Origin of the sequence: Acrocarpospora sp. B8E8, assembly GCF_039871605.1 — a bacterium.
Classification (GTDB): domain Bacteria; phylum Actinomycetota; class Actinomycetes; order Streptosporangiales; family Streptosporangiaceae; genus Acrocarpospora; species Acrocarpospora macrocephala.
In genome coordinates this window covers 1-57,451 of record NZ_JBDPLV010000057.1, presented here as the reverse complement: position 1 = coordinate 57,451, position 57,451 = coordinate 1, and the positions used below count along the sequence as shown (strand labels likewise).

Here is a 57,451-nt window from a genome sequence, read left to right as displayed (position 1 = left end):
CCAGCCCAGGCCGACCAGGTAGTGCGCACCCACCGCGGTGATGGCCAGGGTAAGCGGTAACCCCCAGCCCAGTGCCCGGCCGGGCAGCTTCCAGGCGGTGCGCAGATCGGCCCAGCCGACCCGCATGCCGTCGGTGAACAGCACGGTGAACAGGGCCAGCTCGGCCAGTATTGCGACGATCTCGTCGTCATGAGTGAGCGATACCAACCCCAGCGCGCCGTCTCCCAGCACGAATCCGGCCACGAGAAACAGCGCCGCCGTAGACAAGATCGTGCGATTGGCAAGGCTGGACAGCAGGACGGCCAGCAGGAGTACGCAGGCGAACGCCGACAGTAGCCCAGCCATCGAGGATGCCTCCGTGGGTCGACGCGAACAACCTTGCCGACCAGACTTCCCGGCACACCGTGCCATACCGTAACAGCATTGGGGGCAGAGCCGTACATACGGAGTCGTGACGCGGTTCATACTGGCCCTGACGGCCTGTTGACGCGGTCGACCATGGCCCGGCATATCCCGAGGTCGCCCGCCGCAGCTCTCAGACCATGAGGTAGCGCAGCCACAGGTACGGCACGGCCAGGGTGACCGTGACGAAGGTGACCACCAGGCCATAGCGGGTGAACTGCCAGAAGCTGATCGGCGACGCTCGTGGCCGGCGTGATCACGCTGATGATCTGAAGCGCCTGCGTGGTGAGCCGGCATCGCCACCCACCGGCTGCTCTGGCGCACCCCTACAGCGGCGGCAACCTCACTCGGTAGCGCGATCAAGCTAAGGCAGCACCACCTCAGGACGCCTCGGGCAGCTGTGCGCGGCGTCGGGTCGTGGAACTGCCCCGCGCGCGGGGCCGGGCGTCACCGTCATCGTTCGCCCCGGTCGATCACGCGCTCACAGGCGCGGAGAGCTCGTCGCCGTCATCATGGCGCGCGGGAACTGGTGATACAACGCCCGTTGGCTGCTTGACGGATGGGACCCCAGCGTAGATGTGGGCCCGTTGGCCCGGAATGCCGGATCTCAATACTTCCTCAGAGAATCCTCAGACTTCCACCAAGCGACGTGCCTACAGAAGGCCCGATGATCGAACGGTCCCGGTCCGCTACCCGGTCCGGGAACCCGAATCGGAGGATGGGATCGGAACATGACCACACCCAACGGCGCCGCCACCGTCATCGGCGCTGGTACGGCCGGGCCCGGCAACCGCCCAGATCCTGGACGGAGCCCGATGCTCGATGCGGAGAGGCCCAGGACGTACTGCGAGGCTTTCCAGCGGACAGCGGCGGTGGATCCGGACGCGGTCGCCCTGCGCACGGTCGGCGGCACCGCGACCCTGACCTGGGGGGAGTACGCGAATGAGGTACGCGCGGTCGCGGCCGGGTTGAGCGCCATCGGGGTGGGCCGAGGCGACACCGTCGCGCTGATGATGGCCAACCGGCTGGAGTTCTATCCGCTGGAGGTCGGGGCGCAGCACCTCGGTGCCACCTCGTTCTCGGTGTACAACACGCTGGCCCCCGAGCAGCTGGCCCATGTGCTGGCCAGTTCCGGTACGAAGGTCGTGATGTGCGAGGAGCAGTACGTCGAGCGGATCCGGCGTTGCGGGGCCCCGGTCGAACACGTGGTGTGCGTCGATGGCGTGCCGGAGGGCACCATCAGCGTCAAGGAACTCGTCGGCCGCGGTTCGCCGGGCTTCGACTTCGAGGCGGCGTGGCGGGCGGTGCGGCCGGACGACGTGTTGACACTGATCTACACCTCGGGAACGACCGGCGAGCCCAAGGGCGTGGAGATGACCCACGAGAGCCTGCTGTTCGAGGTGTTCGCCGTCGCCGAGGTGCTGCCGGTGGCGTTCGGCGACCGGACCACGTCCTTTCTGCCGAGCGCGCACATCGCCGACCGGGTGGCCGCCCTGTATTTCCAGGAGACGCTGGGCACCCAGATCACCGTGGTGCCTGACGCGCGGCAGATCGCCGTGGCGCTCGCCGACTGCCGGCCCACGATCTGGGCATCCGTGCCCCGCGTGTGGGAGAAGCTCAAGGCGGGCATCCTCGCGAGCGTGGCGGCTGAACCTGACGAGACCAGGCGCCAGGGGCTGCTGTGGGCGCTGGAGGTCGCCGCGCGCAAGGCCGAGGCCGGCATGACCGGATCGGAGTTGCCCGCGGAGCTGGCCGCCGAGTACGCCAAGGCCGACGAGGTAGTCCTGTCCCCGCTGCGCGCCAAGCTGGAGCTGGACCAGCTGAGGTGGGCGGTCTCCGGCGCGGCGCCGATCCCGAAGGAGGTCCTGGCCTTCTTCAGCGGGCTGGGTGTCCCGATCGCGGAGGTCTGGGGCATGTCGGAGCTGAGCTGTGTCGCCAGCGTGACATCGCCGGCCGAGCACCGGCTGGGCACGGTGGGCCATCTGCTGCCCGGGATGGAGGGCAGGGTCGCCGAGGACGGGGAGTTCCTGGTACGCGGGCCACTGGTGATGAAAGGCTATCGGGGGGAACCGGCGAAGACCGCGGAGGCGATCGACGGGGACGGCTGGTTGCACACCGGCGATGTGATGACCGTGGACGGCGACGGCTACCTCACCGTCGTCGACCGTAAGAAGGAGCTCATCATCAACGCGGCCGGCAAGAACATGTCACCGGCGCACATCGAGAACGTCATGAAGGCCGCATGCCCCCTGCTCGGCGGCATCGCCACCATCGGGGACGGGCGGCCGTACAACACCGCGCTGGCCGTGCTGGACGCCGACGCCGCAGCCGCCTACGCCGCCCGGCACGGGCTCCAGGACACCTCCGCCGCGGCGCTCGCCGCCCACGCGGACGTGGTTCGCCAGATCACGGCGGGGATCGCCGCGGGCAACGCCAAGCTATCCCGGGCCGAACAGATCAAGCGGTTCCAGATCCTGCCGGCCTTCTGGGAGCCGGGCGGAGACGAGCTCACCCTGACCTCGAAACTACGCCGCAGGCCGGTCGCCGAGAAATACGCCGCCGAGATCGAAGCGCTGTACGCCGACCGACCAGGAGCGGGCGTACTCGAACCCGAACCGGCACCCGCCTCGGCCGCCTTCTAGTCCGGAGTCGGCCCGGGTGTGAACCGGAAAGGCGGGCAGGGTGAGCAGGCGTGAGGGCAGCAGCGCGATAGTCATCGGTGCGGGTATGGCCGGTCTGGTGACCGCTCGGGTCTTGAGTGACCATGTCGACCGGGTGCGGATCTTGGAGCGGGATCACCTGCCCGAGGACGCGATCCCGCGTAGCGGTGTCCCACAGGGACGCCGCGCCCATGTCTTGCTGACTGCCGGTCAGCGGGTGCTGGATGGCTGGTTTCCGGGCCTTGCCGACGAGCTGCGGGCAGGGGGTGCGGTTGCCTTCGACACCGACGGGCTGGTGTGGCACCAAGGGGGCGCCTCCTGGACAGCGTCCGATCTCGGCGTCTGCGCCTTGTCCATGAGCAGGCCCCTGCTTGAGACAACAGTCCGCAGGCGGTTACTGCGGCAACGGCCCAACGTGTCGGTCGCCGACGATACAGCGGTGGACGGCCTGGTTCTTGAGGATGGCCGGGTGGTCGGTGTTCAGGTCGACGGCGTGCAGCACCGGGCCGACCTGGTGGTGGCGTGCTCCGGCCGCCATACCCGTTTCCTGGACCTGCTGGCCGAAAGGGGGTTTCCGGCACCCGAGGTGTCGGCTATCGGCATCGATCTGGCCTGCGGCACGCGGGTGGTGCCGCGACAGCCGGACGACCTCACCCGCGCCGTTGCCGTCGAGGTCGACGACCCGGCCCAGGGCCGCCGCATGGGCCGTATGGTGCCGGCGGAGGGCAACCGATGGATCATCACGCTCGGCTCCTTCCACGACGACGCACCGCCGATCGAGCTGGCCGCGTACGAGGACTTCGCCCGTTGCCTGGCGTCGCCGCTGATCGCCGACGTCCTGGCCCGGACCGAGGTGCTGACACCGGTATTGACCTATCGGATGCCCACCAGCCGGCGCCGCCACGTGGAACGGCTGGACCGGACTCCGGCGGGATTCCTGGTGCTCGGCGATGCCATCTGCAGCCTCAACCCCGTCCACGCGCAGGGGATGTCGTCGGCGGTTCTGCAGGCCCAGGCCCTGGGCCGGGCCATCGCCCGCCATGGCCTAACCTCGCCGCAGCTGGCCCGTGCCTTCTACCGGCAGGCGGCCAAGGTGGTCGACGCGCCGTGGAGGCTTGCCGCTGCGGCCGACTTCGCCCACCCTTGCACCAGCGGCCCCGAATCGGTGGGCACCGGCCTCGTCAACCGCTACCTCGACATGGTGTTGCGGGCCTGTCGCACCTCGATCCCGGTGGCCCGCCAGACGCTGCGGGTGCAGAACCTACTCGCCCGCCCCGCATCGCTGATGACCCCGGTCATGGTTTTGAGGGTCCTGCTGGCCGCCCGCCGCTTCTCAGTGGCGGCGAATCCCGCGGGTCATGAAGTCGGCAACCCGGTCGGGTAGCCGGATTCATTCGGTCAGAAAGGCGTCGATGCGGGTAAGGAATTCGACCCAGGCCGGTTCGGACGAGGTGAGCAGGTGGTTGCGGCTGTCGAGCAGGACCAGCCGGCTGTCGGGGATGAGGGCGGCCAACTCGTTGGCCTGTGAAGCCGGGACGCGCTCGTCGTCGCGGGAGTGCAGGATCAGCGTCGGGCAGGTGACCCGTGGGCGATGGCGGACACGTCGATCCGGGCGAACTCCTCCAGGAACCGGACTCCGTTGGCCGGTGACGTCGTCCGCTGTTTGATCGGCCGTGACGGTACGGGGCACCGCTATCGTCAGCTTCCGGCCGAATGCCCGGTATGAGAACGATGTCGTGGGGCGCGACGAGCTGTGGATCTGAACTGATGTCCGTGCGCGGCTCACCCACGGCCGGGCTCCTCCTCTGCCAGGAAGGCGTCCAGCTCGTCCAGAAACCGGGGCCAAGCCGGTTCGTCGGCCGTCAGCAGATGGTTGCGGCCCTCGAGCAGGACCAGCTGGCTGTCGGCAATGAGCTGGGCCAGTTCCGTCGCCTGCGAGACGGGAACGCGTGGATCGTCGCGGGAATGAACGATCAGCGTCGGGCAGGAGACCCGGCCGGCGAGATCGGAGACATCGAGGCGGGACTGCTCCTCCAAGAACCAGGCCCCGTTGGCCGACGAGACCGACCGCTTCTGGAAGCTGGTGAACTCATCCCATCGCTGCGGCGGACTTCCGGCGAGGAACTGGGAGCCGAAGAACCGCTGATAGCTGTTGTCCTGGGCGTGCCACCCGGCCAGGGTGAGTTTGAGGTCGAGGTCCGCCTCGTCGAGCTCGGCGGCGTCGCGCGCCCGGGCGATCCGGCCGCGGGCATAGGCCGCGTTCAGGACCAGCCGGCTGACCCGTTCGGGCCGGCGCGCGGCGTACGCCACCGCCAGCGGGCCGCCCTGGGAGACGCCGAGCAGGGGGAAGCGATCGAGCCCTGCCGCGTCGGCCACGGCGTCCAGGTCCTCGATCCACTCCTCCAGGGTGAAGCCCATCGTCCAGTCGGACAGGCCGTAGCCCCGCTCGTCGTAGCGGATCAGCCGCCGGCCACGGGTCAGGCCCTCGAACCAGTGGGTGAACATGGGCATGGTGCGTTCCAGGTCCATCTGGCTCAGCCAATTGGCGGTCCTGACCAGGGGAGGCCCGGCGCCGGTGACAGCCCAGGCGACGCGCACGCCGTCCGCCGTCCGGCAGAACCGGATGGTGTCGCGGGCCCCCGTGGTCATCCCGACCGCGGCGATCGGTTCTACGAACATCACCCTCGCCCACGCCGATCCTCGCCCTGGCCGAGCAGATGGTGACCCCGATCTGGTCGCGTGTATCCGGTGGCTGCCGACTCGCCCGCGACACCGTAGCCGCCATCCAGCGCATGGGATTCACCATCGAGCGCCTCGATCGTTTCCCTTCCACCACCTCACCCACGCCCTGGGGATCGCCAAGCCCGAGTAGCCTCCGGCATGGATGAGACAAGCCCAAGGCGGAAGGGTCATAGATCCCGCTAGACCGGTCGTACCCTTCGACAGCAGCGACCCGTGAGCTGGTCGAGCGCCCCTCACGCGGGGAACCGCCGGGCACCTCGGCCCCCTCAGCTCTTAAGAGGAGGTTGGGCGTGCCGTGCTTGTTCCCGGTGGGTCAGTGGGGCCGACAGGCCGTACCGGGACCAGAGCAGGCGTTGGAGGAGCAGGGTCAGCGTGTCGGCCAGGATCATGCCGGTGATGTTGACGGCCAGGTGGAGGGCGGAGCCGCCGACGTCTTCCCAGGTGCCCAGGGCCAGCGCGAGAGAGGCGTAACCGGCGGCCGGGACCCTGGTGACCGAGATGAAGACGCCGACCAGGGCCGAAGACATGCCCGCAGTGATCGACAGCACCCCGGCGGCGCCCGCGAGCAGGGCGACGATGAACGACCATTTATCGGGTTTGACGATGAACTTGACCTCTCGGTGACCGGTGAGCACGCCCGCGTCGATCCAGCCCAGCCGGCTCGATACCAGGGCGCAGGCGAAAGTGATCGCGATCGCGGTGCCGAACCCGATCGCCGGGGCCCGGACCGCCTTGCCGATCAGCGCGGGACGGTGGCGCAGCAGGCCGAAGCAAATGGGGTGCCGGCAAGAACGCTGCCGTGAGGCCCAACCGGGATGATCGTGCTGGTGGCTGCTGCGCGCCCGTTACATTTCGTCGCCGACCAAGACTTCGCGGACCTGCGCCGCTACTGGACGCGCCGGGAAACCCGCCGGAAGCCGATCCGGGGCCTCTTGAGCCGGATGCCGGATCTTGTGGGCGGTTATGTTCCGCTCCGCTGCCGGTCGACCACCGATTCCAGCACGGCGACCGTGCTCGCGGCCCCATCCTCCTCGCGTACGGCGGCGGCCAGTTGCCTGGCGCGCTCGTTCATGACGTCGTCGGTGACGGCCTGGCCGATGGCCTCGGCCAGTGCAGGGGCCGCCGCCAGCCACGCAGCAGTTCGAACACCACCGGGAAGCCCAGGCCTCCGGCGATGACCGCGGCGGCGATGGTCAGGCAGATCCACGGATCGGTGACGAACCGCATCAGGTTGTCCGGCCACAGCGCGAAACCGGCGTTGTTGAAGGCCGAGACCGCGTGAAAGATTCCCAGGTAGATCGCCCGCCCGGGCGGCTGGCCGTAGGCGAGCATGAACCGCCCCGTCAGCACGAGCGCCGCGGCGGACTCGCAGATCAAACTGAACAGCACGACGTTGCGCACGACGCGGGGCAGGCCGGTCATGGTCGCGGCCTTGGTCTCAGCCTGAGTCGACAACCGCCCGCAGCCCGATGCGTCGGGAGACCATCAGGGTGAGCAGGGTGGCCACCGTCATGATGCCCAGACCGCCGATCTGGATCAGCACCGCGATCAGCACCTCGCCGAACACCGACCAGTGGGCGGCGGTGTCGACCACCACCAGGCCGGTGATGCACACCGCCGAGGTCGCGGTGAACAGCGCCGTCACCCAGCCCACCGGCTCCCCCGAAGCGCTGGCGGCCGGCAGCATGAGCCCGGCCGTCCCGGCCGCCACCACTACGGCGAACCCGGCCACCACCGCCCGCGCCGGATGCCGTAGCAGACCGGACACGCCTATGGTCATGACCACAGTCATGACGGTGGTCATGACCGAGGCCATGCTCCCGCGCCTCATCGCCCCCACCCCGCCCAGGCATCGGCCGGACCGGGCGCACGCGGAGACCGATTTCCACGATTTCCATACCAGTGGTCGACTAATCGGCTCCGCAATCCGCTCCAGGCCATGGCAAACACCGTCCCGGCAAGGTGGAAGAGGGAAAGGGGGAATGGGGTGAGTCCGGCTGGCGGTAACGCCTCGCCTGCTGGGGCGCAGGACCCGAGGCGAGACGATATCGGGCTAATGCCGCGAATAGGTGTTTCTTGACGCGTTCTTGACGCTATCCCCTTTTTCTCCGCGTGTGCCGCAGCGGCCCGGCGTGGATCTGGCGCCCCTGCCGTTCACGGCGCCGTGGCAGGCCCGCCCGCCTGACGCTCCGATGCTCAGTCGCCCCGGCCGGCCAACGCCGGGCACTGGGGTAGGCGGGTCAGCGGGTGTGATCGGCTCGGCGCCACCAGGCGGCCGTAGCGAGGGCGCCGGCTGCAGCGGTGGCCAGCACCAGTGCGAAGCCCAGCGGTCCGGGCTGGTCTTGGCCGGGGCCGGCGAGGCCGGCATACAGGGCGGGGACCGACCAGGGGAAGTAGGCGCCGAAGCCGAGGGCGGCGATCACCTGGGCGGTGAACACGATGACGAACATGACGCCCACGGCCGGCAGGTAGCCGCGACCGAGGCTGGCGGCCAGCGCCAGCGGGGTGGTCAGCAGACTGCTCAGCGCACCCGTGACCACAATCCGGACCAGGCCGTGCACACCCGCGGAGGCCGTCCAGCCGGGCAGGCCGAGCGCCGCGCCGATGAGCAGCCCGAGCACGCACACCCAGGCGGCCAGCAGCAATGCCCACAGAGCGGCGAGGGTGAACTTGGCCGCGACGATGGCGGTGCGGGAAGTGGGCAGGGCGAGCAGATCGGTGGCGGTGCGGTCGCTGAACTCGCGGCCGAACAGCCAGATGGCGGTGATGCCGTACAGGATCAGCCCGCCGACGCCGACGGCCTGGGCCAGCAGGGCCAGATAGCCGGGCCAGTCGGGGCTGGCTCCGGACAGCTGGGCTTTGTCCCCGAGCAGGCCGAGCGCGCGGGCGCGGGCGGGGTCGGTGAGGATGAACATGAACAGCCCGCACACCACGGCGACGAGGGTGAAGGCCAGGGTGGTGAGCCAGGGCAGGCGGCTGCGCCGGATCTTCAGCAGCTCCGACCAGAGTGCCTCACGCATGATCGGCTCCGACGATGCGCAGGAAATAGGTTTCCAGGTCCTCTTCCACCGTCACGAGCCGGGTGGGCGGGACGTCGGCGTGGACCAGGACGGTGGCCACCTGGTCGGGCCGGGTCAGAGCGTGCTCGTCGGTGAGCTGCAGCCCGCCTCCGTCGGCGGGGTGGGGATGGTAGCCGTGGGCGCGCAGCGCGTGGTCGGCGGCGGTGTCGTCGCGGGTGGTCAGGTGGAGGTGGCGGTGCCGCTGCCGGTCCAGCTGGTCGGCGTGGTGCTCGGCGCGCAGGCGGCCGTGGTGGAGGATGCCGATGCGGGTGGCCAGGCGGGCGACCTCGGCCAGCAGGTGGCTGGACAGCAGCACGGTGGTGCCGTGCTGGTGGGCCAGGCCGGCGAGCAGGGTGCGGATCTCCACGACGCCGGCGGGGTCCAGGCCGTTGACGGGTTCGTCGAGGATGAGCAGGTCGGGGATGTGGATGAGGGCTTTGGCCAGGGCCAGGCGTTGCAGGTTGCCCAGGGACAGGGTGCGGGCCCGGCGGTCGGCGTAGGGGGTCAGGGCCAGCTGGTCGATGACGTCCGCTACGCCTGTGACGTTTGCGGTCACGCCCGGCAGGCGGCGCAGCCGACGCACGAGCTCGAGGTTCTCGCGCACGGTCAGCTCGGGGTAGGCGGCGGGCGCTTCGACGAGATAGCCGACCCGAGCCCAGGCCGAGCGGTCGCCGGCGGAGACAGCGGCGCCCAGGACGTGTACGGATCCGCGGGTGGGGGCGATCATGCCGAGCAGCATGCGGATGAGCGTCGTCTTGCCGGCGCCGTTGAGGCCCAGCAAGGCGTAGATCTGTCCCGGCTGCACCCGCAGGCTGACCTCGTCGACCGCGGTCACGTCGCGGTAGCGCTTGACGACCCCGTTGACCTCGATGACCGGCATCGCTCCACCGTGTCCGATCTTGACGTTCTGGATAGCTTCCCTGCGGGTGTGCCGGGAAGCCCGGTCGGCGATTGCTGTCACCGGCCAACTGCCGCGCCACGCTACGCGTTCACGTGCCGCAAACGGTGTGGTGATCGGCAAGGAGGAACGCGCGTATCTTTGCGGCGACGGCGGGATAGTCGGAGCCGAACCAGATCATGTGGCTGTCGGCGCGGCTTTCCACCAGTTCGGCCTGTGGGATCGCCGCGGCCAGGGATTGGGCGTGGGCGAAGGGCACCGCGCGGTCGTTGCGGGTGGCGATGATCAGGGTGGGCTGGCTGATGTGGGCGGTGCAGTCGGCCACCGGACGCATGTCGGCGACAAAGCCGCGGCCCGAGCGCATGGAGGCGTACAACTCGGTCAGCGTGGCGCGGTCGGCGGCGCTCAGCTGCGCCAGCACCTGGTCGACGGGAAGAAGGGACAGGTCGCGCGTGAGCAGCCGCAAGGCCGGCCCGGGCGCGAAGCGAATCGCCGTGCGCAGCAGGGCCCAGGTGACGGCTTCGACCCGGGGATGGAACACGATCCGTCCGCCGAGGCGGGTGCGCCGGTCGGGCCAGGGCAGGAAACCGACCGAGCTTTGCAGAATCACCCGCTGCACGAGGTCTGGATGGCGGGCTGCCATGGTCAGCGCGGTGCGTCCGCCGGCGGAGATGCCGACCACCGCGGCGATCTGGTCGATCTCCCGGTCCCGGCACAGGCGAGCGATGGTATCGGCGAAGTCCGTCACCGTGGCCCCCGCGGTCATTGGGGTGCGCCCGTAGCCGGGACGCGAGGGAATCAGCACCCGAAATCCCGCATCGGTGAAGACGTCCTCGCCCAAGGCCAGCTGCGCCCGCACGTGACCGCCGTGGAACACCACCACCGTGCCGGCGCCGTCACCGTGCGTCCGGTACTCCACCGTCCCCGCCCCTACGCGGGCCAGGATCAGATTCCGCTCTCCCGCAGGGGGGAGCCGACGTAAAGATCTGCCCGTTTCGGTCGCGGTAGCCTCTGTGGTCCCGTCTGCGCGGTGCTGTCGCGGGGAACCGGTCATCTGCGCCTCCGGAGCTGATCGTCGTGTCAGACCTTTGCCGACCAGGCTTCCCGGCGCACCGCCGTTGACGTTACTCCCGGCTGGCAGGCGGCGCCAGCCCTTGCCGGGCGCGATCGCGCAGCCGTCTGGCCGCGCCGTGCCAGGCGGGAATGTCGCGCTCGTCGCTGATATCGGGATCGAACCAGCGGGCGACCACGATGTCGGTGGAGGAATGCAGCAGGATCGATAAGACGATGGTGACCGCGACGAGCTGGAAGACGCCGGGGGCGGCAGCGATGCCCGAGCCGAGCACCAGCAGCCCGTAGACGACCGAGGCGAACCCCTTGGGCCCGAACCAGGCCACCGCCGCCTGTTCCCGCACCGTCAGCCCGGACCGCAGGAAGGAGATCCAGATGGCCACGGGCCTGGCCAGGACCAGGGACAGCACGGCGAACAGCCAGCCGCGCCAACCCACCGACCCCAGCAGCGGGAGGCTGATGAGGGCGCCGAAGACCAGCAGCGCGGCCAGTTTGAACAACTCGGCGATCAGCTCGCCGAAATGCTCGAAGGATTCGCGCTGCCGTTCGCCGAAGGTGGCCACGGTGATCCCGGCCGAGAACGCGGCCAAGAACAGGTTGCCGTGGGTGGCCTTGCCCAGGGCGAGCACGAGCAGCCCGATGGCCAGCGCGTTGAGCGGCTCGTATTGGGTGGAGGCGGAAAACCAGCGGGTCTGCTCCAGTTTGATCGCCAGCCACGGGACCGCCACCCCGATCACGATCCCAAGGCCAGTTCCAGGCCCAGCTCCCCCAGATGCAGATCCTCCGATCCGGCCGCGATCGCCAGGAACAGCACCACGAACGGCAGCGCCAGCCCGTCGTTGACGCCCGATTCGACGTTGAGCAGCTGGCGCAGCCGTGGCGGCACCTTGTCGTTGCCGGCCAGGGCCGCGGCGAACACCGGATCGGTCGGCGCGAGGATCGCCCCGACCAGCAGCGCCCGCGCCCACGCCAGCCCGACCAGGTAATGCGCGCCCGCGGCCGTGATCAGCAGGGTGAGCGGCAGGCCCCACCCCAGGGCGCGGCCCGGCAGCCGTCAGGCCGCGCGCAGCTCGCGCCAGCCCACGCGCATGCCGTCGGTGAACAGGACAGCGAACAGGGCCAGCTCGGCCAGCGTGGCGACGATCTCGTCGCCGGGGGTGAGCGAGACCAGGCCCAGCGCGCCGTCGCCCACGACGAATCCGGCCAGCAGGAACAGCGCCGCGGTGGACAGGATCGTGCGATTGGCCAGGCTGGAGACCAGCACCGCCAGCAGCAGCACCACGGCGAAGATCAGGAGGAGATCGCCCATCAGCTCAGCCGCACGTTCGGGTCAGCGGTCACGGAGGATGCCTTTCGATCAGGACAGTAAGCGCGGCGGCATCAGGCGAGGTAGCGCAGCCACAGGTACGGGGTGACCAACGCCACGGTGACGAGGGTGACGATCAGGCCGTACTTGGTGAATTCCCAGAAGCTGATCGGCTGCCGGTGGCGGGCGGCGATGCCCAGGACGACCACGTTGGCCGCCGCGCCGACGGCGGTGGCGTTGCCGCCCAGGTCGGCGCCGAAGGCCAGCGCCCACCACAGCACCTGCGCGTGCTCGCCCCCGCCGCCTGCCTGCACCAGGTCGGCCACGATGGGGCTCATCGTCGCCACGTACGGGATGTTGTCCACGATCGCCGACAACCCGGCCGAGGCCCACAGCAGCACCATCGTGGTCAGGCCGAGCCGCCCTTCCGTGGCTTGGACGGCGAGCTGGGAGATCTTTCCGATGACGCCGGTCTCCACCAGGGCGCCGACCATGACGAACAGGCCCATGAAGAAGACCAGCGTCTCCCACTCCACCTCTTCGATGGCCTGCGCGGTGGTCACCTTGGTGGCGGCCACCAGGATGCCCGCGCCCAAAATCGCGACCACGGACGGCTCGTAGTGCAGCACCGGATGGAGCACGAAGGCGGCCATGACCAGCCCGAGCACGCCCAGGCTCTGCCACAGCAGCCTCCGGTCGGCGATCGCCTCGCGTTCATCGAGTTGCATGATCTCGGCCGCGCGGTCGGCATCGTAGAGAAACGCCTTGCGGAACATCACCCTGCACAGGCCCAGGAACACGATCATCAGCAGCACGACCATGGGCGCCATATGGACCAGGAAGTCATTGAAGGACAGGCCGCCCCGGCTGGCGATGATGATGTTGGGCGGATCCCCTACCAGGGTGGCGGCGCCGCCGATATTGGAGGCCATCGCCTCGGCGATCAGAAAGGGCACCACCGGCAGCGCCAGCCGCGCGCACACCAGGAACGTCACCGGCGCGACCAGCAGCACCGTGGTCACGTTGTCCAGCAACGCCGACGCGCCCGCCGTGATCACCACGAGCAACACCATCAGCCGGTACGGCCGCCCGCGCGCCCGCTTGGCCGCCCAGATCGCTAAATACTCAAACACACCGGTGCGTTTGAGGACGCCGACGATGACCATCATGCCCAGCAGCAGGAACACGACGTTCCAGTCGACGCCGCTGTGCTCGGAGAAGAAGGCCGCCCCCGCGTCGGTGGCGTGGATGGCCAGCATGATCCCGGCCCCGCCGAGCGCCGCGGCGACCCGGTGGATGCGCTCGGTGGCGATCAGCGCGTACGCGCCGAGGAAGACCGCCACCGACAGCCAGGCGAGCACGCTCACGCGGAGGTCACCCGGTCCATCAGCACCTGCAGCGTGACCGCCCCCAGCAGGCGGCCGTTCTCCACGACCGCGACCAGCGGACTGTTCGTGCGCGCCATCAGCGCCGCGATCTCCAGCACGGTCGCGTCCGGGTCGGTGACCGGCAGTTCCCGCCGATCGGGTGGCAACGCCTGGCGGACGGTATAACCGCCGATCTCGTCCAAGAATCGGTCGGCGTGGGCTTCGTCGATCACGCGGGCCAGGGCCGGGTCGTCCTGGCAGTAGCGGGGCACGATCAGGCGCAGCACCTGGGTGCCCGCCAGGATGGTTGCCGGCCGCCCGCCGTCCTCCAGGACGATCAGACCGGCCAGTGCCTGTTCGGCCATGAGCCGGGCGGCCTCGCGGACCGGGGTGTCGAGGGTGACGGTCGGGAAGTCGGTGAGCAGATCGCGAGCACGCACGGCGGAGGCTCCCACGGAGTCGGCGACAGAAGCGCCGACCAGACTTCCCGGCTCACCTGCCGACGACCCTATCAACGACCGAAACCAGACAAAAGCCCGACCGGCCGGACCGATCTCCTCCCGGAGCTGGCTGACGTGCCCACCGGAGGATCGCCATGGCGGCCTGGCGCCGGGCTACGGAGTTGGTCGCCGTAACCCGGCTGGGGGCGGGTTGTTAGGCTGACGGTTATCGCAGGCGCACCAGGACGGGGGAGGTCATCACGATGAGCCATGTCCCCATTCCCATTCCCATTCCCATGCCTGGGTCCTTGAGGCCGGTGTGTGGCCCTGCCGTGCGGGGATGGCGCGGCGAGCGTGTAGTGCTGGAGCCGCTGGAGCATCGCCCGATCGGCACAAACGGTTATGTCAGTACATGGGGCGCCCTGGTGAGCGTCTCCCCACCACGGGCCTTCTGAACCCGCTGCTTGAAGCGGGCGCCCGGTTTCCCTTATGCGTCATCCCACGCCGGTGTGTGGCGTGCTGGACGCACGTACTGGACGCAGGGGTGTGACATCCCCCTTCTCGCGCCGTTCCTGGAGTTCTGATGTCTGTTTTCACACCGATGACCGCTACGCTGCGCTCGGACGCGGTCGGCGGCTCCCTGCTGATCGGCGCCGCCGTTGTGGCGCTGATCTGGGCGAACTCGCCTCTGGTCGGCTCCTATGAGGCGTTGCGTTCCTTCACTTTCGGGCCTGCCGCGCTGCACCTGGATCTGCCGGTACAGGCGTGGGCCGCCGAGGGGCTGCTGGCGGTGTTCTTCTTCATCGTCGGCAACGAGCTCAAGCAGGAACTCGTGCACGGCGAACTCCGCGACCCGCGCAGCGCCGCCCTGCCCATCGTCGCCGCTGTGGGCGGTGCGGCGGCTCCGGCCGTGATCTTCGTGGCGTTCAACTTCTCGCGCCCGGAGGCCGTGGGCGGGTGGGGCATCCCGATGGCCACCGACATCGCCTTCGCGGTGGCGGTGCTGGCCGTCGTCGGCCCTCACCTGCCCGCCCCGCTGCGGACCTTCCTGCTGACCCTGGCCATCGTCGACGACCTGTGCGCGGTGATCGTCATCGCCGTCTTCTACGCCTTCGGCCTGTCCTGGCTGGCGCTGGCCGGCGCGGTGATCGGCCTGATGGTGTTCGGCTACCTGCAAAACGGGCGCGGAGCCCTGGCGGGCCGGGTGCGGGCCGCGGTGCCGGGCTGGCTGCTGTTCGGGCCCTTGGCGGCGGCGATCTGGGCGCTGATGCACGCCTCGGGGATCCACGCCACCATCGCCGGGATCGCGATGGGCCTGCTGATGCCCACCAGCGCCCGCCCCGGTGAACGACTCAGCCCCTCCCACCGCGCCGAACAGGTGCTGCGCCCCCTCTCGGCCGGGCTGGTGCTCCCGGTGTTCGCGCTGATGTCCGCCGGAGTCGCGTTGAGCGGCACCGGCGGGGTGTGGTCCAGCACGATCACCTGGGGCATCGTGGCCGGGCTGATCGGCGGCAAGTTCCTGGGCATCTTCGGCGCCGCCTACCTGACCGCCCGCTTCACCCGCGCCCGCCTCAACCCGCGGCTGGGCTGGGCCGACATCGCCGGCGTCGGCGTGCTGGGCGGGATCGGCTTCACCATCTCGCTGCTGATCGCCGAACTGTCCTACCCCGGCCCTGCGCACCTGACCGCCGCCAAGACCGCGATCCTGCTGGCCTCCGCCATCGCTTCCCTGCTGGCGGCTCTCTTGCTGGGTGTCCGCAGCCGCCACCACCGGCTCACCTCCGCGCCTACGACTACTACGACTCCTGCCCGCAGGTGAACCGCAGCGAGGCGTCTTCGGGTCAGACAACCTCCTCTCCGAGGCGAGCGTGGACCTGGCATACCGCCGCTCCGCAGGTGGCGCCCGCCGGTCGTGCCGCCCCTTGATAGGTTCGGGGTGGTGCGCCGGGAAGTCTGGTCGGCAGGGAATGCACGTCGATCATCCGGAGGTGCAGATGTGGTCTTCTTGTTTGCGGCCGCTGTCATGAGCGCCGCTCCGATCCTTGCTCGCTGGGTCCGGTACGCCCTGTACGCCACCGTATTGGCCGCCTTCATCGTTGGTCAGTTCACCTACACCGACGCCGCCGAGCAGGCCCGGCGCGAAACCACGCAGCGGGTCAGCGTCATGGCCACGCTGATCGAGCCGATTCCCGTCAGCGCCGCCGGTGGCCAGATCCACACCAATTCCGCCCGGGTGTTCCGGGCCCAGTGGACCACGCCAGACCACGCCGAGCACAGCGGGCCGGTGACGGCACCGATCGCCGCCGAGGCAGGCACCCTCATCCAGGTGTGGGTAGAGCGCGAGAGCGGCTCGATCACCGAAGCTCCGGCATCCTCACAGGACGCGGCCACCCGGACCGGCTGGGCCGTACTGCTGACGGTGCTCGGCGGCGCCACGCTCATCGTTGCGGCCAGGCGCCTGACGGTGATCTGGGGCAGCCACAGCCAAGCTCGCACGCTTGAATCGGACTGGCGCCGGATCGCGGCAAAGTGGCGACGCCGGTACCTCTGACTGAGGGTGCTCAGGGGGTTTCTGGCTCTCAGAAACCCCCCCTTTCCCAGAGCAAGACCAAGAAGAGGCGCTGGCAAGAACGCTGTCATACGCCCCAAAAACTAAATTGATCTTGTTCATGGCGCCTGGATTGTTGGTGCTGCACCATCACACCGCGCGCTCGGATGCACATCTACGGTCGAGCAGCGACCGAGGACCGTGGGGTGGATCGCCCGCCGTTCATCACATTTCTGCAGGGTGTGTGCCGGTCTGGGCGGCTGCGATGGCGCCGCCGATGACCGCGCTGATGCGGCCGGGGGCCTGTTCGGGGTCGGGCTGGCCGGCGTTGAGCCAGGCGATGACCGCCTCGATGGTCAGTGTGGGGATCAGCTGGGAGGCCCAGTCCAGCCAAGGTCCGGCCGGGATGAGTTTGGCGAGGTTGCGGCGGGTGATCTCGGCTGAGGCGGCGGTGATCGAGTCGATCAGGTCGCGGAATTCGGGTTCGCGGGCGGCGTGGTGGAACAGCAGCCGGAAGCCGTCGGGGTCGGCGGTGGCAGCGCGCAGCAGTGCGGGGAGTGCGGTGTCGTCGTAGTCGTCCAGGCCGGTGGCCTCGGCCAGGCGCAGGCAGGCCCGGTCGAGTACCGCGCGGTACAGGTCGGCTTTGGAGTCGAAGTGCCGGTACAGCATGGCGCGGGTGAGGCCGGCCTCGGCGGCGACCTCGTCCAGGCCGGTGGCGGCGTATCCGGCCCGGGCGAAGGCGCGGGTGGCGGCGTCCAGGATCTGCTCGCGCCGTTCGGTGCGCCGCATCCGGCGCGCCGGGGCCTGGGGGGTTCCGGTCACCGCTCACCTCCTCTTGTATACGCCGGAGTCTACAAGTAACTTAGTAGACATTCGAGTGTATAAACATGTGTGTACAAGGAGGGTTGCCATGCAACTGCCGTTCGAGCAGCCGGACCCGATGCGCCCCGCCCCGCTGCTGCGCCGGCTCCAGAGCCAGGGCCCGATCCACGCCATCCGCACCGCCGTCGGAGATCCGGCCTGGCTGGTGACCGACTACGCACAGGTGCGGGCGCTGCTGGACGATGACCGGCTCGGCCGCGCCCACCGCGAGCCGGAACGCGCCTCGCGCACGGGGGAGTCGGCGCTGTTCGGCGGGCCGCTGGGCGAGTTCGGCACCGAGCAGGCCGACCATCGGCGGATGCGTGCCCTGCTGCAGCCGCACTTCTCGCCCAAGCGCATGCGTGCGCTGCGTGCTCGTGTCGAGACCCTCACCGCGAATCTGCTGGATGAGCTGGCCACCGCCGGGCCGCCCGCCGACCTGCACGCCGCGCTGGCGTTGCCGCTGCCGATCGCGGTCATCTGCGAACTGCTCGGCGTCCCGTACGAAGACCGCGCCCAGTTCCGGGCCTGGACCCAGGCCGCCGCCGACATCACCGACCGCGCCCACTCCGAGCAGGGCCTGGCCGAACTGTTCACCTACGGTCAGAAACTCGTGGCCCGCAAACGGGCCGACGGTGACCCGGACGCCGACGTGATCTCCCGCCTGGCGGGCACCGACGGGGTCAGCGACGACGAGGCCGCCGCGCTGGGCATGTTGCTGCTGTTCGCCGGACATGAGACCACGGTGGCCGCGATCGGTGAGGGCGCGCTGTGGCTGCTGTCCACCCCCCGCCAATGGCAGAGGCTGGTGGAGGATCCGTCCCGTATCGAGGCGGCCGTGGAGGAGATCCTGCGCGCCCCCGGCCTGGGCGGCGGCGGCATCCCCCGCTACGCCCGCACCGACCTGGACATCGCCGGCGCGCAGGTACGGGAGGGCGATCTGGTGCTGCTGGACACCGGCGCGGCCAACCACGACCCGGCCGTGTATTCCGACCCCGACCAGTTCGATCTCAATCGGACGGCCGTGCCGCATCTGACCTTCGGTCACGGCGCCCGCTACTGCCTCGGCGCGCCCCTGGCCCGCATCGAGCTGCGGGCGGTCTTCTCCCAGCTTGTCGCCCGCTTCCCCACCTTGACACTCGGGTGCACGGTGGAGGAGCTGACCTTCAACCCGAACGTGCTGACCGGCCGGCTGACCGCGCTGCCCGTCGCCTGGTGAGCGCGATGAGTACGACGACGAAGACCGATGTGCGGCGGCCGATCTTCGCCCGGATGTATCCCAGGATGGCCGCCGCCATGGACGAAGGCGGCATGACCGAACGCCGCCGAGCGCTGCTGGTGGGCCTGACCGGTGAGGTGGTCGAGGTCGGTGCCGGGCACGGCGTCAACTTCGCGCATTACCCGGCCGAGGTGGCGCGGGTGGTGGCGGTGGAGCCGGAACCGCGGTTGCGTGAGCAGGCGCGGGCGGCCGCCGCCACGGCAGCGGGCGACGTCGAGGTGGTGCCCGGCTTGGCTGAGCGGCTGCCCCTGGCCGATCGCAGCGTGGATGCGGTGGTGTTCTGCATGGTGCTGTGCTCGCTGCTCGATGTCGGTGCGGCGCTGGCCGAGGCGCGGCGGGTGCTCAAGCCCGGCGGGCAGATGCGCTTTCTGGAGCATGTCCGCGCTGACACGCCCGGTCTGGCCCGGGTGCAGGATGTGCTGGATGCCACCATCTGGCCCCGCCTGGTGGGCGGCTGCCGAACCGGCCGCGACACCGTGGCGGCCATCGAAGGCGCCGGCTTCACGGTGGGGAACATCGAGCACTTCCTGTTCCCGCAGGCACGTACCCCGTTCTCCTTCCACGCCCTCGGCACCGCCACACCGCCGCCGCCGTCATCATCGGCGATCTGATCACAGGGCCGGGGCTGTGATGCCGGTGGCCCGGACGAGCAGGGCGCGCGCGGCGGGGGCCAGCAGGCGCCATGGGTGGCTGCGGGCGCGTGGGTCGTGCTCGTGTTGCCAGCTGGTCAGCTCGCTGAGGATTCGCAGCGCGTGCAGGCCGGCGTACCAGTCGAGAGGGCCGGTCTCGGTTTGCGGGTTGGCGGCGCGGTAGCGGCGGACGAAGCCGCGGGCCAGCAGGCGGGCCGCCGCGGCGATGGCCGGGCGGAGGGGGGCGGGCGCTGGCAGCGGGGGGTGGCGCAGCAGTAGCCAGGTGGCGGTGATGTCGTAGCCGGGTGGGGCGAGGACGGCGGCCGTCCAGTCCAGGACAACCAGGCGTCCGCCGTGTTCGATCAGATTGAGTGGGTGCAGATCGCCGTGGCAGATCACGCTGCCCGACTGGTCGGGTCGGCGTGAGGTCAGGGCGTTGCTCGCGGCGATCAAGGCGGGCTGTCGGCTGGCCTGCGCTGCGGCGGCCAGGTGCGGCAGGAGTTCATCGACGGTGAAGGCGGTGCTGGGCGCGGCCTGGCGGACGTGCTCGACGACTGGGCCGGGGTCGATGCGGTGCAGGGCGGCCATGGTGTCGGCGAGTTGGGCCGGCAGGTGGCCCATCAGCCACGGGAGGCGGCGGACGGCGGCCAGGCCGTCGAGTCCGGCCAGCAGTGGGGTGCCGGGGATGAAATCCATGATGGCCCATGCGCCGTCGAAGGGCTCGCCGGCCGGGCCGCTGAGGCGGATCGCCGGGGTGGCGAGGCCGGCTTCGGCCAGCCGGCGTTGTACGGCCAGTTCCTTGGCGCCCATCGCCGCGTGTGGCGCGATGCGGAGCACCAGGTCGGCGGGCACGCCTGGCGGTGTGCCGCGCACCGCCAGCCGCGCCATGCTCGCCCACTGCCCGCCGGTCAGGGGAACCGGCTCAGCGGTCAGCTGGGCTCCAGGCCAGGCGGTCCGCAATGCCGCCTCCACCACATCCGCCGTAATCTTCACGACATTTACCGTAACGGTATTTACTGTTACTGTCGATGGTGTGAGCGACGCTGCTATCCCTGCTGACGCGCCTGCCACTCCTGCTGCGGTCGAGCTGGGCATCGACGAGCTGGCCCGCCGGACCGGCGTGCCGGTCCGGACGATCCGCGAGTACCAGAGCATAGGCGTCCTGCCGCCACCCGAGCGGCGCGGACGTATCGGCATCTACCGCCAGTCCCACCTGAGCCGGCTGGAGCTGATCGCCCGTCTGCAGCACCGCGGCTACTCGCTGGCCGGTATCCGGGACCTGCTCGCCTCCTGGCAGGACGGGGCCGACCTGGGTGAGGTTTTGGGGCTGGGGCCGGACGAGCTGGTCCACATCGACGAGCCCGGCATGCCCGCCACGGCCAGCCAGCTCGCCCGGCTGCTGCCCAGCCTGGTGCCCGAGCACCTGGGCGAGCTGGTGGCGACCGGGCTGGTGGAACACTGTGGCCCGGACCGGTACTGCGTTCCCAGCCCGTCGCTGCTGCAGCTCACGATGGACCTGCAGAATGCCGGATTCCCGCCGGAGCAGCTGCTGGCCGTGCTGGGCAGCATCGGGAAGGCTGCCGATACCGTCGCCGACGCGGTCCTTGGGCTGCTGGGTGAGCGGCCGGCCGGCGTTGACGATGACCGCCTGGTGAGGCTGATCAGGCGCGGACGCGGATTGCTGGCCCACGGCACCGGCCGGCTCACCATCCACACCCTCGGCCGCCGCCTGGGCATCACCACAGACGAGGCGAGCATCGCCGCACTTGGCCGCCGATTCCCGAGGAATCTCTTGCAGGACGCCGTGGAGCAGGAGCGATGAGCAGTACAGCAGATTCCGCCCAGCGCAGCTGGGATGACGAGGACGGTCGGCGGTGGGCCGCCGACGCCGATCGCCGCGACCGCGTGCTGGCCCCCGTGGCCGAGGCGCTGCTGTCGGCCGCCCGGCTTGGCCCGGGGCAGCGGGTGCTGGACATCGGCTGCGGATGCGGCGCCACCACGCTCCAGGCTGCCGAACAAGTCCTCCCGGACGGCATGGTTGCCGGGATCGACGTCTCCGCGCCCATGCTGGAGGTGGCTCGCGCCCGGCTGGCTGCCAGCGGCCTGAGCAACGTGCGGTTCGTCCACGCCGACGCGCAGTCCCACACCGTCCCCGGCCTGTTCGATGTGGCGATCAGCCGCTTCGGCACGATGTTCTTCACCGACCCGGCCGCGGCGTTTTCCACCCTCGCGGCAGGCATGCGCCCCGGCGCCCGCCTGGTCTTGGCCACCTGGCAGCCGCTAGCCGCCAACCAGTGGCTGATCGTCCCCGGCGCCGCGCTGCTGCGCTACGGCACGATGCCCGCGCTCGGCGAAGGACCGGGCATGTTCGCTCAGGCCGACCCCGCGGTGGTGGAGCAGGTTCTGGCCGGTGCGGGTTTCGTCCAGGCCCGGTTCGCCGATGTGCGGCTTCCGCTCACCCTTGGTGCCGACCTGGAGGAGGCGGTGGACTACCTGGCCCAGTCGGGGCCGGGCCGCGCCGTCCTGGCCACCGTCCCTGCCCACGAACGCGACGCCGCGCTCAGCGAGGTGCGTACTGCTCTGACCGATCACGCCGATCAGGCCGGTGTGCACTTGGACGCTGCCATCTGGCTCATCACCGCCACCCGCCCCTGATGCGCTGGGGCGGGGGCCTCACCCGGCGACCGCAGGCATGGTGGTGGCGGCCCGAGCGATGAGCCGCGCGGCTTGGCGGATCTCCGTCTCGGTGCTCCAGCGGCCCAGGGACAGGCGCAACGCCGAACGGGCCCGCTCCTGTGGCAGGCCCATGGCCGTCAGCACCGGCGAGGGAGCATCCACCCCTTCATGGCAAGCCGAGCCGGTGGAGGCGGCGATCTCGGGTACGGCAGCCAGCAGCGCGCGCCCGCCGATGCCGTCGATGCTGAGGTTCAGCGTGCCGGGCAGGCGCTCGGTGGGATGGCCGTTGAGGTGCACGCGCCCGGGCAGCAACGCCTCCAGTTCGCCGTGCAGCAGGTCCCGCAGCTTCGCCAGGCGCTCGGCGCTGCCGGGCAGCCCTCGGCGGGCCAGCTCGGCGGCGTGGCCGAGGGCGGCGATGAAGGCGACGTTCTCCGTCCCGGCGCGCAGGCCGCCCTCGTGGCCGCCGCCGTGAATGACCGGCCGCAGCGGGGTTCCGGCGCGGACGTACAGGCCTGTCGTTAACGACACTGTCACCAAGTACACGGGAGCACGTTGAACCTGGTCAGGAGGGGGGCTGATGCCACGGGTTTCGTGGCGACTCGGCAGAACGTGCGGTGATCACTGATCAGATGTTGTGTTCGATCACCGTGCGTGGCAGGGGAGTGCGGCCGGTGGTGAGCGTGCTCCGGTCGGGACCGGAGTGGGAGCATGAGGGGCCGCGTTCGGTGAAGGCCGCACCTGTCTCGATGGACATGGCGGGGAAGAACTTCTTGGCCTCGGGTGACTGGCTCGAGGTGACCCACCGGTAGTCAGGTCCGTCGCGAAGCACGCGATGGATCAGGCGGCGGCCGAGGCCTTGGCGCTGCCATCCCTCGTCGATGGAGATCTTGTTGATGCTGCCGTACCGGCATTGGTCGCAGACCTGCCAGACCACGCGGGCGATGTCGTAGTCGCGGGAGTCGTAGACGTAGATCTCGCGAAGCCCTGCCGGGCGGGCAGGGGGATGGTAGACGAAGCGCAGGAGCGCCGTGGGTGTGGTCATCCGCGTCCACCACCAACGGATCCTGGCGACCCGCAGAACGCGTATGGGGCTTCTGTTCCCGCGCACGTGATCATCCTGTCAGCGAGACGTCACCCAGTCGACGACGATGGTGCGGCGGGACGCCGGCGTCCAGCAGGGCTTGACTCTTGTGGGGGTACGGTACTGGCAGCAACCGAACGGCCAGTGGCGTTAGCGAACCGCCGAAGGCTGGCTTAGCGCCACTGGCGGTTCCGATGCAGGTGGCCCGAGGAGCGAACGCGAAGATGCGCGCCGCCAGCGTGGGCCTCGCGTGCGGGCGGAGGAGATGACGGCCAGGGCCTCGTGCACGCCGGTCATACTCCGACGACTGGGTTGTCGGTCCACTGCTCGCCCTCGTTCTTATGACCGTTAGCCCTGGTCATGATCAATGACGACCGGGTGTTCCAGGGTCTTGCCGTCGCGGCAAGGCGGTGACGAATCCGCGGCGAAGCGAGTGCCCGGTCCAGCTGCCGTCCCAGCCCGGTGGCCTTCGCGGCCCGGGTGACGATGTCGGCGATCGCTTCGGCAGTCCGTGAGTCGGCGTCGTAGGAGGGGGGAGCCGCGTGTGGGGAATCGCATTCCCCATTTCTTCGTGGCGATAGCGACACGGGGAACGTTCCCCGTGTCACGCTGAGAGCGGTCCACTGCAGGTGGGAGGGCACGATGGACAGCGACGCGACCCACTGGTATGCCAGCGACGACTGGCTCGATTTCCAGCTCGGCAGGGGGGAAGGGCCGAAGACGCCTCGCGGCGTATACGGCGAGGACGCCGAGTGGCTGTACCGGTGGACTTGCTACGCCCAGGTGATGACGCTGGCAGAACGAAACGTCACAGACATCACCCAGATGTTCCTGCTGATGGCAGACGCGCAGCTCCGGCTCTACCGCGATCTGATCGACCCCGAGAGATTGCGGGCGTCCGGCGCCGAGCTCGGGCGGCGCGTGTACGAGATTATCGTCAAGGCGGTCAAGGACTTGTTTGAGCACCTTCCGCCCTTCGAGACGCAGGCCTCGATGGAGGCGGTCCACGCCTGGTTCTACACGCTCACCGAGCGCTCCCCCAAGACCGCCGCCCGCAAGTGGCTGTCATCGACCAGCGACTCCTCGTCCGGGGCTGAGCCTGTTGGGGAGCCGCCTGTGCGGACCATGAGGGACCGGATGTGGAGGGATGGGCTGGTGCGAGCCAGCCTCCTCCCCGCCGAGGCAGCACCGGGGTTGCGAGCGCTGACCAAGGTGCTGGATGAGGCCATGGCACCGTACCTGCGCCAGCCGTACATCGAGAGCGGCGACATCATCGAGCAGCTGCTGCCAGCGGATCTGGCGCGCAAGGTGCGCGAGGACGCCACCAGGCTGCAGGCCAAGCGTGCTCAGTACAGCGCAGAGGTGCTGGAGACGCTCGGCATCGACGAGGCGGGGCACACCGAGCTGATGGCAAAGGCGCTGCCGAAACTGGGCAAGTGCATCGCCCAAGGCGAGTCGATGCTGCTGCTGGGGCCAACCTCCAGCGGTAAGAGCCGGGTGGGGCGCATTGCGGTGTGCCATGCGATCAGCCGGGTCCACCGTTCCCACGGCAGGGCCATCGTGCTGCTGCCGACCAAGGCGCTGGTGAACCAGGCCGTCAAGGAGTGGACGGAGTTCCTGGAAGACACCTCCTGCCAGGGCTGGCGTATCCTGCCCGGCTCGCGCGACTACCCGCAGAACGACGAGGCGATCGCGCGCGGCGAGTTCGAAGTGGCCGTGGTCATCCCCGAGAAGCTGGCTGGGATGATGGCGGCCGGGATGACGCTCAGCGGCTGTGACCTGGTGGTAGTCGACGAGCTGCAGCATCTGGCCGACCCGCAGCGGGGACCGCAGCTGGAGATGCTGCTGACCGCGATCAGAGCCCGCTATCCCATCCCCCTCATTGGCCTGTCGGCCACCCTCACCGGCGACGCAGCCGAGTCAGTGGGCAAGTGGCTGAACATCGCGCCGGAGGCGGTCGTCACCACCACCAGGCGCCCCGTCCCGCTGAACAAGCTGGCCAGCGACGAGCGGCAGGTGCGCGTGCTGACCGCCGAGGGGCCCCGCGAGGAGGACGAGCACCATCTGGACGCCGTGCTCGGGCAGTGGAATTTCAACAGCGAGATGCGGCGCCTGCTGCAGGGCATAAAGACCTACCGGCGGGCGCTGGCGCTGGCGGTGACACTGCTCAAGGACGACGCGCGCGCCATCCGCAGCGTGCTGTGCTTCGTCGGCTCCCGCCAGGATGCCCAGAACCTGACTGAGGCTGCGCAGCAAGCGCTCGCTCTCGACCCCGCCATGCCGCGGGTGCGGCGCAGGCTCGGTCCGTTCCAGGGCAGGTTCAGCAACCTCAGCGAGGAGGAGGCGAACCGGAAGCAGCAGGAATTCGGCCGCTTCCCGCGCACCAATCTCCGCACGTCGGTTGAGGAGACGCTGCGTACGGGCGTCGGATATCACTCCGCGCGGCTGGAGCAGCCCCTGCGTGACGTTGTCGAGGACGCCTTCCGCAATGGGATCATCCGGCTTTTGTTCGCCACCGACACGTTGAAGCTGGGCATCAACCTTCCGGCTGACGCGGTCGTCGTTGGATCCCTCACCACCCCCACGGGCGGCGGCAACAACCGCGTCCTGGACCGCGACACGGTCGCCCAGCGGCTGGGTCGGGCAGGGCGGCTCGGCCTGGGAGAAAGCCCTCGCGGGTACGGTTACCTGGTCGTGCCCGAGACCCAGCCGGCCAAAGGCAGCGTCGTATTCGACCACACTGAGCTGGAAGGGCTGGCGCGGCACGTGGCAGCCGCCTTCCCCGGCGAGCCGGAGCTCGACCGGGCGCTGCGCGCACTGTGCGATGTCGACGCGGTCTTCGAGCACTATCTGGCCTATGTGGCGCCTGGCGCGGCAATCACCTCGCGCGTGGGTGAGGAGTGGTTCGCCACCGAGCTGCTGCATGAAGTGGTGCGTGACACGCCGCCCTTCAGCCAGCAGTACCTGGAGCAGGAAGTCGACCGGCTGTTCGACGCCTCGCTCGGCAAGGTGGCGGGCGCGGCGCGGCCCTCCGCCGGGCAGGTGGTGCGGCTGCTTCACGAGCACGCGCTGATCGGAGCGTCGCCGCGCAGCACCGGCGCTGGCGGCGAGCTGGTGATTACCGGGCTGGGACGGGCGGTGAGCGCATCCGGCCTGCCGTTCACTGACGCCACCTGGGTACAGGAGATCGTGAAGGCGGGGGCACAGGGCGCCGGAGATCTGACGCTGCTATGGCTGGCGGCTCAGTCGCGGCACGTGCGGGAAACCACCGAATGGATCTCGGTCGTCTCGCCCGCCGGCGACGTCGACGCCGAGTTCCGGCTGCGCGACTGCGTCCTAGACCTGGCCCGTGTCTTCGCCACCCCGGCCGAGGATAGGAAAGCCGTGGCCGAGCGGCTACGGGCAACCGACTTCGTGCAGGACCTCCCGCCTGGCGACCTTCTCGGGCGGGGCGAGGCGGCCGAACAGCTGCGCTGCGTGATCACCGGCCCCGCCGAGGACCTCGGCAGAGAGGGCATCACCGCCTTGCTGCGAGCGTGCGTGCTGGTGCTTTGGATGGCCGGGTGCCCGCTGAGCAGACTGGAATCGACCATCCAGGACAACATCAAGGTGGGCGTCCGCATGGGCACGCGCAGCGTCGCGATCCATGCCACCGACGTGCGCAACCTGGGCGAGAACGCCAGCTATCTGTTCGACGCGGCCAAGGAGCTGGCCGGGGTCCGCCCTGAAGGGACCGCGTTCCGCCGGTTCGAGGCGATCGCCGAAAGCGTGGAGCTGGGAGTGCCGGTCGCGCTGGCGCCGCTGGCACGCCTGAACCTGCGGGCCACCCACCGAGAACGCATCGTCCATCTCGTGCCGCTGCTACGCAGCCGGCCCCACGACAGCTTCGACACCATCATCGACGTCGTGAACCTGTACATGACCCGCCCTGATCCACGCACGATCGCGCGGATGCCGACCCAGATCCAGCAGCAGCTGATGGAGCTGACGCTAACCGACGAGGAACGCGCCAACGTCGATCAGCTCCTCCAGGTTCGCGAGCAGCGGCGGCGGCGTCCGACTCGGTTGCCGGCCGAGTGCAGGGACAAGGAGATCCCCGGCGTCGGTTACACCTTCGACCAGGCATTGGACCTGATGCGCGAGCAGGACGCCGAGGACATCAGGCAGGAGGTCACTGCGCTCGCGCAGGCCTGCGGCCTGGCCGTCGAGGCCGACGAGCCAACGGCGCTGCAGTTGACCAGTACGCACGATCCCGCCGTGAGCGCCCGCATGGTCATCGAGACCGAGTTGGTCACCACCGCTCGGATCAGCTCGGTCCGCGGTCAGGCTGACCTGGTGCTGGCCTGCGCCGGGGTGACCGAGGGCGCGGCGGGGGCCGCGCTGTACTCGACCGGCAACCCCGTGGTGGTGGAGCCGGCCGTGCTGCTGGAGGCGATGGCCCGGATGATCGAGTTGGAGGGGCCGCGGGTGATGAGCGAGAGCGAGGTGCTGGACCTCATCGGACGCGGCCTGCCCTTGGATGGGGACGGCGGCTATGACGTCGTTGGCCACCGCCTGCTGAACCTGCTGACCGCGGCCCCGCCGATGCTCAGCCGTGCCGATCTCACCCGGCTCATGGCGGGGCTGCGGGTGGCGCCGCCTCCGCCCCTTTAGGGTTACGCGAGGAGATCTTATGCTGCGGTTCGACCTCGGCGTCTTCGCCGACGCGCATCACCTGCTGGCCGTCGATCCGCGCGGCCGCGACGTCCGCGGGCTGCTAGGGCGCATACAGGTCGCGGCCGAGCGCCTGTGCATGGCGGGCGGGATGTCCCACCGGGTCGTGGTCGCCGATTGCGCTGACTCCGGCGCCCGCGCCATCGCCGAAGCCTTCGCCGCTGACGCGGCCTTCCGCATCCGGCACGTTCCGTTCATCGGCGGCATCGAGCGGGCGCAGGTGCTGGCCGCCGAGGTATTCGAGGCTGTCGCTGTGCGGCCGGATCTGCGCGCCGTCGTCGTGATCGGAGACGAGGAGGTTTACCAGCCGCTGGTCGACCAGCTGCACCGGGGCGGGCGGGCTCTGATCGCGTGTACCGCGAGACCACCACGGTCCGGCGCCGCAGACGGTGTGATCATCCTCCCGCTGGGGATAGCAGAAACGCCGCCGCCCATGCAGGAGATCAACGAGAGCCTTCGGCGGGCCTGCCAGAGCTTGACACCTAGTACGGCCACGGACGAGGAGTCGCTGGTCACGGCCGCCAGAGCGATGCTCGAGGCGCTAGCGGGCGAGGCGTCGCTGTCACGCCTGGCCAACACCTCGGGCCTGACGATCCATCAGGTGCGGGCCGGGCTGACCATGGTCGCGCCCGCCTACACCAAGGAGCAGCTCAAGCTGCTGGATCTGTTCCGCCGGGCGGTCGCGGGGACTTCCTGGAGCGTGGCGCGGCATGGAGCCAAGCGCGAGGACATCCGCTTGATGCTCAACGGTCGCCTCCCGCCGGGGTTTGTGACGCTTCCCGCATTGCCGGAAGGCATTCCCGGGCCGTTCCCCGATCCCACCCCCAAACCGGCTTGAAGTGGAACATTCCCCGCTCAACGGTGGAAATCAACTACCACCAAGGGGGAGGAACCCTGATGAACACCGTCGCTCTATCGAGGACACATCAGCCGGAAAAGGGCGTGATCTTCCTCGCGTCGCCCTACGGGGGCGACTTCGAGAAAGTCCATAAGATCATCTCTGATGCGCTGCAGCAGGCGGGGATGAAATCCGAGCGGCTCGATGGCCTCTATGGTCCCACCGCGATCATCCAGTTGCTGGCGCGCTCCATCCAACGAGCAGAGGTCGTCATCGTCGACTGCACCGACCGCAACGCCAACGTCGCCTTTGAGCTCGGCATCTCCCTGATGTACGGCAAGAAGGTCGTGATGATCTCCCAGAACCTCGAGGACGTCCCTTCCGACTACCGAGGCCACCGCATCCTCACCTACAGCCTGCTGTATGAGGACGTCGAGCGCTTCAAGGAAGAGCTGATCGACCAGATCCACGCTCTGCAAAGCGAGCCCAGCACCGAGCAGACACTGGCTCCGCTGCCCGGCCCCCAACATGTGATCAGCGCTCCGGCCACCGTGATCAAGGTCGAGAAGGAGTACGCGATCGTCCGCACCGACGACCCGGAGCGGCCGCCCGTCGTCCTGGGCAACGCCAACGTCGACATCACGCGCCTGATCTCCGACATGACCAGGCGTTTCAAGGTGGGCGACCGGGTCAACGGCTCTTACACCTTTGACCCGATCAAGGGGAAGGCCGAGTACACCCTGGTCCCCGGGCAGGAAGACCCCTGGCCGGAGTTGGCCAAGCGCTTCCCGGCCGGACACTCCTTCACCGGCACCGTGCGTACGGTTGTCTCCGGGCTGGGGGCCTTCGTGGAGATGGAGGCAGGCATCAACGGCCTCGTCCCCGAGCGGACGGTCACCGGTGCCGTACCTGCAGCTGGGGCGCAGGTCGTCGCCACGGTTTCCAGAGTCGACGTACCGGCACGCAAGGTGTCGCTGCGGCTGGAGCGCGTGTTGGCCAGCGCCCAGCCCGCTGACGCACTCGTGGGCTGGCGCGGGTACGGGCACGTGGTCAAGCCTGTGCCTTTCCAGGACGGCCGCGGCGGGTTCATCCTGCTGAAGATCGACGGGCGGGAGCGTCCGGCGATGCTGCTGGCCAAGGACATGTCCGATGATCTGCGCGACGACCTGAGCGACGGGCAGGTCGACCTCAATGAGGAGATCTACGTCGAGGTGACCCACCTCGACGCGGCCCGCGACAAGGTTCTGCTGCGCGAACTGCCCGATCCCGAGGAGGCGGCAGAACAGCGAGCGGCAGCTTAACCGCCCAACGCAGGTGGCCTGGAGGGAATCCGATTCCCTCCAGGCCACCTGCGTTTTAGGGCATGCGGCCTGGATCCGATGGCGGCTGGCCGCCTGGTTCGACGTCGACGGCCGGTTGCGGGAGGGCCTGCAGCTGCCCAGCCTCGCCGCGGCCGCCCGCGCCGAACAGGTCCGCGCCGAGCAAGCCCGCGTCAGGACGGCCGACCAGCAGGCCCGCGCCGATCGGGTCGACGCCGACCAAGACGGACGCGCCGAGCGGGCCCGCGCCGAGCTCCAGGCCGCCCGCCAGCGCGCCGCCCAAGCCCACGCCCCCCAGTTCGACCACCGCCACGACCCCGAGGCCGCCCGCGAACGTGCCGCCCTGCTAGCGGCAGACACCACCCAATCCTCGACCGGCCAGCGGGACCGCCTGGCGGAACCGCAGGAGGTCTTCCGTCGCGAGGTCATCGACCGGCACGCCCTGTCCGTCTTCCGCTACACCTCCGAACCCGCCAACCCCGGACCTAAGTCCGGCCCCGAGCCCGGCGCCGACGAGCTGGCCGCCCAGCGCGCCTGGCTCGTGGCCGCCCAGGCCGCCCGCCAGTGCGCCGAACGGACCCGCCTCCGATGGGCCCACAGCGGCGAACCCCGCGAGTTTCGTCCGTGAAGGCCTTCGGCGGCCGCCGGGACGAAACCCTCCCGGCAGCACGCAAACCACCTGATCCCCGGAGATGCACCATGACCAACGCGACCAACGCGACCAACGCCACCGGCCCGGCTGGCGACCAGGACCGCCGCTGCCCGGTCTGCCAGGCCGCGATCATCGCCGCCGCCACCGGCCGCCCCGCCCGCTACTGCGGAACCCCGTGCCGCCAAGCCGCCCACCGAGCCCGGCGCCGGGCCCAGGAAGCGGCCGGCAACCTGCGCTGGACCCGCGACCGGATCCGCGGCGACCTGGCGCGCGTGGCCAAACTGCTCAGCAGGCTGGAGGAGAGCGTCCAGGCCGGGCTCATCGACGGCCAGGCCGACGCGACCGGCTGGGAGCAAGGCGTGGACGACCTGGCCCGGCACCTGGCGGGCGTGGCCGCCGGACTGGGATCGGCCGCCCGTGAACACCGGCGGACCGTCGCCGACTACCGCACCGCGATCCGGATCGCCGGGGATGCGCTGCCCGCTGGCACCGGCCAAGCGTGAGACGAACACCGCCCCCAGTCCTCGGGGAGTTTCGCCGGTTTCGCCAGTCCCTCTCGCGCGGGCGCGCGCGTGGTGTTCATCATCCGGGCCCTGTCCGCCGCCCTTCGATGAGCATCGGATCCGGAGCCAGCCCCGGCTGCGCAAGCAGCTGGTCACCGCGACCACCACGGCGGCCCGCTGAGACCGCCGAGCTGCTGACCGCCCCCAAGGTCGGGTCCAACCGAGATAAGGGAATTCCGGCCATGGGCGGATCTTCGGGTCGCTGACCTGTGAGAACGCCAGCGCATGAGACAGGACCTGTGGCCAGCGAGCGGTGAGTCTGCCAACGGTGGGCCCGGTTCGCCAAGAGCGGATCCCGGACATCAGGAGCGCGGATATTTCGCCGGGCCAGCGGAAAACCGCTGGTCTGGGACCTTTGCTGTGGGTAGGACACTGCAGCGAAGGTGACTGGTCGAGGTCATTGGGGTTGTGGCTGTTCTAGACCAATTGCTGGAGTAGTTCGTACCCTGGCCTCAAGCCGCTCCTGGGCGGTGGTTGTACGTGCTTCGTGGCCGGTCCCCCGGGGGTCGGCCAAGCCCAGCCGGTGGTCGACCCCGACCCTCAAGAAACCGGCCGGGGGAGGGGTACGGATGACTGCCAATCGGCGACGGCACCGGCCTCAGTGGGCCGAGTACGGCACACTGATTGCCCGCGCGATCTTGATCGCGGTGGACTGGCTGGTGAACGGACACGGGCCCCTGTAGGCGACCGCCTACAAGGGCCCGGATCTCGGCACGAGCCCCCGGCGTGGAGTCGACCCGGTCGGGGGCATCGTGTTGTCTACGGTGACCACTGTAGGCAGCGCGCAGAACCGGCGGCAACGGGTGGCGCTTCGCCGCTCGCGAACGGCGACAGGGTGTTGAAGAATCGAAAGCGCAGGGCGACGTGCCGAACTGGCCCCGGACGAGCCAGCGTCTGACTTTCGTTGCGGTAGTCACGGTCCGCCGGCCCGCAACCCGTTGCCGTAATCCCGCCCGCCCTCCTGGTGGAACCGAAGGAGGTGTTCCGGCGCGAGGTGACCGACCGCCACGCCCTGCCCGTCACCCTCTGGGCCAGCGAGCCCGTACCCGAGCACGGCCCCGAGCCCGACGCCGACCAGCTGGCGGCCGACCGGGCCTGGCTGTCGGGGCGCCGGGAAACGGGCCGGGCTACGCTTGCGGGGTGAGCGAGTCCTCGAGTGGGACGCCGAATCCACCGACCGACTTTCCGGCTGGCCGGGACATTCACGTGCGTATTGAGCCGCCGGACCTGTCGGGGTTTCTGCGGGACCTGTCGGAGCGGATCGCGCAACTCACGGATCTGGTCGCCGAGTCGCAGCGTGAGTCGTTCGCGGGGACGCGTCAGCTGACCCGCGCGATGGCGGAGGCCAGGGGCATCCTTGAGGGGATGGTGGATCTGCAGCGCACCCAGCTTGAGGCTTTGCGGACCCTTCCGGTGGCCGATGAGCGGCAGGCTCGCCAGTTCGAGGATCTCGTCGCCCAGCTGGATCTGCTGAACGCCCGGTTGGTGCCGCTGACAACCGTCGATTTCGGGACGTCGGCGACCACGGCTGTGGTCTTCCGGGAGCCAGAGGCAAAGCCGGGGTCGCGCGCGATGCCGTCAGCGCGTCTGCCGACCCCGCAAGAGGTCCTCGAGCAGCGGATCGAGCTGGAGGCGCTGAGGGTCCGGTACGGCGAGGATCTGCTGGCCCGCGCCCTGGGAAAGGTCACTGATGCGGGCCATGACGCGCTCGGAGTGGTCGAAGCGGCTCAGGGGGAGTCGTGACCGCGTTCGAGCCGTACCAGAACAAACAGGTAGGCGAGTTAATCGAGGGCCTATCCAAGCTCCCGCCCACCTACTTCAGGCCGACCCTCAAGCTGATCGAGGCCCAGCTCGAACACGAATACGACATCGAGAAGCTGCGCACCGAACTGCTGTTGCAGAAGGAACGCAACTCCCACCAGCTGTTCACCCGCGGCCTGGCCGCCGGGTTCGTGATCGTCACTGGGATGGTCGCCGCGTCCGTGGTCGTCGGCGTACAGGGGCATTTGTGCTGGCCGGGCTGCTGCTGGGGCCGGGCCCCATCGTGCTCGCCGCGCTGTTCGTGCTCCGCACCATCGACACCAAGCAGCTGCGGACCGCCGAACGCGGCCACACCGCTGCCCTTTCCACACAGCCTCCCCCAGCACAGTAGCCCCGGTTCGGGCTCGGCTGAGCCACATCGCGACCGCGACTAACTCCAGTCGGTCTTCGCCCGCTCCAGTACCTCCTCCAACGAGTCGGGCCTCGGCCAGGACGTCGAGGGCGGTCTCGCGGGCGCGGGCGGCCCACACAGCGCCGGCACCGGTCCCGGTGTGGGTGCTCGTGGCTAGGACCGCCTGCGATAGTAGGCGCAAGGCGGTCTCGCTCGGGTTGCACCCGAACGTCACCGCCTTCAGCAGCTTGGGCAGGCCGCGCCGGTAGTGGTGGGAGTAGGAGCCGCGCAGCTTCACCCGGACCCGGGTGTTGAACTCCTTCTCGTTCGCTTTGGCCTCGGCGATGATGTCTTCCAGCGTCCGCTTGCCCACCACCGGATACAGGGCCTTTCGGACGATCTCTTCCGGGGGTGCCAACGCCGAGGACCTGGCGACCCCCCGCCAACACCAGCAAACCGGCCACCGCGACACGTAACACCCCCAGGATTCTATGACTCCTCCCGGGCCGGCAGCAGATGAGGAGCCGACCGCGCCAAGACGGCCTGGAACGGGTTACGGGACCGCCGGGTGCCAGCCGACACCGCCCTGCCGAGAAGGACGGCCGCCGCGGCCGCCGCCGCGACCACGGTCCACCCCATCCAGGCTCCGTATGCGGCGACGGTGGCGGTCGCGGCGTACACCGTCAGACCGGCCACGGCGACAGGACCGGCGATCAGCAGCTGAGGGACGATCGTCCTGCGCAGCACCGTGAAGCCCTCGAACCCCGAGCCGATCTTGTCCAGAAAGATGAACACCGCGCAGAACCCCGTGAGCGCCACCGCCGCTCCGACGACCCACGACCCCTGACGCCATACCCCGAGTAAGCCGACGATGACGACCCAGCAGGCCAGCGCGCCCCATACGATGTTGCGGATCCAGCGCAGCGCTCGCGGCTCCGGCGTGCCCTCCGCCAGTTCCTCCCAGTCCTGCCGGGTGCCTGGCCTGACCACGAAACTCGTCACGAGTTCGAGCCTGACGTCCCGGTCGAGGGCCGCGAGCAGTCGCCCGTCCGCGCCGGCGTCGACGATCCTGTTGAGGGTCCTCTCCTCGCTTGCGTCGGGGACGTAGTCGGTCGGCAGGATCCCCCACAACCCCACGTCTTCGAGTTTTCCGTACAGCCTGTCGAAAGCGGGCGGGCCGAGCAGTTCGTACAGGTCGTCCAGCGAGGGCGGGAGGCGGTCTCCGAGGGCACGCATCCCCTCGCGCGCGCGGGCGCCCAGCCTCCGCCACCACCCGCCCCGGCCGCTGCGGCGTTCCATCCCGGCGGCGTACAGCGGCAGAGCGATCAGCGGAGCTATCGACGGCACCTCCGGAGCGGTGTCTTGAGCGCCCCCGTCAACGAGCCAGGCGACCCGGCCGACCACCGAGGCCAGGCGCGCCGGCCATTCCCTGCGGTACGGGCCGGCGACCCAGTCCAGCCGTTCGCCCGGCACCACGTCCTCGCGCCTGTCCTTTTCCAGTACGGCCCACACGTCGGCGCTGTCGAGCAACGCCGCCAGCCACCACGCGGCGTACACCGCCACGGCCTCGCGGCCGAGCAGGGCGACGAGCGCCTCAGCGGCGGCCGGCGTGCCGATCTGGCCGATCTCGTCGATGGCCCACCGCTGGCCGCGCTCGGCGGGCCCGCGCAAGGTGGGCAGGGCCAGCTGGCCCATCCCGCGCAACTGCGCGCGGGCGAAGTCGTCGAACCTGGCGAACCTCGCCAGCAGCTGGGCGGCCCTGGGGTGCCCGGTAGCCGCGAGCGTGCGCATCGCCTGGTGGCGGGCCCCGATGACGGTCCGGTCCTCCGGCATCAGCTCCACGACGCGCACCAGCTCCTCGAACACGGCCTCGCCTCGCGGGCCGCCGGCGCCAGCGAGCACGCCGAGCGCGCGGACCGTCGAATCCGTCAGCGCGGCGCCGGACGTCAGCTGGCCGAGGAAACGGCCGACGACGTCGTCGGCGAATGCGTCGGCGACCTGCGCCGCCTCGGCCAGGCAGTGCACGACCAGCACCTTCCCGTCCTCGCCCTCCTCGGCGTAGATCGAGCGAAGCAGCGGGGTCGCGTCGGCGGCGCCGAGCCCGCACCACAGGCGCACGACCTCGCGCCACGTCTCGGGATGGCGTCGGTAGCGCGCGAGCAGGCGCGTCCAGTCCGTGCCCTGTTCCAGAGCTGCCAGGTACTCCTGCAGCGTCAAGTGGGCGAAGACATGGGGTTCCTCGGCGCCGGGGAGGGCGATCAGCAACCTGCTGCGCTCGACGATCTCGCGGATGACGCCGTCGGCGTCGGCGCGGTCGAGGTGGAAGTCGTCGGCCTCCGTCCTGATGACGGCCAGCAGGTCACGGCGGACGATCGCTTTGCGGTCACGTTCCTCCCTGCTCATGAGCGTCAGCGCGGCCTTGCACAGGATCGCCAGTTTGAGCGCGGGGGTGTGGCGGGTGACGTCGCCGCGGCCGCGTGCGTCGTCGCGCCGGAGCAGGTAGTCGATCGCCTTCTCGTAGAACTCCGAGCGGGAGCGTGGCATGTGCTCGGCCCGCTCGCCGAAGACCTTCTCCAGGTGCAGGAAGGCGATCATCGTGAGCAGCATCGGGCTTCGCGCGAGGCCCAGGACCTGCGGGTTGGCCTGGAGGGCGGCGACCAGCGTCGCCATCCGCTCGTCGTCCTTCAGCAGGTGGCGCAGCAGCAGGCGCAGCGCGGCGTCGTCGAAATCCGCGACCTTGACGGGCTGGCCGAGTTCTGCGGCCAGTTCTCCGTTGTAGACTTCGTCGCGGCAGGTGACGACGATGGGGCAACCACCGTACTGCCCGGCGAGGTCCCTCAGGTCGGCCAGCGCAGCCGCGTGGCGGTCGCGCAGCACCTCGTCGAGGCCGTCGAAGTACAACCGCAGGCGGCCTTTGCCGAGGGCGACGTCGAGGTCCTTGACGGTGGACTGCCACTTGCCGTGGCTCAGGGCCCTCGCGATAAGGTCCTTCAGCGTCGCGCCGCCGGTGCCGTACCTGTACAGCTCGACGAGCACCGGGATGGGCCGGTCCCTGCGCGGCCTTCGTGCCCACTGCAGCATTAGGTGCTTGAGCAGTATCGACTTCCCCGCCCCCGGCTCGCCGACCAGCACGGCCCGGTTGGTCTCGCGTAGATGCTCCTGCAGGTCGAGTCGGCCGCCGTCGGACTGATAGCGAACGGGGACATAGACGTCTTCGACGGCGATCGGGGCATCGTCGCGGCGGAACCCCAGCGTGTGGGCGCCGTACCTGTCCCTGATGGAGGCCGCGTACATCTTCAGCCTGGCACGCGAGAACAGGCCCCGTCTCCTGCCGGCCAGCAGGCGGTCCACCGCGTGTTTGCCGAGTTCCTCGATCATGCCGCCGGTGAACTTCTCGACAAGCCAGACCACCACGACCAACGCGACCGCCGCGAGCCCGTACGACAGCAGCGAACTGACGGAATCCGCCGGCACAGGACCCCCATCCGAAAAGGAACGGTCGATCCCCGATGCCGCCATTATTCCAATCTTCAGCCGCCGTACGACGCGCGCCTCACCGCGCCCAGTCCGCGAGTACGGCGAAGTCGGCCTCAGTAAGCCCGCGCGCGGGATCGACGCGGTGCAGCAGGGCCCGGCCGGAGTGGTCGTGCTCCACCCAGAAACGGTCGGCCTCAGTGATCTCGTCGTCCACCCAGGCGAACGTGTCACCAGCCCAAACGCCGATGATCAATGAGGCTGAGCTGGTGTAACGCACTCGGAATCAGCGTCGGCGACGACCGGGGTCGTGCTCGGCGAGCGCGGCGGCGACGGCTTCGGTGCTGGGCTGGACGTAGATGCCGAGAGTGCGCAGGTTCCGGTGGCCGGACAGGGCCATGAGCATGGAAGAGGACCAGCCATCCTCGCCCAGGTGGGTCAGCCGGGAATGGCGCAGCTGGTGCAGGGTGTAGCCGTGCCCGGTCGGGTCGATGGGTGTGGTGGCCTGCTTGAACAGGTACTCAGCGCGCTCATAGGACAGGCGGGCGCGTCCAGTGACCGGGCACAAGTCGACGGCGGCCGGAGTGCGGGCCGGGCCGGGGCGCCGGTCGGTGAGGAAGAGCGGACCGCTGGTGCGGCCGGAGAGCAGGCGGGGCAGCAGGCGGGCGGTGCCGGACTGCCACAAGATCCAGTCAGTGGCGCCGCCCTTACGCCGTACGCGGCCGCGTTTGGCCTCGGGCACGATGTCGCTGACGTCCAAGCCGAGCACCTCCACCGAACGGGCCGCGCTCTCATACAGCAGCCGAAAGAGAGCCTTGTCGCGTAGTGGCAGGTCGCGACGCTGCCACAGGGCTTCGATCAGGTGCCGGTCGATGACCTTGGTGGCGTCCGAGTCCTCCTTGCGCCGCTCGATCAGGGCGGTCAAGTCAGGTGCGCCCCACCGAGGGGCTGTCCAGGCGGTGAAGGAACGCAAGGCCGCGCGGTGCCGGTTCCAGGTGCGAGGCGCCGCCTGCGCCCATGCCTCGGCGAACACTGCGGCGGTGTGTTCGGCCGTCAGATCGCTCAGCAGGACGCCGTCGCCGAGCGCGGCCCGCAGCCGGGCCAGCGTCTGGCCGTAGGAGCGCAAGGTGTCGGCGTCCAGGTCACGACGATGAAGGAATGCATCGGCGGCTTGGCCCAGGGTGGTGTCGGCCAGCGGGGCGGCCGCGGCCGCGATCACCGGGTTTTGGGCTGGACGGCGGTGACCGGGCCGTAGGCGGTGAGCAGGTGCGGGGTGAGGTACACCCCGGCGGCGGCACCTTCGTGCTCGCCGGGGTCGTGGTCGCGCATCCTCCAGTGATCACGCTGGGTGCCGGCGGGGTCGGACGACTGGCGCTGCCAGATGTCGCCGTCCAGATCGGAAACGGCGGTGACGTCGTAGGGGATGTCGTCGCCGGGCCCGAAGCGCACGCCGCCGGGGGTCTGCTCGCGCCGCACGACGGCGACCAGGACACGGGCGAGGGTTTCGGCGTCCTCGACGCCCGCCGCCTTGAGCGGAGAGATCATGCATGCCCACAGGTGGGCGTCGTTGCGGGTCTTGGCCACGAGGTGCTCCGCTCCATGTGACAGAGAACGTGTCGCCTTCGACCCTAGAGGCGCGCACGTGCGCCCCTGGTGGGAACGCCTCAAGAACTCTCTATGTGACAGGGAATCGTCACTTCCCTGTCACATTAATCAGGTCGGTTTCCGTCTCGTGGCTTGTTTGGTTGTGGACTGTTTCCAGGTGAGCGTTCCAGTGCCGTCTGGTTCCTGCTTGACGATCCATCCGGGAGGCCAGGTGCTGGGCTTCTTGGTGACCTCGGGACTTACTGCGTTGAGATCTTGGATGTGCGCGCCCTCCAGGTGGATGGCCTTGGCGCCGCCCTCGTAGGTGGCCTCGTCAAAGTCCGCGCTCCCGGAGAAGGTCGCCCCATCGAACCGCGCGCCCTTGGCGAAGGCGACGTTCTGGAAGGAAACGTGGCGGCGGAAATGGGCACCGGGGAAGAACTCGTCGGCGTTGAACCGGACGTCTGTGGCGAACCTCGCGTACGAGAACCGGGCATTGTAGGTGAAGGAGGCACCACGAAAGTCGGTATGGCCGCCGAAGGTGGCCCCTTGGAAGAAGGCAAGGTCACAGATCAGCCCGCGGCATATCGTTTCGCCTACGAACCTCGCATCGTGGCACGTCACGACGCCGACGCGACAGTCGCCCAGGAAGAAGTCGACCAGGCAGGCCCCGGTAAGATCGATGTCGATGCCCGGCCAGAACGTCTCCGGAACAGCCCCCTCGTCCCGTTGACCTTTGTAGATCTCATCGCGCAGGTGCGCAGCGAGAACACGCTGCGCGGTAAGGCGGACCTGGAGTTCCTCGCTCCTGCTGTGCTCCAGGTCGTCGTGTTCTGGTGACTCGGCTGGCGGCGTGAAGGGCATCCGAAGATACGCACAGATGACGTCCACAACGGTCTGGCGGTGACCAGGGCTGTTTTGACCCAGGCGCTCCAGCGCATACAGGCCACCCAGCCGGACAGCCGCCTTATCGTTGCCCAGTTGGTCGACGGCCTTGACATAGAGGTCGGTGATGCGGCGTTCAGCGGCATCGTGTTCGGTAGCGGTGGCGACCCGGTCGTCGTGGATCTGGGACTGGTGATCGACCTCTTCGCGGTGCGCTTGGGCGCGTTCGTTAAGCCACTGGCGGCGCACGGCGAGCAGCAGCGCGAACGCGCCACCAGTGCCAGCCGCGACGGTGAGACCGGTGCGGATCGCGTCGATCCGCAAGCCCGCTCGCTTGTCGATTGTGGTCTGGTCCGCCTCGGCCAGCAGCCAAGCAGTGGACGCCCAGGTGGCGCCGACAATGGCGACCACACCGATGAGCACCATCCACCACGGCATGACCTTCAAACGACGTGGCCGCGCCGCAGTCTCATGATCCTCAAGTCGACGAAGCTCCACTTCCCCTGCCACCTCAGCTCTCGACGACGGGAAACCCGGTCAAGTCCAGGCGCCGATCGGGCCGCAGTTGTACCGTCCCGTACGGCGTCATATTGGTGTGAAAGAGCGGGGTGAGGCCACGCCGGTCGACGTCGGTCAGCACGTCGGCCCACGCGGGTTCGGCCACGGTGTCTTGGATCATCAGCGTGTTGATGTAGGCGAGGCAGCTTTGTAAGATCATCAAGCAGAGCATGCCAAGCTCCTGCTCCTCGCGCCGGTTGGAGGCCAGCTCGCCCCGCTTGCCGAACCTGATGTAGTCATTGACTCCGTTGTAATTCTCCACCACGTTCAGCCCGGACTCGGTCTCGTGCTGAAGATCGCGATCTCGCAGCCAGCGAGACAGGAAAATGGTGCGCTGGGCGCAGCCGACCTCATACATCGCCGAGTAGGCCGGGTGGGTGGTCTCGCCGGTGAAGCGACGCAGCAGAGCCTCGGTGGAGGCGGTGCCCTGCCGGATCGCCGTCGCATACTTGATCATCAGGTCGTAGTTGTTCTCGATGAGCTCGGGCCTGATCGGCCGGGTCAGCGCCGGCCCGAGCATCGGGTAGGCGAAGCGGTCACCCTTGCCTGGCAGGTACAGCTTCATGATGTTGATCTGCTTGAACCGGGCGACCAGGTCGAAGTTCAGCAATCTGGTCACGCCGAACCCGATGATCGAAGCGCCGTGGGAATCGACATAGTTGGTCTCCACGGTCATGCTCGTCTCGTGCCGCATCGCGCCCTCGACCATGGCGTGCACCTCGGAGGCCGAGCAGGTCAGATGCTGGCTGTAGATGGCCATGGAGCCGCCCGTCTCGACCGTCCAGTAAATCAAGACGCCGCGCTTGGCCCTTTTGTACCGCGAGTGGTACTCGGTGAAGATGTTTTGATCGAAGGCGGAAAAGTGCGTGGAGTCGGAGGCCACCGCAGTCGTCCCTTCACCCCACAGCCAGCTCTGGCGGGCGGCGAAGGTGGCGTTGGCGATCACCTTGGCAACCTGCCGCGCCCCGGCCACCGACAGGAAGCGGCGGCGGGAGTAGCGCAGGTCCTCCTCCGAATAGGGATGCTCGCCGGAGGCGACCGAGCGGATCCCCGCGCCGGTGCCGTAGGCGTAGATCACCAGCAGCATCCGCTCGAGGAACTCGCGCGGATCCATGCCGATGCGGGTCCCGGCCGGGATCAGGCCGTCCAGGCAGCCGGTCCGCAGTGCCGTCTCGGTGAACATGTCCAGCAACGGCACCACGCCCCACCGCTGGCGGACCGCGGCCTTAAGCTTGCGCAGGTTGCGGGGTTCGGGGAGCGGCTCCAGCGGGGTGAGCAGGATCGCGCCGCCCTTCTTGCGCTCGACGATCCGCAGCCACGGCAGATCAGGCAGCGCGTCGTGTAACGCCGACAGTTCGGCGTCCATCTCCTCGATCAGCTCGCCAGTGAATCGCCTGGCGTCCAGTGGCTTGCGGAGCTTGGCGTAGTTCTCGACGCGGCGCTCCTCGTAGTCCTTGGGCAGGTCGTCGTCGGGGTTGCGCCATTTGAGAGCCCCGTGCACCCAGATCTCCTTGCAGCGCAGCTTGTCGCGCAGTGTCTGGAACACCCCGCACTCGTACACACTGCGCAGGATCCGCCGGCGGCCCGCCTTGTCGGTGCGATACATCAGCTCGGCCAACTCCGCGGGGATGATCTGCTCCACGGGGACGCTCTCGCCGGTGGCGTAATACTTGGTGTGGTTGGTGCGCTCACTCTTGTACCGCTTGATCAGGGCCAGGGCGGTCATCATCGGGGCGTGCACGGTGTTGGTCGACCCGAACTCCAGCGCCTCCAGGATCTGGATGAGGCCGGTCCGGTAGTGGCTGGTGTAGGACGCCTTGAACACCCGCTGCCGGTGCTGGCGGTAGGTACTGCCCTTGGCCTGGTACTCGTACCACAGCGCGACCAGGGTGTCCACCCCGCCGGGCACCACCGGGTAGATCGCCTCGCTGACCACCTCGTCCGGAGCTTCCAGTGCGGCCTGGGTCATCTTGAACAGGATGTTCTCCTTGCCCGAGACCCGCTTGAGTTCGGCGACAAACCCCTCGGTCACCTTGGTGTCGGCGCGGGCGTTGATCCGCTGCACCGTGGTGATCAGCAGGTCAACCAGGGCGTCGGTGATCTCCCGCTGGCGGCAGTGCAGGTAGGCCGCCAGCAACGTCACCTTGATCTCGTCCGGATGCGCCCGCAGATGACTGGGTGCCTCGGCCGCGACCCTCGCCCGCCAGGCCGCCAGCACACCTGGCGCGACGTCGTCGAACACATCCCCGGGCAGGCCCACCGCCCTGATCGCACCGAGCTTGAACACCTCCCGCTCCATCGTCTTGACGCTGACGTTGCCGGGCTCCTCCCGGATCGCCGCGAACACGTCCGCGCCCTCGGGGCCTGCCTCCTCGTGCTTCGCTTCGCCCTGGTCTTCGTCTTGGTCGTGGCCCGCCTCCGGCTGGCCAGACTCGGCCTCATCGGGGTCGCTGGCGTCATCGTCGTCGCTCTGGTCCCTGCGCCGGGCGATCAACGTGAGCATTCGCTCGATCACCTCCGCCGGGATCCGCGAGGCGATCCGCAACGTCAGGGTCTTCTCGGCCTGATCAAGCCCCGAGCCGACGATCCGCAGCAGCCGCAGCTTGGACGGCGGCTCGATCTGCTCTTCCTTCAAATGGTTCAGCAGCGCCACACGGACCCGATCAGGGCGCCGCTCGGCCTTACAGACATTGCCGACCAGCCACTCGGCTGCCTTCTCAGCATCGTCCACCCCGCACTCGCGGAACCGGGTGAACTTACGGATGTCAGCGCGGTGGTCCTTGCTGGTACGCCCATCCCACTCGTAGAACGCCAGATCCAGGGCGGGCACCTTCACCGCCCGGGCAACGTAGTCGACTGCGTCATCGGGCAAGTCAGTCCGGCCACGGGGGAACCGGCCATGGAGCTGATGGAACTTCAGCATCAGCGCGAAGGCCAACTTCGTCGGCCCTCGCCGCCCCGCCAGCAGCTCCATCTCCTCATCGAGGAGCGTCCAGTTCCCGACCAACTCGTCTTCGTCGACGACACGCGCCACGTCGCATCCGGCTTTCTCGCGGGCTGACGGCCACCGGGCCGCCGCAGGACCAACCCCCGAGACCGGATCAATATTGACCGTACGCGACCGGGCACGTCTCCCATTTCGCGAAAGATCCGCCAGAAGCCGATGAAGACCTCACTGACCAGCCTCAATACGCTCGCGTGTACTTGGTGACAGCCTCCTTAACGGCAGGTCGTACAGGGCGCCGACCCCCTTGGGGGCATACATCTTGTGCCCGACCATGGTCAGCAGATCGACCCCCAGCGCGGGCACATCGACGGGTAGCCTGCCGGCGACCTGGGCGGCGTCGGTGTGGAACAGTGCCCCGGCGGCGTGGGCAAGGGCGGCCAACTCGCGGATCGGCTGCACCGTGCCGGTCTCGCCGTTGCCGTACGCGATCGACACCAACGCGGTCTGCTCGCCGAGCGCGACCTGAAGGGCAGCGGCCTGAACGCGGCCATGGTGGTCCACGGGCAGCAGGCGAACGGTGAAGCCGTCTCGGCACAAGCTGTGGCAGGACTCCAGCACGGCGGGATGTTCCGTGGCCAGGGTGATGATCTGCCGCCTGCCCGCATCCGAGGCGGCGAGCGCGGCACCGCGCACGGCGAGGGTGTCGGCCTCCGACCCGCCCCCGGTGAACACGATCTCCTCCTGTGCGGCGCCGAGTAGCGCGGCCACCCGGCCCCGGGCTTGGTCCAGGGCTTGCCGCGGCGCGTGAGCGTAGTGATGGCCGCTGGAGGGATTGCCGAAATGCGTGCTCAGGTAAGGCAGCGCCGCCTGCAGCACGGCGGGATCGACGGGCGTGGTGGCGTTGTAGTCCAGGTAGATGGGCCCGCCGGCGAGTGCGGGATGGGTCATGGCGTCCTCCGGGGATGGGTTTCGCGCATGCGAAGCGCGACCAGTGCTCCGGAGGCGGCGGTCAGCGCGGCGACGGTCCAGATGGCGGCGCTCAGGCCGTACAGGTCGGCGAGAAGGCCGGCCAGCAGCGCGCCGACCGCGAAGCCGCCGTCGCGCCACAGCCGGTAGACACCGACCGCGCGGGCCCGCCAGGCCGGGTGGGCGACGTCCCCGATGACCGCCAGCAGCGTCGGGTACACCAGGGCGGTGCCGATGCCGAGCAGTACCTGCGCCAGCGCCCAGAGCGCGAAACCGTGCCCGGCCGCGACCGCCGCGATGGCGGCGGCCTGCAGCAGCATCCCGGCGGTGATCAGGTGCTTGCGGCCGACGTGGTCGGACCACCAGCCGGTGAACATCTGCCCGAACCCCCACACGGCCGGATACAGCGCGCCGAGCACGCCGATCTGGGCGACGCTCAGCCCGGCTGCGGCGAACAGGATCGGGAACAGGCCCCACGCGAGGGCGTCGTTGAGGTTGTTGACCATGCCGGCCTGGCTGGCCGCCGACAGGGAACGGTCGCCGACGCTGGTACGCCAGGCGACCTGCGCGGTCGACGGGCCGGACGCGGCGTCACTGGAGGCAGCGTGGGCGGTGTGGGTAGTGGCCTCCAGCCGGGCGTGCTCGCGGGTTTCGCGCACGATCAGCGTGGACAGGCCCAGGCCGAGCGCGGCGTAGGCGGCGCCGAGCAGGAACGGAGCCGGGCGCAGCCCGAAGGAGGCGGCCAGCTGGCCCGAAGCCACGGCGGTCGCCGCGACGGCGAGGTATCCGGCGGCCTCGTTGAAGCCCATGGCCAGTCCGCGCCGCTCGGGCCCGGCCAGGTCGATCTTCATGATGATGGTGGTCGACCAGGTCAGCCCCTGGGAGACGCCCAGCAGCACGTTGGCGGCCACGATCCACGCCCAGGTCGGCCCGAAGGCCAGCATCGCCGGAATGGGCAGCGCGATCAGCCAGCCCGCGACCAGCACCGGCTTGCGGCCGAAGGCGTCGGACAGGGCGCCGGCGAAGAAGTTGGTGACGGCCTTGGTGGCGCCGAAGGCCAGGATGTAGGTCAGCGCCGAGGTGTAGGCCGACAGGCCGAACACGGTGTCGGCGAGCAGCGGCAGCACGACGCGTTCCTGGCCGAGCATGCCGCCGACCAGCGCGTTGACCGCGACCAGCAGGCCGAACTGGGCGAGGTTGGCGCGCAGGCCCAGCCGCAACGGCACCGGGAGCGCGTTCACGCCCCTTCCCGCAGGTGGCCGCCGGTGGCGGTGCGCCACTCGCCCGGCCCGCCGTCCAGCACCCGGACGTGGCGGTGCCCGGCCCGCCGCAGCAGGCTGGCGGCGGTCATCGCGCGCTCGCCGTGCCCGCACATCACCACCGTCGGCTCGCCGCCCACCCGGTCGGCGTGCATGCCCAGCTCGCCGAGTTCGATATGGCACGCACCAGGAAGGTGGCCCGCGGCGTACTCACTGTCTTGGCGGACGTCCAGCACCGCCGTGTCGCCGACCTGGCCGGGGCCGACCAGCGGGATGGTGGAGGTGGGCCCGTCCCATGGTCCGGTCAGTTCGCCGAGCAGGTTCTGGTACCCGATCTTGAGGGATTGCCAGCGGATCTCCTCGGCGTCCTGATCCGGGTTGCGGACGATGATGTACGGCGTGTCCGCATCCAGCAGCCATCCCAGCCAGGAGGCGAACTGCTCTCTCAGCGGGATCGAGATCACCCCGGGCACGTGAGCGGCGGAGAAGTCGCCGATCGGGCGCACGTCCACCACGACCGCGCCATCGGCCACCCGGCCGCGGACCTCGGCCGCGCTCAACGCGGGCACCACAAACGCAGCGGCCTGGTCCACGATCGAGGGGCCACGACGGTTGATCTCGCCCAGCCGCAGGAAATACGGCGGAAAGCTGCCCAGCGCGGACAGCAGTTGCGCGACGAAGGCGTCCTCATTGGCCACCTGGAGCAACGGGTTGCCGGCCTTCTCCGCCGCGATCGTGGACACTCGCCCGGTGCCGGGCTCGGCCGAGCAGAACGAGCCCGCGCCGTGGGTGGGCCACACCGCCGTCCGCCCGGGCAGCTCGGCCAGGCGGCGCAGCGATCGGTACTGGGCACGGCTGAGAGTCTCGACCTGCTCGGAGCCGAGCAGGTCGGTACGGGCGGCACCGCCGGCAATCAGCGAACCGCCGGTGAAAACGCCCTCGATCGTGTCCCCGTCGACCAGCAGGAAGGACAGATGCTCGCCGGTGTGCCCAGGAGTGGCCCACGCGCGCAGCATCAGCCCGCCCAGGTCCACCTCATCACCCTCGCGCAGGCCCTCATGGTCGAAAGCCCGCGCTCCGGCGGCCGAAGCCAGAATGCGGGCGCCGTCTTCGGCGGCCAGCTGGATCGCTCCGGACAGGAAGTCGGCGTGCAGATGGGTGTCGGCGGCGAAGGCAACCGTCAGGCCGCGCCGTACCGCCTGGGCCTTCAGCGCGCGGAGGTCCCGTGACGCGTCGACCGCCAGTGCTCGCCCGTCGCCCAGATCGACCAGGTACGAGGTGTTGCCGAGCCCTTCGTCCGGTACGGGGATGACCATGATTGCCTCCTTAGGGACCATCTTATACAATAGTCCATGGATTTATGGAGGAATGTCAATGAGTGACAAGACCGCGCTGTTCGAGGCGTTCGCTCAGATCGGCAAGGCGTTGGGTAACGCCAAACGGCTGGAGCTGGTTGAGCTGCTGGGGCAGGGGGAACGGTCGGTGGAGGTGCTGGCTGCCACCGCCGGGCTCGGGCTTACCAGCGCCTCCAACCACCTGCAGGTGCTCAAGCAGTCCGGCCTGGTCGCCACTCGCAAGGAAGGCACCAAGGTCTTCTACCGGCTGGCCGGCCAGGACGTGGCGGGGTTGTGGGCGTTGGTCCGCCAGGTCGCCGCCGCCCACCTGGCCGAGGTGGACCGGGCCCGCGCCGCCTATCTGGGCCCCGAGGACACGGAACATCTGACCAGGGCCGAGCTGCTCGGCCGCATCCAGGCCGGTGACATCACCCTGATCGACGTCCGCCCGCGCGAGGAGTACGAGGCGGGCCACATCCCCGGCGCGTGGTCCATCCCGGTCGAGGAGCTGCTGGATCGTCTGGCCGAGCTGCCCGAGGACGGCACTGTGGTCGCCTACTGCCGAGGGGCTTACTGCGTGTTCGCCCACGACGCCGTCCGCACCCTGACCGCGCACGGCCGCGACGCGCTACGCCTGCAGGACGGCATGCTCGAATGGCGGCTGGCGGACCTGCCCGTGGAGGCCGGAGCGTGACCCGCCCGCTGACCTGGCGGGACGACCCACGCCTAGGACCTCGCTCGTGCCCCCTATCAGCGTGTTCACTCATCACGTGCGACCTCGTGCCGTCTCGCGCAACTCGGGGCTAGGGCCATGGCAGGGTGCGGGCTGGGCCGGGCACCGGCCCGTTTCCACGGCGCCGACGGCAACCAGGAAGGCGACGGTGATCTGCTCGGCCTTCTCCATCCCGGTGGTCGGTCTGTCTTCTTGGCGGCTTGGGGGTGTCAGGGGCGGGCGGCGGCGAGAGTGATACTCCGTACTCCATAGGCGCTGCTGGCGTTTTGAGCCTGCTCGGTGAGGAATTGGTAGCGCGGGACGTCGTGCAGTGTCGTGATCTTGAGTCCGGAGTTGTCGATGGCCGTGCGGTAGTCGGCTTGGGGGGCGGCGCCGCCGATGCAGGCGGACCATAGGTCGGCGTTGCAGGTGACGGTCTGCGGCAGCGCGGTGTCGGCGACGATGTCGGCGATGGCCAGCCGTCCTCCCGGCACCAGGACCCGGGCGGCCTCGCGGAACACCATGCGCTTGTCCGGGCACAGGTTGATGACGCCGTTGGAGATGACGACGTCGAACGATCCGTTGGGGAATGGGAGCTCTTCCAGTCGTCCGGGCGTGAACTGGATGTGGGTGGCCCCGTCGCGCAGACGTTCGGCCTTGGCGAGTTGGGCCGGGGTCATGTCGATTCCGGCGACGTGGCCCTGCGGGCCGACCAGCGCGGCGGCGGCGAAGGAGTCGGTGCCCGAGCCGCTGCCAAGGTCTAGGACCCGCTCCCCGGGCCGCAGGGAGGCCAGGCCGAGGGCGTAGCCGACTCCGGCGAAGGATGCGAGCGCCTCGGCGGGAATGCGGTCGAGCAGGTCGGTGGGATAGCCGAGCTGCTCGGCCAGCGCACGGCCGATCGGGAAGTGGTAGTCGGCGTCGGGCCGTTCGGCTACCTGGGTGTAGAGGGCCTTGACCTGGCGTACGAGCTCAACGGTGTCGAGTTGACGTGGCATTGCCGTTCCCCTTCTCAGCTATCCGATGAATCTCATGACTAGGTAGGTGCTTCCATCCCGTTCTGCTGAGATGAGGAGGGAGCGTGGGAGAGCGGGCAGGCAAGGGACTCGCTCCACGACGGGTCCGCGGTAGCGGCCATGGCGCTGGCCAAGGGCCAGCCGCCGAGAATCGACGTGCTCATCGCGAGCACGCACGAGCCCATCTCCGTTTCCTAGTTACGGCGGGAGTTCGGGTGCCCGGCCGGGGGGCAGATTCCGGCCGGGCATGCATGTCGCGGTCATGAGGTACGGAACATGCCGAGCCCGGCGCGGCGGCGACGGCTCGCTCCCCGCTGGTACGCCTTCCTGGACGGCTGGGCCTCGCTCGCCCGGCGGTGGCTTCTGGCCTCCTCATGAAGCTCCGCCACACGGCTGATGATCAACTGGTAGTGCAGTTCAGGACCCATGTGATTTCTCCTTGGTTCGTCTTTTGATCCGGCCGAAGGCCCCAGACCCGCATCAGGCGGATGCTCGGCGCGCGATAGTCTGCACCGAATTGCTCATCACCACGCCTTTCGCCGGATTAGTACTCCGCCAGTCAACTCCGTGCCTCGCGCCAGCACATCCGTGGTCCGCACGGAAAGCCGCTCCGTACCGGGGGTTCGCGGTGGAGGTCACCCGGTTCGGCTGCGCGTCGCAGCCGGTCATCCTGCGCACCGCACGCATCCTGGCCCGCTAGATTGCGCACCCATGAGTGAGATCGGCTTCGGCCTGGTCCTGGACGCCGCCGACCCCGAGGCGCTCGCGCCTTTCTGGGCGGCGGCGCTGCGCTACACCGTGGTCGGCGGTGTGGGCGCCTACGTGCTGCTTGTGCCTGAGGGGCGCAGCGGTCCCAAACTCCTGCTGCAGAAGGTGCCCGAGGGCAAGAGCGGCAAGAACCGCATGCATCTGGACATCGAGGTGCTCGACATCCAGGCGGAGGCCGACCGCCTGGAAGCCCTCGGTGCCCGGCGACTCCGCCCCGGCGCCGTTGGCGAGCACGGCCATCGCTGGATCCTGATGGTCGACCCTGAAGGCAACGAGTTCTGCGTGTGTGACGCGGGCACCGCCCAGTGAACTGGGCCAGTGTCATAGCACGGGGTCCGATCACGATCGCCGTGCGCAGCCGGAAAGTGTGTCAGGTAAGAGCTGGCCGGGAGCTATCGCGCTGGCCGGACGAGGTGAACCGCAGCGCCTGCGCCGGGGACAGGCATTCGCCCTCGCCATAGGCGGTGGCGAAGGCCCCGGCACCCAGAACCTGCACCAGGGACCGGCGCAGCTCCTCGTCGGGTGGCTGGATGGGCCGCATGTGCGCGCTGGCCGACTCGCGCGCGGCATAGGCGGTGCCGAGGAGCACAGCTGCCTGCTGTGGGTGGTTTCGGGCGGTGAGTACTGCGGCCAGGGTTTCGAGCGCGCCCACCAGGACGACCGACTGGCCGGCCAGCACGATCACCTCGATGCTCGCGCGCAGCAGCTCCTCGGCTCGGGCATGCTGTCCCTGCTCGTGGGCTCGTTCGCCGATCATGTGCAGCGCCCGGCCGGTGCAGCGCTGGTCGCCGCGCCGACGCAGGATGGGCAGGCATCCCTCCATCAGCCGGGCGGCGTGGTCGTGGTCGCCGCGCAGCCAGGCCAGCAGGCCGAAGCCGACCGTCGCGTGCACCTGGTCGTCCTCGCTGCCGGAGGCCTCGGCCAGTTCCCGGCTCTCGGCCAGCCACCGGTGCACCTCGTCGTCGCCGACGCCGGCGTACATCGCCCGCTGCGCCATGATGAACAGCGTGTTGGCCGCGTACATGTGATCGCCGAGCCGGCGGAAGGACGCCACGCTCTCCCGTCCCCAGCGGAGCGCCTCGTCCAGCTCATGGGAGGATCGGGCCAGGCAGAGCGTGGTAACGCTACGTTCCCAGGGGTGCTCGTCGCCGAACAGGGGCAGCGCTTGGTTCAGCGCGGGCAGCACCAGCTCCGACTGGATCCAGGTCGCGCTCATCCCGACGGCGCGGATCGCCACAGCGCGGGTGAGGTCATCGAGGCCGTCCGACAGTCGCTCCGCCTGCCTGGCCAGGTCGAAGGAGGCCTGGGCGTCCAGGGGTTGCAGGATCTCACTGGCCGCGGTGAGCCCCATGACGGACACGGGGGTGGCGGGCGGATCACCGATGGCCAGCGTTCGCCGGGTCCATTCGTGGGCCTCATGGCGCTGACCCGTGATGTCCCAGAACCGCTGCAACGCGGCGATCGATCGCCAGGCCGATTCGATGTCGCCGCTGGCGACGCTGTAGGTCAGGGCAGCGCGCAGGTTGGGCTGCTCGGCGGTCAGCCGGTCGAGCCAGGCCCGCTGGTCCGGGGTGCGCAACTGCTCGGCGGCCCGTTCAGCCAGGGCGAGGTAGTGGGCGGCGTGCTGTCGGCGGGTGGCGGGCTCGGCGCCGGAGGCGGCCAGCCGTTCGGCGGCGTAGGCGCGGATCGTCTCCAGCAGGCGGTAGCGGCGGCTGCCGAGATCTGTGGCGGACACCAGCGACTTGTCCACCAGCCTCGGCAGCAGGGTGATGACGGTGCTGCTGCCGGGACGGCCCGTCTCGCACACCGATCGGGCCGCCTGGTAGTCGAAGTCGGCGGGGAACACGCCGAGCCGATCGAACAGCGCCCGCTCGTCGTCGTCGAGCAGTTGGTAGCTCCAGTCGATCGCGCCGCGCAGCGTGCGCTGCCGCGGCAGCGCGGTCCGGGCGCCGGCGGAGAGCAGCTCGAAGCGCTGGTCGAGGTGCTCCACCAGCTCGACCGGCCCGAAGCTGCGCATTCGCGAAGCGGCCAGCTCGATCGCCAGAGGTAGCCCGTCGAGCCGCTGGGTCAGCGCCGCGACGGCGGGGGCGATGGCGTCGGTGAGGGTGAAGCCGGGTGAGGCGGTCGCCGCGCGGTCGAGGAACAGGCGTACGGCGTCGTAGTCTCCGGCGGTGGCGGCCTGGGAGGCGTCGCGCGGCGGAGGTACGGGCAGCGTCTGCACCTGGTAGCTGACTTCGCCGGGTACGCCGAGCGGTTCGCGGCTCGTCGCCAGTACCCGCAGCCGGCCACCCGCGTTGAGCAGGTCGGCGACGATCTCGGCGGCCTCGCCGACCACGTGCTCGCAGTTGTCCACCACCAGCAGGCCGCGCATCCCGCCGGCCATCTCGCGCAGGACGTCGCGCAGCGACCATCCCGGCTGCGACACCACGCCGAAGGCCCGCGCGAAGGTGTCCTCGACCAGTTCCGGCTTGACCGGTGCCAGATCGGCGAGCCGGGCGCCGTCCGGGAACGGGTCGGTGTGGACGGCGGCGAGACGCAGCGCGAGCCGGGTCTTTCCGACCCCGGCCGGGCCGATGAGCGTCACCAGGCGATGGGCGTCGATCAACGCCATCAGCTCGCTCATCTCCTTCTCCCGGCCGACGAGGCTGGTCAGGGGCGTGGGAAGGGCCGGGCCGGTGCGGTCGGCCCGGCGGAGCCGCAGGCCCATGTCGACCAGTGCCGCCCGGTCGGTGGCGCCGAGTTTGCGCAGCAGGGCGGCGATGTGGCTCTCCACGGTCCGCACCGAGACGTGGAGCCGGTCGGCGATCTCGCGGTTGCGTAGCCGCTCGGCGACCGCCGAGAGCACCTGGGCCTCCCGTTCGGTGACGCCGAAGCGAGCCAGCTGCTCAGCCATACCGTCCTCGGAGCGTGTCATGGGGGCATTGTGCGGCATTGTGCGGCCACCCGGGCACGCTGCGATACGGAGGTGCCATCCGTGCAAAGAGCCGTACATCGCACGGATGAGTCATCGCAGGTCAGCACCGACGCTAGAGGAACCAAGCCGCACCGGCGGAAGGAGAGACTATGCACAAGATCGGTTTCCTCAGCGTTCCGGAACCCACCGCCGAGGGCCGGCGTGTCTTCGATGAGGACATCGCCGAGCTCGGCTACGTGATGAACGTAACACGCCTGTGGGCCTACCAGCCCGCCACGGCGACCGGGCTGTTCGACCTGCTGCGACGCGCGAACTCCGCCGACAACCTCAGCCTTCGTCAACGCTTCATCCTCGTCACCGCGTGCGCGTCGGCTTTCGGCGACTCCTACTGCTCGCTGATGTGGGGATCCAAGCTGGCCACGGCGAGCGACGCGCAGACCGCCGCGGAAGTGCTGCGGGGCGCCGACGACGGCCTGAGCACCAGTGAGCGGGTCATGGCCGGCTGGGCTCGCAAGGTGGCGCGCGACCCCAATGCCACCAGCGAGGCAGATGTGCAGGCGTTACGCGACGCGGGGTTCAGCGACTCGCAGATTTTCACGATCACGGTGTTCGTCGCGCTGCGCCTGGCGTTCTCGACCGTCAACGACGCGCTCGGCCTTCTTCCCGACGCCGCCCTCCGCTCCACCGCGCCCGCAGAGGTGCGCAACGCGGTCACGGCCGGCCGTCCCATCGAGGAAGAGAAATAGATGATCGAGCACCCGAACGCGACAGCCGACACGACGCCACCGGCAGACGCCGGCCGCGCGCTCGCCCAGCGACTCGCCGCCGACTCCATCGCCGATGGTGACGCCACGGGCTGGTTCGAGACGCTGTACGCGGCTGCCGAACAGGGCACGGCGACCGTGCCGTGGGCGGGTCTGGCACCCAATCCACGCCTGGTCTCCGCACTGGCTGGCTTCACCGGCGGCGGACGCCGCGCGCTCGTGATCGGCTGCGGGCTGGGCGACGACGCCGAGCACGTCGCGTCGCTGAACTTCACCACGGTGGCCTTCGACGTATCGCCGACGGCCATCGCCGGGGCCCGGCGGCGCTTCCCGCGCTCCTCCGTGGAGTACCTCACCGCCGACCTGCTGTCACCCCCACAAATGTGGACGGGCGGGTTTGATCTGGTGGTCGAGGTCTTCACGCTGCAGGTCCTCACCGGCGCGGCGCGGCGCGCGGCCTTCGCCCGCACCGCCCAGCTGGTCGCGCCCGGCGGCCGGCTGCTGGTCATCGCGGGGGCGCGTGACGAGCACGAGGCCCCCGGCCAGATGCCCTGGCCACTCACCCGAGCCGAGATCGGGTCTTTTCGCGCGTACGGACTGAGCGAAGACTCCGTCGTGGACTTCATCGACGTCGAGGAGCGGGGGCGGATCCGCCGCTGGCGAGCCTGGTTCACCGCTCCCGATCGTGCCGATCAAGAAGAATCCGACCCCGTTTGATCCGTCGGCGTACCGGCGCGGCCACCGCAGAAGGCGTGGGCGAACCGCCACCGCCCTGCTGTCTACCTCCGGGAACCACCAGCTGAACTGAGATGGAGCGATACCTCATGACAAGCGCGCCGCGCCACCACCACGACGTCGTGGTGGTCGGGGCCCGAGCCGCCGGCGCGGCGACCGGCCTGCTGCTGGCCCGGATGGGCCACGACGTCGTCATCGTCGATCAGACGCAACTGCCCAGCGACACCCTCTCCACCCACCAGATCGACCGCAGCGGCGTGGTGCAGCTGCACCGGTGGGGGCTGCTGGAGGCGGTGCTGGCCAGCGGAGCACCCGCCATCCGGCAGGTCAGCTTCACCCTCGACGGCCAGACCACCACGCGAGACATCAAGCAGAAAGCCGGGGTGGACTGCCTGGTCGCGCCGCGGCGCTACCTGCTGGACGCCATCCTCGCCGAAGCGGCCACCCGGGCGGGGGCTCGGCTGCGGCTGGGCGTGCACGTCGACGGAGTCCGCGTCGACGACACCGGCCGGGCCGTCGGCGTGTACGGGTGCGACGCCACCGGCGTCCCGATCGGCATCGGCGCCCGCTTCGTCGTCGGGGCGGACGGCCTGCGCTCGTCGGTGGCGCGCTCGGTCGGCGCCGAGATCATCGAGCACCGCGGCGACGCGGGTGCCACCCAGTACGCCTACTACGGCGGCCTGGCCTGGAGCGGGATCGAATTCTTCACCGCGGATCGCAGCCTCGCCGGGGTGTTTCCGACCCACCACGGGCAAGCCTGCATCTGGGTGTGCACCCCCTCAGCCGACGCGCACGCCGCCCGGCGCGGCGCCGCCACCCGCGCCGAGGCGTACGAGGCGCTGTTGCGGCGGGCCGCCCCCACCTTGGCCGCCCGGCTGCGGCACGCCCGGCGGACCTCACTGGTGACCGGCATGCTGCGCACCCCCAACCAGCTGCGCCGCGCCCACGGACCCGGCTGGGCCCTGGTCGGCGACGCCGGCTACCACCGAGACGCGATCGCCGGCCACGGCATCAGCGACGCCTACCGCGACGCGGAACTGCTCGCCGCCGCCCTCGACCAGGCCCTGCGCGGCGAACTCGCCGAGACCGCCGCGCTGGCCGGATACGCCGGTCAGCGCGACACCGCCCTGCGGGAGATCTTCGAGCTCACCTGCGCCATGGCCGCCTACCCGCCCGTGCCGACGTTCACCGAACTGCACAAGCGGATCGGCCGCGCCATCGAGACCGAAGCGACCGCCCTGGCCGCCCGCCGCCTTCCAGGCCGCCCCACGCCGGCCTCCACCCACCCAGCCGCCACCCACCCGAACCCCAGCCGCAAGGCGCCTCATCGGCTGCGCACCCGCGTAGCCACTCATGAAGGAGAACCACTGTGACCACGAGCATCGACAGGCCGACGCGCAACGGCGTCGACACCGCCGGCCTCTTCGCCACCATCGACGCGGTCAAGGCCACCCCGGCCGCCGCCAAGTTCCAGTTCCGGGCCAGCAACGAATGGATCAGCGGGACCCACAGCCGCAGCACCATCGACGACTTCTTCGGCGCCGGCGAGGAGCGCACCCACGAGCGCACCTTCCAGTTCGACGCCGACCACCCCGCCGTCCTCGTCGGCGCCGACCACGGCCCCACCCCGGTGGAGTTCCTGCTGCACGCCCTGGCCGCCTGCCTGACCGCCGGCCTGGCCAACATCGCCGCCGCCCGCGGCGTCCAGCTCACCGAGGTCCGCGCCACCGTCACCGGCGACATCGACCTCAACGGCATCCTCGGCCTCGACCCGGACGTGCGCAACGGATACCAGGGCATCGCCGTCCGCTTCGCCATCACGGGCGACGCCCCGGCCGAAACCCTCCGCCAGATCATCGAACAGTCCCGCGCCCGCTCGGCGGTCTACGACGTCATCACCAACCAGGTCCCCATCACCCTCGAAGTGGACATCCTGTAACCACTCGACTTGATCGTTTGCAGGAGGAAGCGCGACAGGAGGGGAGAACAGATGCGCCTCAGCTCCAGCTGATCCGTTCTTCCAGCAGCGCCTGCTGAGCGGGATTGCTGGTCAGCTCCAGCGCCCGTTCATCCGCCTGCCTGGCCTGCGCGGGCCGGTTCAGGACGCGCAGCAGTTCGGCGCGGGCGGCGTGGAAGAGCGGATAGCGATCCAGCCGCCCGCCCAGCCCCGCCAATTCGGTCAGGGCCGCCTCGGCGCCCTGGACGTAGCGCAGCGCGATCGCCCGGTGCAGGCCGATGACAGGCGAAGGCGAAAGGTGCAGCAGCATGTCGTACAGCACCAGGATCTGCGCCCAGTCGGTGGCCTGGAAGTCGGGGGCCTCGGCGTGGCAGGCCGCGATCGCCGCCTGCACCTGGTAGGGGCCGGGCCGGTGGTGGGCGCGGGCGGTGCGCACCAGTAGCGCGGTGGCCGCCTCGATGGCCTCTCGATCCCACCGGGTGCGGTCCTGGTCGGCCAGCGGCACCAAATGATCGTTGGCGTCGAAGCGGGCCTGGCCCCGAGCCCGATGCAGCCGGATCAACGCCAGCAGGCCGATCACCTCCGGTTCGCCCGGCATCAGGCCGGCCAGCAGCGCGGCCAGCCACTCGGCATCGGCGACCAGGTCGCGGGCCTGTGCGCGCTCCGGCGTGCTGGACAGATAACCCTCGTTGAACAGCAGGTAGATGACGGCCAGCACGGCCTCCAGCCGCTCGGGCAGCTCGGCGGCGGCCGGGACCCGGTGGGGGATCCCGGCCTCGGTGATCTTCCGTTTAGCGCGGGTGATGCGCTGGGCCACCGTGGGCTCCGGCACCAGGAACGCGGCGGCGATCTGCGCGGTCGACAACCCGCACACCACCCGCAACGTCAAGGCGATCCGCGCGGCCGGAGCCAGCGCGGGATGGCAGCAGATGAAGATCAGCCGCAGCCGGTCGTCCGGCCGCGACGGTTCCGGCCAGCGCAGCCGCTCCAGTTTGGCCCGGTAGCTGGACTCGCGCCGCAGCACGTCCAGGCCGCGCCGCCGGGCCACGGTGTGCAGCCAGGCATCCGGCCGGTCCGGGATGCCCTCCACCGGCCAGCGCCGCAGCGCGGTCTCGATCGCGTCCTGCACCAGATCTTCGGCTGCGGAGAAGTCGCCCAGCAGGCTGACCAGGCTCGCGGCGAGGCGGCCCGCGTGTTCGCGTACCACGCGGGCCAGCACCTGCCTGTCCGCCTGCCCGTCCATATACCCGCCGGACGGCTGGTGCCCCGGCTCGGTCATGAGGCGGGGCGGATCTCCACGATCGGGCAGGCCGGCCAGGATCGGGCCAGCGCAAGCGCCTCGTCCAGGTCGGCGACCTTCACCTCGGCGAACCCGCTCACCACCTCCTTGCCCTCGATGAACGGCCCGTCGGTGATGACCGGCTCACCGCCACCCGCCAGCCGCACCGTGGTCGCGGTGTGTACTGGAGCCAGATGCGTATGGTGGGTGATCTTGTCGGAGTTCTCCGCGAACCAGCGGCCCACCGCCGCGTAGGCGGCCTCCCGCTCCAGTTCGCCCATCGCCTCCAGCCCCCGGGCGAACTGTTCGGTCTCCACGAACATCAGCACGTACTTCACTCGGTGCCTCCCGTCGTTCTTCCGGCGAACCTACCCGGCCCTCAGTCGGCCTGAAGGGTCGCGTACAGGTCGACGCCGTTGCCGTCCGGGTCGGCGATGGTGGCATAACGCATTCCCCAGAAGGCGTCGAACGGCTCGGCCAGCCCCCGGTATCCGGCGTCCACCAGCTCGGCGTACTTGGCGTCGACCCCGGCCGGGGCCGGGAACTGGAAGCACAACAGGGTGCGCGGGCCGCCGGTCGGCGCGCTCCACCCGGGCAGGAACGGGGTGCGGAACTGCTCGGTGTCGAGCATGACGTGCAGCCCGCCGGGCAGATCGCAGCCAGCGTGCTCAGGAGAGTGCGGGTCGAGCTTGAAGTCCAGCCCGAGCCGGGCGTAGAAGGCGATCGCGGCCTCCATGTCGGAGACCACGATGTCGATCGTGTTGAGTACTGGGTTCATCAGCTGCCCCATCGTCGCGGCTTGATCGCCTGGTCTATCCGGTGCCAACCCCGCTCTTCTCGCGCAGTCCGCACCGGTCCCTTTACAGCAAGACGATCGGCCGGGGCCGCGATACGACAGTGACCCAGGCGCAGCCGCCAACTAGATGATTGAGTCCAAGGGGTCTGGTCACTTTCAGTGGTCGTAGGCGAGCAGGGATCGCTTGATCGGCTGGCCGGTTTTGTCGTTGTGCCAGATCGCGGCGGTCAGCGCGAGGATCCGTGCAAGC

Annotated in this window: 52 protein-coding genes and 1 pseudogene (1 of these 53 cut by a window edge); 22 read left to right on the top strand and 31 right to left on the bottom strand. The window is 69.7% G+C overall.

What is annotated here, in order from left to right; all coding sequences use genetic code 11:
- On the bottom strand, positions 1-345 hold the 5' end (the start) of the coding sequence (locus ABGB08_RS39645; protein WP_347601515.1) for a cation:proton antiporter. It extends 885 nt beyond the left edge of the window; the window shows 345 of its 1,230 coding nt (coding positions 1-345); the start codon lies at positions 343-345; its stop codon lies off the left edge, out of view.
- A gap of 788 nt (positions 346-1,133) precedes the next feature.
- On the opposite strand from ABGB08_RS39645, the gene fadD11 reads away from it, so the two are divergent.
- Together fadD11 and ABGB08_RS39635 are read left to right on the top strand one after the other, a co-directional pair.
- Positions 1,134-3,044, top strand: a complete 1,911-nt coding sequence (gene fadD11, locus ABGB08_RS39640) for a fatty acid--CoA ligase FadD11 (protein ID WP_347601513.1) — start codon at positions 1,134-1,136, stop codon at positions 3,042-3,044.
- A 40-nt stretch (positions 3,045-3,084) separates the two neighbouring features.
- Complete coding sequence (locus tag ABGB08_RS39635) at positions 3,085-4,446, top strand: FAD-dependent monooxygenase (protein WP_347601511.1); 1,362 nt, start codon at positions 3,085-3,087, stop codon at positions 4,444-4,446.
- A 6-nt stretch (positions 4,447-4,452) separates the two neighbouring features.
- Here ABGB08_RS39635 and ABGB08_RS39630 read toward each other — a convergent pair whose 3' ends face one another.
- The 11 genes and pseudogenes from ABGB08_RS39630 to ABGB08_RS39580 all read right to left on the bottom strand — a co-directional run bounded on the left by ABGB08_RS39630 (position 4,453) and on the right by ABGB08_RS39580 (position 13,945).
- Positions 4,453-4,752: an alpha/beta hydrolase gene (locus ABGB08_RS39630; RefSeq protein ID WP_347601509.1), complete on the bottom strand. Its 300-nt coding sequence runs from the start codon at positions 4,750-4,752 to the stop codon at positions 4,453-4,455.
- Positions 4,753-4,844: 92 nt separating this feature from the next.
- On the bottom strand, positions 4,845-5,741 hold the full coding sequence (locus tag ABGB08_RS39625) for an alpha/beta hydrolase (RefSeq protein WP_347601507.1): 897 nt from the start codon (positions 5,739-5,741) through the stop codon (positions 4,845-4,847).
- Between the two features lie 329 nt (positions 5,742-6,070).
- Positions 6,071-6,568: a DUF389 domain-containing protein gene (locus ABGB08_RS39620; RefSeq protein WP_347601553.1), complete on the bottom strand. Its 498-nt coding sequence runs from the start codon at positions 6,566-6,568 to the stop codon at positions 6,071-6,073.
- A 304-nt stretch (positions 6,569-6,872) separates the two neighbouring features.
- The gene (locus ABGB08_RS39615) at positions 6,873-7,226 is read right to left on the bottom strand and encodes a potassium transporter TrkG (RefSeq protein ID WP_347601505.1); all 354 of its coding nucleotides are present in this window, start codon (positions 7,224-7,226) and stop codon (positions 6,873-6,875) included.
- A gap of 16 nt (positions 7,227-7,242) precedes the next feature.
- A complete protein-coding gene (locus tag ABGB08_RS39610; protein WP_347601503.1) occupies positions 7,243-7,608 on the bottom strand; it encodes a potassium transporter TrkG in 366 nt (121 codons plus the stop codon).
- A gap of 436 nt (positions 7,609-8,044) precedes the next feature.
- The gene (locus tag ABGB08_RS39605) at positions 8,045-8,824 is read right to left on the bottom strand and encodes an ABC transporter permease (RefSeq protein ID WP_347601501.1); all 780 of its coding nucleotides are present in this window, start codon (positions 8,822-8,824) and stop codon (positions 8,045-8,047) included.
- Positions 8,817-9,743, bottom strand: a complete 927-nt coding sequence (locus ABGB08_RS39600) for an ABC transporter ATP-binding protein (RefSeq protein ID WP_347601499.1) — start codon at positions 9,741-9,743, stop codon at positions 8,817-8,819. Before ABGB08_RS39600 ends, ABGB08_RS39605 begins: the two co-directional genes overlap by 8 nt.
- A 109-nt stretch (positions 9,744-9,852) precedes the next feature.
- The gene (locus tag ABGB08_RS39595) at positions 9,853-10,680 is read right to left on the bottom strand and encodes an alpha/beta hydrolase (protein ID WP_347601497.1); all 828 of its coding nucleotides are present in this window, start codon (positions 10,678-10,680) and stop codon (positions 9,853-9,855) included.
- A gap of 205 nt (positions 10,681-10,885) precedes the next feature.
- Positions 10,886-12,141 (bottom strand): annotated as a pseudogene (locus ABGB08_RS39590) (cation:proton antiporter).
- 71 nt (positions 12,142-12,212) lie between these two features.
- Entirely contained in the window at positions 12,213-13,505 is a 1,293-nt protein-coding gene (locus ABGB08_RS39585) for an ArsB/NhaD family transporter (protein ID WP_347601495.1), read from the bottom strand.
- Positions 13,502-13,945: a CBS domain-containing protein gene (locus ABGB08_RS39580; RefSeq protein ID WP_347601493.1), complete on the bottom strand. Its 444-nt coding sequence runs from the start codon at positions 13,943-13,945 to the stop codon at positions 13,502-13,504. The genes ABGB08_RS39585 and ABGB08_RS39580 overlap by 4 nt, the downstream gene beginning before the upstream one ends.
- A gap of 583 nt (positions 13,946-14,528) precedes the next feature.
- Here ABGB08_RS39580 and nhaA point away from each other — a divergent pair.
- The gene (gene nhaA, locus ABGB08_RS39575; protein WP_347601491.1) at positions 14,529-15,764 is read left to right on the top strand and encodes a Na+/H+ antiporter NhaA; all 1,236 of its coding nucleotides are present in this window, start codon (positions 14,529-14,531) and stop codon (positions 15,762-15,764) included.
- Between the two features lie 204 nt (positions 15,765-15,968).
- The gene (locus ABGB08_RS39570; RefSeq protein WP_347601489.1) at positions 15,969-16,496 is read left to right on the top strand and encodes a hypothetical protein; all 528 of its coding nucleotides are present in this window, start codon (positions 15,969-15,971) and stop codon (positions 16,494-16,496) included.
- Positions 16,497-16,718: 222 nt separating this feature from the next.
- Here ABGB08_RS39570 and ABGB08_RS39565 read toward each other — a convergent pair whose 3' ends face one another.
- A complete protein-coding gene (locus ABGB08_RS39565) occupies positions 16,719-17,315 on the bottom strand; it encodes a helix-turn-helix domain-containing protein (protein ID WP_347601487.1) in 597 nt (198 codons plus the stop codon).
- Between the two features lie 88 nt (positions 17,316-17,403).
- On the opposite strand from ABGB08_RS39565, the gene ABGB08_RS39560 reads away from it, so the two are divergent.
- Together ABGB08_RS39560 and ABGB08_RS39555 are read left to right on the top strand one after the other, a co-directional pair.
- On the top strand, positions 17,404-18,573 hold the full coding sequence (locus ABGB08_RS39560; RefSeq protein WP_347601485.1) for a cytochrome P450: 1,170 nt from the start codon (positions 17,404-17,406) through the stop codon (positions 18,571-18,573).
- A gap of 5 nt (positions 18,574-18,578) precedes the next feature.
- Positions 18,579-19,244: a class I SAM-dependent methyltransferase gene (locus tag ABGB08_RS39555; protein ID WP_347601483.1), complete on the top strand. Its 666-nt coding sequence runs from the start codon at positions 18,579-18,581 to the stop codon at positions 19,242-19,244.
- Here the strand turns inward: ABGB08_RS39555 and ABGB08_RS39550 are convergent, their stop codons facing one another.
- The gene (locus tag ABGB08_RS39550; protein WP_347601481.1) at positions 19,245-20,255 is read right to left on the bottom strand and encodes a phosphotransferase; all 1,011 of its coding nucleotides are present in this window, start codon (positions 20,253-20,255) and stop codon (positions 19,245-19,247) included.
- Between the two features lie 40 nt (positions 20,256-20,295).
- Here ABGB08_RS39550 and ABGB08_RS39545 point away from each other — a divergent pair, with 40 nt between their 5' ends.
- On the top strand, positions 20,296-21,084 hold the full coding sequence (locus ABGB08_RS39545) for a MerR family transcriptional regulator (protein ID WP_347601479.1): 789 nt from the start codon (positions 20,296-20,298) through the stop codon (positions 21,082-21,084).
- A complete protein-coding gene (locus ABGB08_RS39540; protein WP_347601477.1) occupies positions 21,081-21,917 on the top strand; it encodes a methyltransferase domain-containing protein in 837 nt (278 codons plus the stop codon). Before ABGB08_RS39545 ends, ABGB08_RS39540 begins: the two co-directional genes overlap by 4 nt.
- 18 nt (positions 21,918-21,935) lie before the next feature.
- Here ABGB08_RS39540 and ABGB08_RS39535 read toward each other — a convergent pair whose 3' ends face one another.
- Together ABGB08_RS39535 and ABGB08_RS39530 are read right to left on the bottom strand one after the other, a co-directional pair.
- On the bottom strand, positions 21,936-22,472 hold the full coding sequence (locus tag ABGB08_RS39535; RefSeq protein ID WP_347601475.1) for an aminotransferase class V-fold PLP-dependent enzyme: 537 nt from the start codon (positions 22,470-22,472) through the stop codon (positions 21,936-21,938).
- Positions 22,473-22,563: 91 nt separating this feature from the next.
- Positions 22,564-22,980: a GNAT family N-acetyltransferase gene (locus ABGB08_RS39530; protein ID WP_347601473.1), complete on the bottom strand. Its 417-nt coding sequence runs from the start codon at positions 22,978-22,980 to the stop codon at positions 22,564-22,566.
- 681 nt (positions 22,981-23,661) lie between these two features.
- On the opposite strand from ABGB08_RS39530, the gene ABGB08_RS39525 reads away from it, so the two are divergent.
- The 8 genes from ABGB08_RS39525 (at position 23,662) to ABGB08_RS39490 (ending at position 33,299) form a co-directional block, all read left to right on the top strand.
- Entirely contained in the window at positions 23,662-27,672 is a 4,011-nt protein-coding gene (locus ABGB08_RS39525; RefSeq protein WP_347601471.1) for a DEAD/DEAH box helicase, read from the top strand.
- Positions 27,673-27,691: 19 nt separating this feature from the next.
- Positions 27,692-28,570 (top strand): hypothetical protein, encoded by an 879-nt coding sequence (locus tag ABGB08_RS39520; RefSeq protein ID WP_347601469.1) that lies wholly within the window; start codon positions 27,692-27,694, stop codon positions 28,568-28,570.
- A gap of 59 nt (positions 28,571-28,629) precedes the next feature.
- Complete coding sequence (locus tag ABGB08_RS39515; protein WP_347601467.1) at positions 28,630-29,871, top strand: hypothetical protein; 1,242 nt, start codon at positions 28,630-28,632, stop codon at positions 29,869-29,871.
- 13 nt (positions 29,872-29,884) lie between these two features.
- Positions 29,885-30,517, top strand: a complete 633-nt coding sequence (locus tag ABGB08_RS39510) for a hypothetical protein (RefSeq protein WP_347601465.1) — start codon at positions 29,885-29,887, stop codon at positions 30,515-30,517.
- A gap of 71 nt (positions 30,518-30,588) precedes the next feature.
- Complete coding sequence (locus ABGB08_RS39505) at positions 30,589-31,044, top strand: hypothetical protein (protein WP_347601463.1); 456 nt, start codon at positions 30,589-30,591, stop codon at positions 31,042-31,044.
- Between the two features lie 1,024 nt (positions 31,045-32,068).
- Positions 32,069-32,248: a hypothetical protein gene (locus tag ABGB08_RS39500; RefSeq protein WP_347601461.1), complete on the top strand. Its 180-nt coding sequence runs from the start codon at positions 32,069-32,071 to the stop codon at positions 32,246-32,248.
- Between the two features lie 62 nt (positions 32,249-32,310).
- A complete protein-coding gene (locus ABGB08_RS39495) occupies positions 32,311-32,847 on the top strand; it encodes a hypothetical protein (RefSeq protein ID WP_347601459.1) in 537 nt (178 codons plus the stop codon).
- Positions 32,844-33,299: a hypothetical protein gene (locus tag ABGB08_RS39490; RefSeq protein ID WP_347601457.1), complete on the top strand. Its 456-nt coding sequence runs from the start codon at positions 32,844-32,846 to the stop codon at positions 33,297-33,299. Before ABGB08_RS39495 ends, ABGB08_RS39490 begins: the two co-directional genes overlap by 4 nt.
- A 446-nt stretch (positions 33,300-33,745) precedes the next feature.
- Here ABGB08_RS39490 and ABGB08_RS39485 read toward each other — a convergent pair whose 3' ends face one another.
- The 9 genes from ABGB08_RS39485 to ABGB08_RS39445 form a co-directional block, all read right to left on the bottom strand.
- Positions 33,746-36,730 (bottom strand): NACHT domain-containing protein, encoded by a 2,985-nt coding sequence (locus ABGB08_RS39485; RefSeq protein WP_347601455.1) that lies wholly within the window; start codon positions 36,728-36,730, stop codon positions 33,746-33,748.
- A gap of 79 nt (positions 36,731-36,809) precedes the next feature.
- On the bottom strand, positions 36,810-36,947 hold the full coding sequence (locus ABGB08_RS39480) for a hypothetical protein (RefSeq protein ID WP_347601453.1): 138 nt from the start codon (positions 36,945-36,947) through the stop codon (positions 36,810-36,812).
- A gap of 69 nt (positions 36,948-37,016) precedes the next feature.
- On the bottom strand, positions 37,017-37,949 hold the full coding sequence (locus ABGB08_RS39475; RefSeq protein WP_347601451.1) for a site-specific integrase: 933 nt from the start codon (positions 37,947-37,949) through the stop codon (positions 37,017-37,019).
- Positions 37,946-38,314 (bottom strand): hypothetical protein, encoded by a 369-nt coding sequence (locus tag ABGB08_RS39470; protein WP_347601449.1) that lies wholly within the window; start codon positions 38,312-38,314, stop codon positions 37,946-37,948. Before ABGB08_RS39470 ends, ABGB08_RS39475 begins: the two co-directional genes overlap by 4 nt.
- A gap of 129 nt (positions 38,315-38,443) precedes the next feature.
- A complete protein-coding gene (locus ABGB08_RS39465; RefSeq protein ID WP_347601447.1) occupies positions 38,444-39,625 on the bottom strand; it encodes a pentapeptide repeat-containing protein in 1,182 nt (393 codons plus the stop codon).
- Between the two features lie 85 nt (positions 39,626-39,710).
- Complete coding sequence (locus ABGB08_RS39460) at positions 39,711-42,791, bottom strand: Tn3 family transposase (RefSeq protein ID WP_347601445.1); 3,081 nt, start codon at positions 42,789-42,791, stop codon at positions 39,711-39,713.
- A gap of 138 nt (positions 42,792-42,929) precedes the next feature.
- Entirely contained in the window at positions 42,930-43,652 is a 723-nt protein-coding gene (locus ABGB08_RS39455) for an aminotransferase class V-fold PLP-dependent enzyme (protein WP_347601443.1), read from the bottom strand.
- Positions 43,649-44,911: an MFS transporter gene (locus ABGB08_RS39450; RefSeq protein ID WP_347601441.1), complete on the bottom strand. Its 1,263-nt coding sequence runs from the start codon at positions 44,909-44,911 to the stop codon at positions 43,649-43,651. Before ABGB08_RS39450 ends, ABGB08_RS39455 begins: the two co-directional genes overlap by 4 nt.
- Positions 44,908-46,245: an MBL fold metallo-hydrolase gene (locus tag ABGB08_RS39445; protein ID WP_347601439.1), complete on the bottom strand. Its 1,338-nt coding sequence runs from the start codon at positions 46,243-46,245 to the stop codon at positions 44,908-44,910. The genes ABGB08_RS39450 and ABGB08_RS39445 overlap by 4 nt, the downstream gene beginning before the upstream one ends.
- A gap of 58 nt (positions 46,246-46,303) precedes the next feature.
- Between ABGB08_RS39445 and ABGB08_RS39440 the strand changes: the two genes are divergently transcribed.
- Complete coding sequence (locus tag ABGB08_RS39440) at positions 46,304-46,957, top strand: metalloregulator ArsR/SmtB family transcription factor (RefSeq protein WP_347601437.1); 654 nt, start codon at positions 46,304-46,306, stop codon at positions 46,955-46,957.
- A 248-nt stretch (positions 46,958-47,205) separates the two neighbouring features.
- On the opposite strand, the gene ABGB08_RS39435 is transcribed toward ABGB08_RS39440, so the two are convergent.
- Positions 47,206-47,970 (bottom strand): methyltransferase domain-containing protein, encoded by a 765-nt coding sequence (locus ABGB08_RS39435; RefSeq protein ID WP_347601435.1) that lies wholly within the window; start codon positions 47,968-47,970, stop codon positions 47,206-47,208.
- 278 nt (positions 47,971-48,248) lie between these two features.
- Complete coding sequence (locus ABGB08_RS39430) at positions 48,249-48,416, bottom strand: hypothetical protein (RefSeq protein ID WP_347601433.1); 168 nt, start codon at positions 48,414-48,416, stop codon at positions 48,249-48,251.
- A gap of 283 nt (positions 48,417-48,699) precedes the next feature.
- Here ABGB08_RS39430 and ABGB08_RS39425 point away from each other — a divergent pair, with 283 nt between their 5' ends.
- Positions 48,700-49,065, top strand: coding sequence for a VOC family protein (locus ABGB08_RS39425; RefSeq protein ID WP_347601431.1), 366 nt, complete (start codon positions 48,700-48,702; stop codon positions 49,063-49,065).
- A 61-nt stretch (positions 49,066-49,126) separates the two neighbouring features.
- On the opposite strand, the gene ABGB08_RS39420 is transcribed toward ABGB08_RS39425, so the two are convergent.
- On the bottom strand, positions 49,127-51,670 hold the full coding sequence (locus ABGB08_RS39420; RefSeq protein WP_347601429.1) for a LuxR C-terminal-related transcriptional regulator: 2,544 nt from the start codon (positions 51,668-51,670) through the stop codon (positions 49,127-49,129).
- Positions 51,671-51,819: 149 nt separating this feature from the next.
- Between ABGB08_RS39420 and ABGB08_RS39415 the strand changes: the two genes are divergently transcribed.
- The 4 genes from ABGB08_RS39415 (at position 51,820) to ABGB08_RS39400 (ending at position 55,108) form a co-directional block, all read left to right on the top strand.
- Entirely contained in the window at positions 51,820-52,416 is a 597-nt protein-coding gene (locus ABGB08_RS39415) for a hypothetical protein (protein WP_347601427.1), read from the top strand.
- Complete coding sequence (locus ABGB08_RS39410) at positions 52,417-53,151, top strand: class I SAM-dependent methyltransferase (RefSeq protein ID WP_347601425.1); 735 nt, start codon at positions 52,417-52,419, stop codon at positions 53,149-53,151.
- Positions 53,152-53,258: 107 nt separating this feature from the next.
- On the top strand, positions 53,259-54,542 hold the full coding sequence (locus ABGB08_RS39405) for an FAD-dependent monooxygenase (protein ID WP_347601423.1): 1,284 nt from the start codon (positions 53,259-53,261) through the stop codon (positions 54,540-54,542).
- Positions 54,539-55,108, top strand: a complete 570-nt coding sequence (locus ABGB08_RS39400) for an OsmC family protein (protein WP_347601421.1) — start codon at positions 54,539-54,541, stop codon at positions 55,106-55,108. Before ABGB08_RS39405 ends, ABGB08_RS39400 begins: the two co-directional genes overlap by 4 nt.
- Positions 55,109-55,166: 58 nt before the next feature.
- Here the strand turns inward: ABGB08_RS39400 and ABGB08_RS39395 are convergent, their stop codons facing one another.
- Genes ABGB08_RS39395 through ABGB08_RS39385 form a run of 3 tightly spaced genes read right to left on the bottom strand, consistent with a single transcriptional unit; the run spans position 55,167 to position 57,183 of the window.
- Positions 55,167-56,405 (bottom strand): DUF6596 domain-containing protein, encoded by a 1,239-nt coding sequence (locus ABGB08_RS39395; protein ID WP_347601419.1) that lies wholly within the window; start codon positions 56,403-56,405, stop codon positions 55,167-55,169.
- On the bottom strand, positions 56,402-56,743 hold the full coding sequence (locus tag ABGB08_RS39390) for a YciI family protein (RefSeq protein ID WP_347601417.1): 342 nt from the start codon (positions 56,741-56,743) through the stop codon (positions 56,402-56,404). Before ABGB08_RS39390 ends, ABGB08_RS39395 begins: the two co-directional genes overlap by 4 nt.
- Before the next feature lie 41 nt (positions 56,744-56,784).
- Positions 56,785-57,183, bottom strand: a complete 399-nt coding sequence (locus tag ABGB08_RS39385; RefSeq protein ID WP_347601415.1) for a VOC family protein — start codon at positions 57,181-57,183, stop codon at positions 56,785-56,787.
- Positions 57,184-57,451: the final 268 nt, after the last annotated feature.

Coding starts and splice junctions, on each gene's coding strand:
- ABGB08_RS39420 (WP_347601429.1), bottom strand. CDS start 51,670: ATGACACGCTCCGAGGACGGTATGGCTGAGCAGCTGGCTCGCTTCGGC.
- ABGB08_RS39425 (WP_347601431.1), top strand. CDS start 48,700: ATGAGTGAGATCGGCTTCGGCCTGGTCCTGGACGCCGCCGACCCCGAG.
- ABGB08_RS39625 (WP_347601507.1), bottom strand. CDS start 5,741: ATGTTCGTAGAACCGATCGCCGCGGTCGGGATGACCACGGGGGCCCGC.
- ABGB08_RS39440 (WP_347601437.1), top strand. CDS start 46,304: ATGAGTGACAAGACCGCGCTGTTCGAGGCGTTCGCTCAGATCGGCAAG.
- ABGB08_RS39560 (WP_347601485.1), top strand. CDS start 17,404: ATGCAACTGCCGTTCGAGCAGCCGGACCCGATGCGCCCCGCCCCGCTG.
- ABGB08_RS39465 (WP_347601447.1), bottom strand. CDS start 39,625: ATGGTGCTCATCGGTGTGGTCGCCATTGTCGGCGCCACCTGGGCGTCC.
- ABGB08_RS39410 (WP_347601425.1), top strand. CDS start 52,417: ATGATCGAGCACCCGAACGCGACAGCCGACACGACGCCACCGGCAGAC.
- ABGB08_RS39540 (WP_347601477.1), top strand. CDS start 21,081: ATGAGCAGTACAGCAGATTCCGCCCAGCGCAGCTGGGATGACGAGGAC.
- ABGB08_RS39605 (WP_347601501.1), bottom strand. CDS start 8,824: ATGCGTGAGGCACTCTGGTCGGAGCTGCTGAAGATCCGGCGCAGCCGC.
- ABGB08_RS39570 (WP_347601489.1), top strand. CDS start 15,969: ATGAGCGCCGCTCCGATCCTTGCTCGCTGGGTCCGGTACGCCCTGTAC.
- nhaA (WP_347601491.1), top strand. CDS start 14,529: ATGTCTGTTTTCACACCGATGACCGCTACGCTGCGCTCGGACGCGGTC.
- fadD11 (WP_347601513.1), top strand. CDS start 1,134: ATGACCACACCCAACGGCGCCGCCACCGTCATCGGCGCTGGTACGGCC.
- ABGB08_RS39530 (WP_347601473.1), bottom strand. CDS start 22,980: ATGACCACACCCACGGCGCTCCTGCGCTTCGTCTACCATCCCCCTGCC.
- ABGB08_RS39430 (WP_347601433.1), bottom strand. CDS start 48,416: ATGGGTCCTGAACTGCACTACCAGTTGATCATCAGCCGTGTGGCGGAG.
- ABGB08_RS39385 (WP_347601415.1), bottom strand. CDS start 57,183: ATGAACCCAGTACTCAACACGATCGACATCGTGGTCTCCGACATGGAG.
- ABGB08_RS39610 (WP_347601503.1), bottom strand. CDS start 7,608: ATGACCACCGTCATGACTGTGGTCATGACCATAGGCGTGTCCGGTCTG.
- ABGB08_RS39615 (WP_347601505.1), bottom strand. CDS start 7,226: ATGACCGGCCTGCCCCGCGTCGTGCGCAACGTCGTGCTGTTCAGTTTG.
- ABGB08_RS39525 (WP_347601471.1), top strand. CDS start 23,662: ATGGACAGCGACGCGACCCACTGGTATGCCAGCGACGACTGGCTCGAT.
- ABGB08_RS39505 (WP_347601463.1), top strand. CDS start 30,589: ATGACCAACGCGACCAACGCGACCAACGCCACCGGCCCGGCTGGCGAC.
- ABGB08_RS39405 (WP_347601423.1), top strand. CDS start 53,259: ATGACAAGCGCGCCGCGCCACCACCACGACGTCGTGGTGGTCGGGGCC.
- ABGB08_RS39435 (WP_347601435.1), bottom strand. CDS start 47,970: ATGCCACGTCAACTCGACACCGTTGAGCTCGTACGCCAGGTCAAGGCC.
- ABGB08_RS39515 (WP_347601467.1), top strand. CDS start 28,630: ATGAACACCGTCGCTCTATCGAGGACACATCAGCCGGAAAAGGGCGTG.
- ABGB08_RS39445 (WP_347601439.1), bottom strand. CDS start 46,245: ATGGTCATCCCCGTACCGGACGAAGGGCTCGGCAACACCTCGTACCTG.
- ABGB08_RS39555 (WP_347601483.1), top strand. CDS start 18,579: ATGAGTACGACGACGAAGACCGATGTGCGGCGGCCGATCTTCGCCCGG.
- ABGB08_RS39520 (WP_347601469.1), top strand. CDS start 27,692: ATGCTGCGGTTCGACCTCGGCGTCTTCGCCGACGCGCATCACCTGCTG.
- ABGB08_RS39415 (WP_347601427.1), top strand. CDS start 51,820: ATGCACAAGATCGGTTTCCTCAGCGTTCCGGAACCCACCGCCGAGGGC.
- ABGB08_RS39600 (WP_347601499.1), bottom strand. CDS start 9,743: ATGCCGGTCATCGAGGTCAACGGGGTCGTCAAGCGCTACCGCGACGTG.
- ABGB08_RS39455 (WP_347601443.1), bottom strand. CDS start 43,652: ATGACCCATCCCGCACTCGCCGGCGGGCCCATCTACCTGGACTACAAC.
- ABGB08_RS39395 (WP_347601419.1), bottom strand. CDS start 56,405: ATGACCGAGCCGGGGCACCAGCCGTCCGGCGGGTATATGGACGGGCAG.